This window comes from Azoarcus sp. PA01, assembly GCA_001274695.2.
Taxonomy (GTDB): domain Bacteria; phylum Pseudomonadota; class Gammaproteobacteria; order Burkholderiales; family Rhodocyclaceae; genus Aromatoleum.
Map to the genome: position 1 here is coordinate 860,114 of LARU01000002.1, position 57,671 is coordinate 917,784.

At 66.3% G+C, this 57,671-nt stretch carries 53 protein-coding genes and 2 pseudogenes (2 of these 55 running past the window's edge); 32 read left to right on the plus strand and 23 right to left on the minus strand.

The features are described from left to right. On the minus strand, positions 1–937 hold the 5' portion of the coding sequence (gene pyrC, locus PA01_05090; protein KON82316.1) for a dihydroorotase. It extends 98 nt beyond the left edge of the window; the window shows 937 of its 1,035 coding nt (coding positions 1–937); the start codon lies at positions 935–937; its stop codon lies off the left edge, out of view. A gap of 97 nt (positions 938–1,034) precedes the next feature. Continuing rightward, positions 1,035–1,895 carry a 16S rRNA (cytidine(1402)-2'-O)-methyltransferase gene (gene rsmI, locus PA01_05095; protein ID KON81076.2) on the minus strand — a complete coding sequence of 287 codons (861 nt, stop codon included), beginning with the start codon at positions 1,893–1,895 and terminating at the stop codon, positions 1,035–1,037. On the opposite strand from rsmI, the gene PA01_05100 reads away from it, so the two are divergent. From PA01_05100 to PA01_05110, 3 genes are all read left to right on the plus strand, one after another. Next, positions 1,894–2,313: a YraN family protein gene (locus tag PA01_05100; GenBank protein KON81077.1), complete on the plus strand. Its 420-nt coding sequence runs from the start codon at positions 1,894–1,896 to the stop codon at positions 2,311–2,313. The two genes, rsmI and PA01_05100, sit on opposite strands and share 2 nt — an antisense overlap. A gap of 97 nt (positions 2,314–2,410) precedes the next feature. Then, complete coding sequence (locus tag PA01_05105; protein ID KON81078.1) at positions 2,411–3,007, plus strand: phosphoheptose isomerase; 597 nt, start codon at positions 2,411–2,413, stop codon at positions 3,005–3,007. Then, positions 3,004–3,645, plus strand: a complete 642-nt coding sequence (locus PA01_05110) for a BON domain-containing protein (GenBank protein KON81079.1) — start codon at positions 3,004–3,006, stop codon at positions 3,643–3,645. Before PA01_05105 ends, PA01_05110 begins: the two co-directional genes overlap by 4 nt. A gap of 230 nt (positions 3,646–3,875) precedes the next feature. On the opposite strand, the gene mpl is transcribed toward PA01_05110, so the two are convergent. Further along, positions 3,876–5,234: a UDP-N-acetylmuramate:L-alanyl-gamma-D-glutamyl-meso-diaminopimelate ligase gene (gene mpl / locus PA01_05115; GenBank protein ID KON81080.1), complete on the minus strand. Its 1,359-nt coding sequence runs from the start codon at positions 5,232–5,234 to the stop codon at positions 3,876–3,878. A 97-nt stretch (positions 5,235–5,331) separates the two neighbouring features. On the opposite strand from mpl, the gene PA01_05120 reads away from it, so the two are divergent. From PA01_05120 to PA01_05155, 8 genes are all read left to right on the plus strand, one after another. Next, positions 5,332–5,934 (plus strand): hypothetical protein, encoded by a 603-nt coding sequence (locus tag PA01_05120; GenBank protein ID KON81081.1) that lies wholly within the window; start codon positions 5,332–5,334, stop codon positions 5,932–5,934. Further along, positions 5,931–6,479, plus strand: coding sequence for a TlpA family protein disulfide reductase (locus tag PA01_05125; protein ID KON81082.1), 549 nt, complete (start codon positions 5,931–5,933; stop codon positions 6,477–6,479). The genes PA01_05120 and PA01_05125 overlap by 4 nt, the downstream gene beginning before the upstream one ends. Positions 6,480–6,541: 62 nt before the next feature. Continuing rightward, positions 6,542–7,033, plus strand: a complete 492-nt coding sequence (gene aroQ, locus PA01_05130; protein KON81083.1) for a type II 3-dehydroquinate dehydratase — start codon at positions 6,542–6,544, stop codon at positions 7,031–7,033. Positions 7,034–7,082: 49 nt separating this feature from the next. After that, positions 7,083–7,538 carry an acetyl-CoA carboxylase biotin carboxyl carrier protein gene (gene accB, locus PA01_05135; GenBank protein KON81084.1) on the plus strand — a complete coding sequence of 152 codons (456 nt, stop codon included), beginning with the start codon at positions 7,083–7,085 and terminating at the stop codon, positions 7,536–7,538. A 129-nt stretch (positions 7,539–7,667) separates the two neighbouring features. Further along, on the plus strand, positions 7,668–9,032 hold the full coding sequence (accC, locus tag PA01_05140) for an acetyl-CoA carboxylase biotin carboxylase subunit (protein ID KON81085.1): 1,365 nt from the start codon (positions 7,668–7,670) through the stop codon (positions 9,030–9,032). Between the two features lie 22 nt (positions 9,033–9,054). Then, positions 9,055–9,960, plus strand: coding sequence for a 50S ribosomal protein L11 methyltransferase (gene prmA, locus PA01_05145; GenBank protein KON82317.1), 906 nt, complete (start codon positions 9,055–9,057; stop codon positions 9,958–9,960). Further along, positions 9,960–11,399 carry a zinc-ribbon domain-containing protein gene (locus tag PA01_05150; GenBank protein ID KON81086.1) on the plus strand — a complete coding sequence of 480 codons (1,440 nt, stop codon included), beginning with the start codon at positions 9,960–9,962 and terminating at the stop codon, positions 11,397–11,399. The genes prmA and PA01_05150 overlap by 1 nt, the downstream gene beginning before the upstream one ends. A 62-nt stretch (positions 11,400–11,461) precedes the next feature. Beyond that, positions 11,462–11,854, plus strand: a complete 393-nt coding sequence (locus tag PA01_05155) for a diacylglycerol kinase (GenBank protein KON81087.1) — start codon at positions 11,462–11,464, stop codon at positions 11,852–11,854. 42 nt (positions 11,855–11,896) lie between these two features. On the opposite strand, the gene PA01_05160 is transcribed toward PA01_05155, so the two are convergent. The 13 genes from PA01_05160 to PA01_05220 all read right to left on the minus strand — a co-directional run bounded on the left by PA01_05160 (position 11,897) and on the right by PA01_05220 (position 27,190). Further along, positions 11,897–12,397, minus strand: coding sequence for a glycine zipper 2TM domain-containing protein (locus PA01_05160; protein ID KON82318.2), 501 nt, complete (start codon positions 12,395–12,397; stop codon positions 11,897–11,899). Further along, entirely contained in the window at positions 12,391–13,326 is a 936-nt protein-coding gene (locus PA01_05165) for a carbohydrate kinase family protein (protein KON81088.1), read from the minus strand. The genes PA01_05160 and PA01_05165 overlap by 7 nt, the downstream gene beginning before the upstream one ends. 99 nt (positions 13,327–13,425) lie before the next feature. Continuing rightward, complete coding sequence (locus PA01_05170; GenBank protein ID KON81089.1) at positions 13,426–13,836, minus strand: HIT family protein; 411 nt, start codon at positions 13,834–13,836, stop codon at positions 13,426–13,428. Positions 13,837–14,087: 251 nt separating this feature from the next. Beyond that, a complete protein-coding gene (locus PA01_05175; protein ID KON82319.1) occupies positions 14,088–14,885 on the minus strand; it encodes a symmetrical bis(5'-nucleosyl)-tetraphosphatase in 798 nt (265 codons plus the stop codon). 87 nt (positions 14,886–14,972) lie between these two features. Further along, positions 14,973–16,862 carry a polysaccharide biosynthesis protein gene (locus PA01_05180; protein KON81090.1) on the minus strand — a complete coding sequence of 630 codons (1,890 nt, stop codon included), beginning with the start codon at positions 16,860–16,862 and terminating at the stop codon, positions 14,973–14,975. Between the two features lie 150 nt (positions 16,863–17,012). Further along, positions 17,013–18,023, minus strand: a complete 1,011-nt coding sequence (locus PA01_05185) for a glycosyltransferase family 4 protein (GenBank protein ID KON81091.1) — start codon at positions 18,021–18,023, stop codon at positions 17,013–17,015. Continuing rightward, positions 18,020–18,976, minus strand: a complete 957-nt coding sequence (locus PA01_05190; protein ID KON82320.2) for an SDR family oxidoreductase — start codon at positions 18,974–18,976, stop codon at positions 18,020–18,022. Before PA01_05190 ends, PA01_05185 begins: the two co-directional genes overlap by 4 nt. Positions 18,977–19,332: 356 nt before the next feature. Further along, positions 19,333–20,385 carry a glycosyltransferase gene (locus PA01_05195; protein ID KON81092.2) on the minus strand — a complete coding sequence of 351 codons (1,053 nt, stop codon included), beginning with the start codon at positions 20,383–20,385 and terminating at the stop codon, positions 19,333–19,335. Then, a complete protein-coding gene (locus PA01_05200; GenBank protein KON82321.2) occupies positions 20,363–21,733 on the minus strand; it encodes a TolC family outer membrane protein in 1,371 nt (456 codons plus the stop codon). Before PA01_05200 ends, PA01_05195 begins: the two co-directional genes overlap by 23 nt. A 2-nt stretch (positions 21,734–21,735) precedes the next feature. Continuing rightward, positions 21,736–22,998 carry an HlyD family type I secretion periplasmic adaptor subunit gene (locus PA01_05205; GenBank protein ID KON81093.2) on the minus strand — a complete coding sequence of 421 codons (1,263 nt, stop codon included), beginning with the start codon at positions 22,996–22,998 and terminating at the stop codon, positions 21,736–21,738. Positions 22,999–23,052: 54 nt separating this feature from the next. Then, complete coding sequence (locus PA01_05210; protein ID KON82322.2) at positions 23,053–24,795, minus strand: type I secretion system permease/ATPase; 1,743 nt, start codon at positions 24,793–24,795, stop codon at positions 23,053–23,055. A 26-nt stretch (positions 24,796–24,821) separates the two neighbouring features. Further along, positions 24,822–26,585: a type I secretion system permease/ATPase gene (locus PA01_05215; GenBank protein ID KON81094.1), complete on the minus strand. Its 1,764-nt coding sequence runs from the start codon at positions 26,583–26,585 to the stop codon at positions 24,822–24,824. Next, positions 26,582–27,190 (minus strand): hypothetical protein, encoded by a 609-nt coding sequence (locus PA01_05220; GenBank protein ID KON81095.1) that lies wholly within the window; start codon positions 27,188–27,190, stop codon positions 26,582–26,584. Before PA01_05220 ends, PA01_05215 begins: the two co-directional genes overlap by 4 nt. Before the next feature lie 451 nt (positions 27,191–27,641). Here PA01_05220 and PA01_18555 point away from each other — a divergent pair, with 451 nt between their 5' ends. Next, positions 27,642–27,914 carry a hypothetical protein gene (locus PA01_18555; protein KAI5913032.1) on the plus strand — a complete coding sequence of 91 codons (273 nt, stop codon included), beginning with the start codon at positions 27,642–27,644 and terminating at the stop codon, positions 27,912–27,914. Next, positions 27,907–28,524 (plus strand): annotated as a pseudogene (locus PA01_18560) (glycosyltransferase). Before PA01_18555 ends, PA01_18560 begins: the two are co-directional and overlap by 8 nt. A gap of 319 nt (positions 28,525–28,843) precedes the next feature. On the opposite strand, the pseudogene PA01_18565 reads toward PA01_18560, so the two are convergent. Further along, positions 28,844–28,957, minus strand: a pseudogene (locus PA01_18565) (TonB C-terminal domain-containing protein). Between the two features lie 278 nt (positions 28,958–29,235). On the opposite strand from PA01_18565, the gene PA01_05225 reads away from it, so the two are divergent. The 18 genes from PA01_05225 to PA01_05310 all read left to right on the plus strand — a co-directional run bounded on the left by PA01_05225 (position 29,236) and on the right by PA01_05310 (position 50,625). Continuing rightward, positions 29,236–30,816 (plus strand): glycosyltransferase family 2 protein, encoded by a 1,581-nt coding sequence (locus PA01_05225; protein KON82323.2) that lies wholly within the window; start codon positions 29,236–29,238, stop codon positions 30,814–30,816. A 138-nt stretch (positions 30,817–30,954) separates the two neighbouring features. Next, the gene (locus PA01_05230) at positions 30,955–32,277 is read left to right on the plus strand and encodes a hypothetical protein (GenBank protein KAI5913033.1); all 1,323 of its coding nucleotides are present in this window, start codon (positions 30,955–30,957) and stop codon (positions 32,275–32,277) included. Further along, entirely contained in the window at positions 32,274–34,232 is a 1,959-nt protein-coding gene (locus PA01_05235) for a TonB-dependent receptor (GenBank protein KON81096.1), read from the plus strand. Before PA01_05230 ends, PA01_05235 begins: the two co-directional genes overlap by 4 nt. A 46-nt stretch (positions 34,233–34,278) precedes the next feature. Further along, positions 34,279–35,178, plus strand: coding sequence for a hypothetical protein (locus PA01_05240; GenBank protein ID KAI5913034.1), 900 nt, complete (start codon positions 34,279–34,281; stop codon positions 35,176–35,178). Further along, positions 35,175–37,187, plus strand: a complete 2,013-nt coding sequence (locus PA01_05245; protein ID KON82324.2) for an ATP-binding protein — start codon at positions 35,175–35,177, stop codon at positions 37,185–37,187. Before PA01_05240 ends, PA01_05245 begins: the two co-directional genes overlap by 4 nt. Then, the gene (locus PA01_05250; protein ID KON81097.2) at positions 37,162–37,917 is read left to right on the plus strand and encodes a response regulator transcription factor; all 756 of its coding nucleotides are present in this window, start codon (positions 37,162–37,164) and stop codon (positions 37,915–37,917) included. The genes PA01_05245 and PA01_05250 overlap by 26 nt, the downstream gene beginning before the upstream one ends. Beyond that, entirely contained in the window at positions 37,917–38,759 is an 843-nt protein-coding gene (locus PA01_05255) for an ABC transporter permease (GenBank protein ID KON81098.1), read from the plus strand. The genes PA01_05250 and PA01_05255 overlap by 1 nt, the downstream gene beginning before the upstream one ends. After that, the gene (locus tag PA01_18570; GenBank protein ID KAI5913035.1) at positions 38,749–41,166 is read left to right on the plus strand and encodes an ATP-binding cassette domain-containing protein; all 2,418 of its coding nucleotides are present in this window, start codon (positions 38,749–38,751) and stop codon (positions 41,164–41,166) included. The genes PA01_05255 and PA01_18570 overlap by 11 nt, the downstream gene beginning before the upstream one ends. Further along, positions 41,163–41,807 carry a NeuD/PglB/VioB family sugar acetyltransferase gene (locus tag PA01_05265; GenBank protein KON81099.1) on the plus strand — a complete coding sequence of 215 codons (645 nt, stop codon included), beginning with the start codon at positions 41,163–41,165 and terminating at the stop codon, positions 41,805–41,807. Before PA01_18570 ends, PA01_05265 begins: the two co-directional genes overlap by 4 nt. Before the next feature lie 26 nt (positions 41,808–41,833). Beyond that, entirely contained in the window at positions 41,834–42,970 is a 1,137-nt protein-coding gene (locus PA01_05270; GenBank protein ID KON81100.1) for a DegT/DnrJ/EryC1/StrS family aminotransferase, read from the plus strand. 225 nt (positions 42,971–43,195) lie between these two features. Beyond that, the gene (locus tag PA01_05275) at positions 43,196–44,215 is read left to right on the plus strand and encodes a glycosyltransferase (protein ID KAI5913036.1); all 1,020 of its coding nucleotides are present in this window, start codon (positions 43,196–43,198) and stop codon (positions 44,213–44,215) included. A gap of 12 nt (positions 44,216–44,227) precedes the next feature. After that, complete coding sequence (locus PA01_05280) at positions 44,228–45,340, plus strand: acyltransferase (protein ID KON81101.1); 1,113 nt, start codon at positions 44,228–44,230, stop codon at positions 45,338–45,340. Between the two features lie 253 nt (positions 45,341–45,593). Continuing rightward, positions 45,594–48,113, plus strand: coding sequence for a hypothetical protein (locus PA01_05285; protein KON81102.1), 2,520 nt, complete (start codon positions 45,594–45,596; stop codon positions 48,111–48,113). A gap of 202 nt (positions 48,114–48,315) precedes the next feature. Further along, positions 48,316–49,014, plus strand: a complete 699-nt coding sequence (locus tag PA01_05290) for a transposase (GenBank protein KON81103.1) — start codon at positions 48,316–48,318, stop codon at positions 49,012–49,014. Between the two features lie 251 nt (positions 49,015–49,265). Further along, positions 49,266–49,559 (plus strand): BrnT family toxin, encoded by a 294-nt coding sequence (locus tag PA01_05295; protein KON81104.1) that lies wholly within the window; start codon positions 49,266–49,268, stop codon positions 49,557–49,559. Continuing rightward, a complete protein-coding gene (locus PA01_05300; GenBank protein ID KON81105.1) occupies positions 49,549–49,833 on the plus strand; it encodes a BrnA antitoxin family protein in 285 nt (94 codons plus the stop codon). The genes PA01_05295 and PA01_05300 overlap by 11 nt, the downstream gene beginning before the upstream one ends. Before the next feature lie 227 nt (positions 49,834–50,060). After that, the gene (locus tag PA01_05305; protein KAI5913037.1) at positions 50,061–50,315 is read left to right on the plus strand and encodes a BrnT family toxin; all 255 of its coding nucleotides are present in this window, start codon (positions 50,061–50,063) and stop codon (positions 50,313–50,315) included. Continuing rightward, positions 50,290–50,625: a helix-turn-helix domain-containing protein gene (locus tag PA01_05310; GenBank protein KON81106.1), complete on the plus strand. Its 336-nt coding sequence runs from the start codon at positions 50,290–50,292 to the stop codon at positions 50,623–50,625. The genes PA01_05305 and PA01_05310 overlap by 26 nt, the downstream gene beginning before the upstream one ends. Before the next feature lie 120 nt (positions 50,626–50,745). Here PA01_05310 and PA01_05315 read toward each other — a convergent pair whose 3' ends face one another. The 5 genes from PA01_05315 to PA01_05335 form a co-directional block, all read right to left on the minus strand. Then, positions 50,746–51,066: a hypothetical protein gene (locus PA01_05315; protein KON81107.1), complete on the minus strand. Its 321-nt coding sequence runs from the start codon at positions 51,064–51,066 to the stop codon at positions 50,746–50,748. Beyond that, positions 51,053–51,334 (minus strand): hypothetical protein, encoded by a 282-nt coding sequence (locus PA01_05320; protein ID KON81108.1) that lies wholly within the window; start codon positions 51,332–51,334, stop codon positions 51,053–51,055. The genes PA01_05315 and PA01_05320 overlap by 14 nt, the downstream gene beginning before the upstream one ends. A gap of 410 nt (positions 51,335–51,744) precedes the next feature. After that, on the minus strand, positions 51,745–52,707 hold the full coding sequence (locus tag PA01_18575) for a hypothetical protein (GenBank protein KAI5913038.1): 963 nt from the start codon (positions 52,705–52,707) through the stop codon (positions 51,745–51,747). Between the two features lie 328 nt (positions 52,708–53,035). After that, on the minus strand, positions 53,036–53,926 hold the full coding sequence (locus PA01_05330; GenBank protein ID KON81109.2) for a glycosyltransferase family 2 protein: 891 nt from the start codon (positions 53,924–53,926) through the stop codon (positions 53,036–53,038). A gap of 141 nt (positions 53,927–54,067) precedes the next feature. Further along, the gene (locus tag PA01_05335) at positions 54,068–55,075 is read right to left on the minus strand and encodes an NAD-dependent epimerase (GenBank protein ID KON81110.1); all 1,008 of its coding nucleotides are present in this window, start codon (positions 55,073–55,075) and stop codon (positions 54,068–54,070) included. 146 nt (positions 55,076–55,221) lie between these two features. Between PA01_05335 and waaA the strand changes: the two genes are divergently transcribed. Beyond that, on the plus strand, positions 55,222–56,514 hold the full coding sequence (gene waaA / locus PA01_05340; GenBank protein KON81111.1) for a lipid IV(A) 3-deoxy-D-manno-octulosonic acid transferase: 1,293 nt from the start codon (positions 55,222–55,224) through the stop codon (positions 56,512–56,514). Positions 56,515–56,625: 111 nt separating this feature from the next. On the opposite strand, the gene PA01_05345 is transcribed toward waaA, so the two are convergent. After that, positions 56,626–57,671 carry the 3' portion of a TolC family outer membrane protein gene (locus tag PA01_05345; GenBank protein KON81112.1) on the minus strand. 319 nt of this gene lie beyond the right edge of the window, so 1,046 of the gene's 1,365 nt are visible here — the last part of the coding sequence; its start codon lies off the right edge, out of view — the gene reads right to left on this strand; it ends in the stop codon at positions 56,626–56,628.

Consider the following 57,671-nt stretch of genomic DNA (forward strand, 5'->3'; position numbering starts at 1 on the left):
TCGCCAGCGTGATTCGCTCGGTGTTCGGCGCAAGACCGTAGAACGCGGGACCGTTCAGGCTCGCGAAAGCCTCGAGCCGGTCGAGCGCTCCGGCCTGCTCGAAAGCCTCGGCGTACAGTTCGATCGCGGCGTGCGCGGTGTAGCAGCCGGCGCAGCCGCAGGCCGCCTCTTTCGCAGCGCGCGAATGCGGCGCGGAGTCGGTGCCGAGGAAGAACTTCGCGTTGCCCGAGGTCGCCGCTTCGACCAGCGCGCGGCGGTGGGTTTCGCGCTTGAGCACCGGCAGACAGTAATGATGGGGGCGGATGCCGCCGGCGAAAATCGCGTTGCGGTTGAGCAGCAGGTGATGGGCCGTCACGGTCGCGCCGACGTTCGGCCCGGCGTCCTGCACGAAGCGCGCGGCCTCGGCGGTGGTGATGTGCTCGAAGACGACACGCAGCGCGGGAAAGCGCGCCACCAGCGGCGCCAGGACCTGCTCGATGAATACCTGCTCGCGGTCGAACACATCCACGTCGCCGTGCGTGACTTCGCCATGCACGCACAGCACCATGCCGAGCTTTTCCATGCGTTCGAGCACCCCATGGACTTTTTCGATGCCGGTCACGCCCGCGTCGGAGTTCGTCGTCGCGCCGGCCGGATACAGCTTCACCGCGACGACTGCGCCGCTCGCATTCGCGCGGTCGATTTCGTCGGGCGACGTGTTGTCGGTGAGGTACAGGCTCATCAGCGGCTCGAAGCGCACGCCGGACGGCACCGCGGCGACGATGCGCGCACGGTATGCGAGCGCCTGCGCGGCCGTCGTCACCGGCGGACGCAGGTTCGGCATGATCAGCGCGCGAGCGAAGCGGTGCGCGGTATGCGGCACGACGGTCGCCAGGGCTGCGCCGTCGCGCACGTGCAGATGCCAGTCGTCGGGGCGGATCAGGGAAATCGTCTGCATGATCTTCGATTCGAAAGAGAAGCCCGGATAGGGGAAATTCGGAGAAGGGAAGCTGGAGCGCGGTTCGGCATGCGGCGCAGGCAATTATAGTCGCGCTTCACTGTCCCCTGAGTTCCAGCGCCCGCGCATAGAGCGCGTTTTTCGGCGCGCCGGTGATCTCGGCTGCAAGCCGTGCGGCGGTCTTCACCGGCAGCTCCGCGATCAGCAGCGCCAGCACGCGCTCGGCCCGCGGATCCAGGCCTTCGCGCGCGGGCGCACCGGACACCACCAGCACGAATTCGCCGCGCATGCGGTTCGCGTCCTCCGCCAGCCACGCAGGCGCAGCGGCGAGCGGCACGCGCACGATCTGCTCGAACAGCTTCGTCAGCTCGCGCGCGATGACGATCTCGCGCTCGGCTTCGAGCACTGCGGCGAGGTCCGCGACGCATTCGGCGATGCGATGCGGGGACTCGTAGAACACCAGCGGCACCGCGACGGCGCGCAGCGCGTCGATGTCGGCGCGGCGCGCGGCGGACTTCGGCGGCAGGAAGCCGACGAATTGAAAGCCGTTGTCGACAAAGCCGGCTGCCGACAGCGCGGCGATCGCGGCGCACGGGCCGGGAATGGGCACGATCGGGAACCCCGCCTCGCGCACTCGCGCGACTGCGCGCGCACCGGGGTCGGAGATCGCCGGCGTGCCGGCGTCGCTGATCAATGCGACGTGCTGCCCCGCCTGCAGCATGCGGATCACCTGCCCGGCGGCCGCCTGCTCGTTGTGCTCGTGCAGCGCGACGAGCCGCGTATTGATGCCGAGCGCATCGAGCAGGCGCTGACTGTGGCGCGTGTCCTCGGCCGCGATGACTTCCACGCCCGCCAGCACGGCTTGCGCACGCGCGCTGATGTCCTGCAGGTTCCCGAGCGGCGTCGCCACCACATACAATGACGGCGTACTTGAAAGGGGCGAGGAGCCGTGAGCCATGAAGGGTGACCGGAACGTGAACGAAGGCACCATTGTCGGCGCCCCCGCAACGCGGAAGCAAGCGTCGGGAGCGGCAGCCGAAGCGCTCGCCGAACGCTTCCTCGTCCGCCGCGGGCTCGTCGTGCTGGCGCGCAACGTGCGTTGCCGTGGCGGCGAGATCGATCTGGTGTGCCTCGACCACGGCATCGTCGTGTTCGTCGAAGTGCGGCTGCGCACGAACCTCCGCTTCGGCGGCGCCGCGGCCAGCATCACGCCGGCCAAGCAGCGCCGCGTCGTCCTCGCCGCGCGATGGTGGCTGGCCGGCGCGGGCCGCCGTCACGCCGGACGCCCCTGCCGTTTCGACGCGGCGCTGCTCGCCGATCTCGACGAGGACGGCGTCGAATGGCTGAAAGCCGCGTTCGACGCCGATGGATCATAGGCACGACGTCCGCCGCTTCACCGCTCGCCGGTGCGACGCGGCATCCGCGCGCGCATGCTAGACTTTTGCCCCCGATGAAGTGACCCGAAGGCCTTCCATGGACCTCATCCATCGCATCTCCAGACAGTTCGAAGACAGCGCGCGCGTCAAGCTCGAAGCGCTCGAAGCGCTCGCCGCGCCGATTGCCGGAGCTGTGGAAATCATGATCGGCAGCCTGTTGAACAACGGCAAGATCCTCGCGTGCGGCAACGGCGGCTCGGCCGCCGACGCGCAGCATTTCGCGGCCGAACTGGTCAATCGCTTCGAGATGGAACGCCCGCCGCTCGCGGCGATCGCGCTGACGACCGACACCTCGACGCTGACGTCGATCGCCAACGACTACGACTTCACGCAGGTATTCTCCAAACAGGTGCGGGCGCTCGGACATCCCGGCGACGTGCTGCTCGCGATCTCGACGAGCGGAAACTCGCCCAACGTCATCGAGGCGATCGCGGCCGCGCACGAACGCGAAATGCGCGTCATCGCGCTGACCGGCAACGGCGGCGGACAGATCAACGCCCTGCTCGGCGACGACGACGTCCATCTGTGCGTTCCGGCACAGCGCACCGCCCGCATCCAGGAAGTTCACCTGCTGACCCTGCACTGCCTGTGCGACGGCATCGATTGTCTGTTACTCGGAGTAGAAGACCAATGAGCGAATCACGCCCGCAAGTCACCCGCCGCACCTTCCTTCTCGGCCTGACTGCCGCCGCTGCGCTGCCAGTCCTGCAAGGTTGCTTCCCCCTCGTCGCCGGCGGCGTCGGCGCCGGGGCGGCGATGGTCGCCGACCGCCGCACGTCGGGGGCCTACGTCGAGGACGAAGGGATCGAATGGCGCGCCGCGAGTGCGTTGCGCGACCGGATGGGCGACGCCGTGCATATCAACGTGACTTCGTTCAACCGCAACGTTCTCCTCACCGGCGAAGCGCCGAGCGAAGCGCACCGGACCGAAATCGAACGTGTCGTCAGCGGCGTGTCGAACGTGCGCGGCATCACGAACGAAGTGCAGGTCGCCGGCATCGCGTCGCTGACGTCGCGCAGCAACGACTCGGTCATCACGTCGAAAGTCAAGGCCCGCTTCGTCGATGCCGCGACCTTCGGCGCCCACCACGTCAAAGTCGTCACCGAAGCCGGCACCGTCTATCTGCTCGGCCTGGTCACGCGCCGCGAAGCCGATGCCGCGACCGACGTGGCGCGCACGACGTCCGGGGTGCGCAAAGTCGTGCGGGTGTTCGAATACATCACCGACCAGGAAGCGCGCCGACTCGACGGCCAGCGCAGCACCGGGACGTAACCCGGGTTTTGCGACCCCGCAGCGGTCGCGCTGCGGCCGGCGGCTATTGACGACGCAAACCGATACCGCTCGGGCTGAATTGGTCGAAGCCTTGCGAGCTCCCTTCGACCAGCGTCCTGAGCGAAGTCGAAGGGCTCAGGGAAAACCGTTGTCTTGCCAGCGCCGTTCAACGAGCCTGTCCTGCGCGAGGCCGACGGGCTCAGGACGAACGGTTGTACTTGATTGCTGCCTTAACAGCTTCCCGGGCGCGCGAGCGCGGCGAGCAGCCGGTCATGGACGCCGCCGAATCCCCCGTTGCTCATCACCAGCACATGATCTCCCGGACGCGCCGCCGCCGCGACATCGGCGACGAGCCGGTCGAGATCGGCGTACGTCGCACCGCGTTCGGCGAGCGGCGCGAGCGCCCCGGCCACGTCCCACCCCAGGCCATGCGCGTAGCAATAGACGCGGTCCGCCTGCGCCAGGCTCTGCGGCAGCCGGTCCTTCATGACGCCCAGCTTCATCGTGTTGGAGCGTGGTTCGAGCACTGCCAGGATGCGGCCTGCGGGCTCGCGGCGGCGCAGGCCTTCGACGGTCAGCGCGATCGCGGTCGGATGATGGGCGAAGTCGTCGTACACGGTGATGCCGCGGACCTTTCCGCGCACTTCCATGCGGCGCTTGATGCCTTGGAAACCGGCCAGACTCGCGATCGCCTGCGCCGGGGTCACACCGACATGACGGGCGGCGGCGATCGCCGCGAGCGCATTGCTGCGGTTGTGGCTGCCGCTCATCGGCATCGCCACGCTGCCGACGATTTCGTCGCGCAGGCAGAATACCGCTTCGCCCTCGTCGGCACCCGCTGCCGCGGACCACTGCGCTCCGGCGCCGAACCATTCGAGCTCGGACCAGCAACCGCGCCCCACGACGCGCTTCAGGCTCTCCTCGTCGGCGTTCGCAATAATCCGTCCCGAAGCGGGAATCGTGCGCAACAGATGATGAAATTGCGTTTCGATCGCGGCCAGATCGCCAAAGATATCCGCATGATCGAACTCGAGATTGTTCAGGATCGCGCTGCGCGGCCGATAATGGACGAACTTCGATCGCTTGTCACAGAACGCCGTGTCGTATTCGTCGGCCTCGATGACGAAGAATGGAGAATCGGTCAGACGCGCCGAAACGCCGAAGTTCCCCGGCACGCCGCCGACGAGGAAACCCGGCTCGAGCCCGGCATCCTCGAGCATCCACGCGAGCATCGACGTCGTCGTCGTCTTGCCGTGCGTCCCGGCGACCGCGAGCACCCAGCGCCCCTGCAGCACGTGTTCGGCCAGCCACTGCGGCCCCGACACGTACGGCAGGCCGCGATCGAGAATCGCCTCGAGCAGCGGATTGCCGCGCGACACCGCGTTGCCGACGACGTAGAGGTCCGGCGCGAGATCGAGCTGCGCGGCGTCGTAGCCTTCCGTCAGGCCGATGCCCTGGGCTTCGAGCTGCGTACTCATCGGCGGGTAGACGTTCGCGTCGCAACCGGTGACGGTGTGCCCTGCCGTGCGGGCCAGCAGCGCGACACCTCCCATGAAAGTGCCGCAGATGCCGAGAATGTGGATATGCATGAAAACTCCGGGAGCCGGGCGGCGTCTCAAGGTGATTGAAACCCGCCCGTGTAGAATGGGCGGCATTCTACATCGACCGTCTGCCGGACTCGCGACCATGACTTCCCGCGCGAATGCTTCCCGAAGCGGCAACCTGCGGCGCGGAGTTGCCGCGCTCGCCGCCCGCATGATGGCCGAGGACGGCATCAGCGACTTCGGCTTCGCTAAACGCAAGGCGGCCCGCCAGCTCGGCATTTCCGAGTCCGAGGCGCTGCCGAACAACGCCGAGATCGAAGCCGAGCTGCGCGCATGGCAGGCGCTGTACCAAGATGAAGAGCAGCCCGAGCGGCTGCTCGAAATGCGCCGCGCGGCGATCGAGGTGATGCGCCTGCTGGGCGAATTCCGGCCCTACCTCACCGGGGGCGCACTCGACGGCACTGCCGGGCGCTACACCGAAGTCGACATCGAGCTGTATCCCGAAAGCGCCAAGGACGTCGAGATCTTCTTCCTCAACCACGACATCGGCTACGAACACCGCGAACCGCGACGCGGTGCCGCGAACGCTCCGGAAGCGATCCTGAGCTTCGACTGGGGCCACGTGCCGATCAGGCTGTCGCTCTATACCGCGCAGGCCGAGCGCGTCAGCCGCCGCAACATTGAGCGCGCTCGCCTGCCGGCAGTCGAAGCGCTCGTTCAGGCCAGCGAAGGCCGGAGCGCATGAAAGGGATCGGCGCGCGTCACCTCATCGTCGTCGCCGTCGCGGTGCTCGCCGCACTCGCCGGTTTCCTGGTTTCCCGCAGCACGTCCGATCCGGCCCCGACTACGCAGGTCGATCCCACAGCGGGGAACACGATTCTCGCGCTGACGCTGCCCGATTCGCACGGCGAGCTGCAGGCGCTGCAGCAATGGCGCGGCCGCGTGCTCGTCGTCAACTTCTGGGCGACATGGTGTCCGCCGTGCCTGACCGAAATTCCGGATTTTGCCGCGGTCAGCCGCAGTTTCGCGGATTCCCCGGTGCAGTTCGTCGGCCTCGGCATCGACAAGGCCGAGAGCGTGCGAAAGTTCGGCGAAGAACACGACGTCCCGTATCCGCTGCTGATCGGCACGCCGCAAACGCTGGAGCTGACGACTGCGCTCGGAAACGCCGTGCAGGCGCTGCCCTACACGATCATTTTCGACCGCGCCGGAAAGATCGCCCACATCAAGCTCGGCACCTTGAATCGCACTGAACTAGAAGGCAAAATCCGCGCACTTCTCGACGAGTAATTCATGTAGGCGCGCCGCGCAGCACTGGACAAAATGCGGCTAATTACGGCAAACTTGCCGGCATGACGCGCCAAAAACGCAGTAAAAACCCAGATGCGGCGCCCCCGCCGCAGCCCCGGATCCTGGTCCTGCACGGACCGAACCTCAACCTTCTCGGCACCCGGGAGCCCGACGTCTACGGACGCACGACGCTTGCCGACATCCACTCCGCGATGGAAGCCCGCGGGCGCGCCGACGGGGTTCTGGTCGAGTCGTTCCAGAGCAACCACGAAGGTCAGCTGATCGACCGCGTCCAGGCGTCGCCGCTCGAAGAAGTCAGCTTCATCATCCTCAATCCGGCCGCTTACGCTCATACCAGCGTCGCGTTGCGCGACGCCCTCCTCGCGGTCGCGATCCCGTACGTCGAGGTGCATCTTTCGAACATTCATGCGCGGGACGCGTTCCGGCATCACTCCTATTTTTCCGACTGTGCAGCCGGCGTGATCTGCGGACTGGGGCCCTACGGCTACCTGGCCGCGCTCGAATACGCGCTGTCGCAGCTGCGGAAACCCTGACACAAACCCCCGGGCGCCCCGTGCGGCGGCGCCCCGCTCGGAGAACAGCATGGATCTGCGCAAGCTGAAGAAGTTGATCGACCTCGTCCAAGAGTCGGGCATTTCCGAACTGGAAGTCACCGAGGGCGAAGAAAAAGTCCGTATCGCCAAGCACAGCCCCGCCCCCGTTTCGAACTACCTCACGCAAATGCCGGCGAGCGTGCCGCAATTCGCCGCGGCGGCCCCGGCTCCGGCGATCGTGCTGACGCCGCCCGTCGATGACGCTCCCGAAGGCCTGGTCGTGAAATCGCCGATGGTCGGCACCTTCTACCGCGCGTCGGCGCCGGGCGCCAAACCCCTCGTCGATGTCGGCCAGGCCGTCGCGATCGGCGACCGCCTGTGCATCATCGAAGCGATGAAGCTGATGAACGAGATCGAATCCGAGTTCGCCGGCACCGTGAAAGCGGTTCTCGTCGAAAACGGCCAACCGGTCGAATACGGCCAGCCGCTGTTCATCATCGCCTGAACGCCCTCATGTTCGAAAAGATACTGATCGCCAACCGCGGTGACCAGCCGCCTACGGGCGGCGCAGCGGCGCAGCCAAACCGCGCGGCACGAGCAGCGTGCGGGCGCGATTTCGCCGCGGAGGCACCTCATGTTTGAAAAGATCCTGATCGCCAACCGCGGCGAAATCGCGCTGCGCGTGCTGCGCGCGTGTCGCGAGCTGGGCATCCGCACGGTCGCGGTGCACTCGGTCGCGGACACCGAAGCGAAGTACGTCAAGCTCGCCGACGAATCCGTGTGCATCGGCCCGGCGCAATCGGCGCTGAGCTATCTGAACGTCCCCGCGATCATCTCGGCAGCCGAAGTCACTGACGCCGAAGCGATCCATCCGGGCTACGGTTTCCTGTCCGAGAACGCCGACTTTGCCGAACGCGTCGAGCAGTCCGGCTTCGTCTTCATCGGCCCGCGCTCTGACACGATCCGCCTGATGGGCGACAAGGTCAGCGCCAAGGATGCGATGAAGGCCGCCGGCGTGCCGTGCGTGCCCGGTTCGGACGGCGCGCTGCCTGAAGAGCCGAAAGAGATCGTCAAGATCGCGCGCGCCGTCGGCTATCCAGTCATCATCAAGGCGGCCGGCGGCGGCGGCGGTCGCGGGATGCGCGTCGTGCACACCGAGGCGGCGCTGCTCAACGCGGTCGCGACGACGCGCGCCGAAGCCGACGCGGCGTTCGGCAATCCGGTCGTCTACATGGAAAAATTCCTCGAGAACCCGCGCCACGTCGAGATCCAGATCCTCGCCGACGAGCACGGCAACGCGGTCTATCTCGGCGAACGCGACTGCTCGATGCAGCGCCGCCATCAGAAAGTCATCGAGGAAGCGCCGGCGCCGGGCATCGAGCGCAAGGCGATCGCGAAAGTCGGCGAGCGCTGCGCCGAAGCCTGCCGCAAGATCGGTTACCGCGGCGCGGGCACGTTCGAGTTCCTGTACGAGAACGGCGAGTTCTACTTCATCGAGATGAACACGCGCGTGCAGGTCGAACATCCGGTCACCGAGATGATCACCGGCATCGACATCGTGCAGGCGCAGATCCGCATCGCGACCGGCGAAAAACTGTGGTTCCGCCAGCGCCACGTCGAATTCCGCGGCCACGCGATCGAGTGCCGCATCAACGCCGAAGACCCGTTCAAATTCACCCCCTGCCCGGGCAAGATCACGAACTGGCACATGCCGGGCGGCCCCGGCATCCGCGTCGATTCGCACGTTTATAACGGCTACACGATCCCGTCGCATTACGATTCGATGATCGGCAAGCTGATCGCGTACGGCGACACGCGCGAACAGGCGATCCGGCGCATGCGGATCGCGCTGTCCGAGATGGCGGTCGAAGGCATCAAGACGAACGTGCCGCTGCACCAGGAGCTGATGCTCGATGCGCGTTTCGTCGAGGGCGGCACGAGCATCCATTACCTGGAGCACAAGCTCGCCGAACGCAACGAAGTCAAGAACCTTGCCTGACCCGGCCGCGGACGCGCACATCATGTGGATCTCGGTAACCCTGCAAGCCGAAGCGCACAAGGCCGAAGCGCTGTCCGAGGCGCTGATGGAGGCCGGCGCCCTGTCGATCAGCATCGAGGACGCCGACGCCGGCACCGATGCCGAGAAGCCGCAGTTCGGCGAGCCCGGGCATCATCCGGTCGGGCTGTGGGATCACAGCCGCGTCATCGCGCTGTTCGATGCGGACGTCGACCTCACCGTCGCGCTGGCCCGCGCGGCGGCCGACGCGGGCTTCGATGCGGTGCCGCCTTTCACGCTCGAAGAAATCGCCGAGCAGAATTGGGTGCAGCTCACGCAGAGCCAGTTCGAGCCGATCCGCGTGACTGAGCGGATGTGGATCGTGCCGTCGTGGCACGCCGCACCCGACCCGGCGGCGATCAACATCGAACTCGATCCCGGCATGGCTTTCGGCACCGGCTCGCATCCGACGACGCGGCTGTGCCTGGAGTGGCTGTGCGACGCGGTGCAGCCGGGCGACTGCGTGCTCGACTACGGCTGCGGCTCCGGCATCCTCGGCATCGCTGCGGCGCGCCTCGGCGCCGGCGACGTGCTCGGCGTCGACATTGACGACAAGGCGCTGGATGCCGCACGCGACAACGCCGCGCGCAACCACGTCGCACTGCGACTGCAGCACTCCCGCGAGCCGCTCGACGCACGCTTCGACGTTGTCGTCGCCAACATCCTGACGAATCCGCTGTGCGTGCTGGCGCCGCTGCTCGCTGCCCGCGTCGCTCCCGGCGGCAGGATCGCGCTGTCCGGCGTCCTCGAGACGCAGACCGAACAGGTGATCGCGGCGTACGCGCCGTTCCTGCCGCTGCGGGTCGGGGCGATACACGAAGGCTGGGCGCAGCTCGAGGGCGGCTCTCCGCGGCACCCCGGGAGCCAGTGATGTTCGCGCGCTGCCCGGCCTGCCAGACGGTATTCCGGGTGCAGCCGGAGCAGCTGCGCGCGCACCACGGCGAAGTCCGCTGCGGACGGTGCTATGCGTCGTTCAACGCGCTCGATCGCGTGCTGCACGTCGCGCCCGCGGCCTCGCCGCCCGCCGCACCCGCATCCGAACCGCCCGCTGCCGCCCCGCCTCCCCGTCCCGAATCGCTTGTGGAGCGCGACGACCGCTTCTTCATTCTCGACGAGCTGCGTTCGGCCCCGGACGTGACGCGACAGGCGGCTGATGACCGGACCGGAAGCGGAACCGCACCCGCAGCCGCACCCGCACCCGCACCCGCACCCGCACCCGGTACCGGAACCGGAACCGGAACCGGGCAGGATGACGAAACCGGAATTCCGCAGCTCGACGATTTCAGCGACCGGCTGGATTTCGAGATCCCGGAAACTTTCCTGACCTCCCGCCCCATCGCCGCGCAGGCGTCCGTAGATTCCGCGCAGCCGTCCGTAGATTCCGCGCAGCCGTCCGTACATTCGGCACAGTCGTGGGCTTGGCAACACGGTCACGAAGCGTCTGACGAATTCGTCGACCGCCCGCAACCCCGGATCTCCGTCACCGGCGACGGAGACCGTGGCGAGGCCGAAGCCGCTGCGACGTTCAGCCCGGCGCCGTTCGAGCCACCGGATCAGCGCGAACCCGTCCTGCCGCGCGACGGCGATTTTTCCGCAACGGGCGAGACGGCCGCCGAAGATGCCCCGCTGCCGCCGCTCCGTCGTGCGCGCACGTCCGCGCCGAAACCGCTCGGCCCCACCGCTGCTGCCGAAAGTGCGACGTCAGCGGAGCGCCAGGAGGACGAAGCGCCGACCGGATCCGCTTCCTTCCGCCCCGCGGCAGCCGATGCGGCGAACGACCGCGAGCATCTCGACGCGACGTACGGCTCGCCGGCTTCGCCCGCCAAGCGCTGGCTGTACGGGCTGGGAATCGGCATCCTGCTTGGCGCGCTGGCGGTGCAGAGCGCTTTTGTCTTCCGCGACGGCATCACCCGCAAGTGGCCACAGTTGCGCCCGGCCTATCTCGCGGCGTGCGGGCACCTGAAATGCACGCTCGCGCTGCCGCGCGTCGCCGGGGCGATCAGCATCGAAGCTTCCGAACTGCAATCGGAGCCCGGGCGAGGCGCGCGCTTCGTGCTGAACGCGACGATCCGCAACCGCGCTCCTCACCCTCAGGCTTATCCGCATCTCGAACTGACGCTGACCGACATCCAGGACCAGCCGCTCGTGCGCCGCGTGCTCGGGCCGGCGCAGTGGCTCCCCGCCGGCTTCCTCGAACCGGGTAGCGCCGAACAAAGATTCGACGCCGGACGCGACATCGCCGTCCAACTGCCGTTCGAGGCACCGGGTGTCGAAGCGAGCGGTTACCGGGTCTATGCTTTCTATCCGTGAACCGGCGTGACCGCACCCGTTCACGCGGCGGCCGGCCCGGTCTCCGACAATCTGGAACCGCGATGCAACATCTCTCCCCGGACACGCGCAAAAGTCCGTTCAAAGGCAAGACCGGCCTGATGCGGGTCTGGAACGCCTTTCGCTATTCGTTCGCCGGCCTGCGCGCCGCACTCGAGCATGAAGACGCGTTTCGCCAGGAATGCGTGCTGGCCGCCGTGCTCGTCCCGCTCGCGCTGTTCATGCCGGTCGGCGGCGCAGGCAAAGCGCTGCTTGTCGGCAGCGTGCTGCTGCTGCTGATCGTCGAACTCGTGAACTCCGCGATCGAAGCGACCGTCGATCGCGTCTCGCTCGAGCATCACCTGCTGGCCAAGCGCGCGAAAGACATCGGCAGCGCAGCGGTGCTGCTCGCGCTCGTCAATCTCGTGATGGTGTGGGGTCTGGTGATCTTCGGTTGAGGCCGCTCCCGGCCGACTTCCTGGCGGCCGGGAGCACAATTTTCAGCGCGTGACCCGCGTCGTGCCGGCGTCCCGCAGCAGGCGAACGCGTTCGCCGATGCGGAAATTCTCGCCGCCGTCCTCCTGCACGACCGCGAGCACCTGGCCGTTCTCGAGCCGCACGGTGACTTCGACGCCCGCCTCGCGCGTCGCGCCTTCCTCGACCGCAGCGCCGGCCAGACCGCCCGCCACCGCGCCGATCACCGTCGCGATCGCCTGTCCGCGCCCGCCGCCGACGCCGCTGCCTGCGATCCCGCCCACCGCCGCACCCGCTACCGGCCCGACTGGCGTCTTCGTGCCTTCGAGCTTCACCGCGCGCACCGCTTCGACCGTGCCGTACTGCACGACCATCGTGCGCCGCGCCTCGCCGCGCTGGTAGGCACCGCCGCCGAGGCCGGACGCGCAACCCGTTACGCCGAGCGCCGCGACCAAGGCTACAACCAGCGCGAGCCGCTGCGTTTTCCTGCCAGTCTTGCTGCCATGCACCTTCATCCCGCTCACCATAACGCCTCTCCAAATGCTGCCGCATACCGTTCGGCAATGTCGTTGCGCGCGGGCGCATGGTTCTGCCCGCCGCGGTGTCCGATCTTGACCGCTCCCATCACCGACGCGAGCCGCCCCGTCCGCTGCCAGTCGTAGCCGTTCGCAATGCCGTAGAGAACCCCCGCGCGATAGGCGTCGCCGCATCCCGTCGGATCGGCCAGCTGGTCGGGCACGACACACGGAATCGCGATGCACCGGCCTTCCGCGTAGATCTGCGAGCCTTCCGGCCCGAGCGTCACGACCAGCGCTTCCACCCGGTCGGCGAGCTCGGCGAGCGTGCGCCCGGTCTTCTCGCTCAGCAGCTTCGCCTCGTAGTCGTTGACCGTGCAGTAACGGGCCAGTTTCAGGCATTCCAGCAGCTCGCCGCCGGAAAACAGCGGTATTCCCTGCCCCGGGTCCAGCACGAACGGAATCCCCGCCTCGGCGAACTGCGACGCGTGGTTCAGCATGCCGTCGCGCCCGTCCGGCGACACGATGCCGAGCGTCACGCCGACGGCGTCCTGCACCCGGTTCAGGTGCGAATGATTCATCGCCCCGGGGTGGAATGCGGTGATCTGATTGTCGTCCAGATCGGTCGTGATGAAAGCCTGCGCGGTGAACGTGTCGGGCACGTGCGTGACGTGGTCGTCGCGCAGGCCGAGCTCGCGCAGCCACTCCCGGTACGGTCCCGCATCGTCGCCGACCGTCGCCATGATCAGCGGATCGGCGCCGAGCAGCTTGAGGTTGTACGCGATGTTGCCCGCACAGCCGCCGAACTCCCGGCGCATGTCGGGCACGAGGAACGACACGTTCAGGATGTGGATCTGCTCGGGGAGTATGTGGCTCTTGAAGCGATCATGAAAGACCATGATCGTGTCGTAGGCGACGGAGCCGCAGACGAGAATGGACATGGCGCACCTGCCGGACGGAAAAGGCAGCCATTATAGAACTCTTGCGCCCTCGCTCGCGGCCCTACCCGCGGGCGAGGGCGCACGCCAAACAGCGGACGATCAGATCACCGCGCGCAGCTTCGCCGCCATCTCCTCGAGCGCCTCGCGCGACGGATTCTTCGCCGGCCACGCGAGCGCCAGCCCGTCGCCTTCCCAGCGCGGCAGCACGTGGATGTGGAAATGGAACACCGTCTGCGCCCCGGCCGGCTCGTTCGCCTGGAACAGCGTCACGCCCTCGCAGCCATACGCCTTCTTGACCGCCCGCGCGACCCGCGCCGCCGTGCGGAACACTGCCGCGGCCAGTTCGTCGTCGAGTTCGTAAATGTTCGCGCGATGCGGCTTCACGACCACGAGGGTGTGGCCGGGATTGACCGACTGCAGGTCCATGAACGCGAGCGTCGCATCGTCTTCGAAGATGTTCGACGCCGGCAACTCGCCGTTGGCGATGCGGCAGAACACACAGGTTTCCATAGTCTCTCCTTCGGGGTTGAGTTTCGCTGTCGCTGCATCGTAACGGGCCGGGTCACGGTGCCGCAACGCGGTGTTCGAAAACGGCGTCACCGACATCAGACGAGCTCACGCGTCATGCACCAGACACGGCAACAATCCGCCGCCGGCACGGGCGCGCGCGTCCTCCACCGGGGGGCTGGGGCGATGTCCAGCCGGACAACGCGTGATGGACCCGAGGTCCCGCCTTTTGGACAGCCGCCTTCCTTGACCGTCTAACCCGGCACCTGGAACACTTCTCCGTCCTCCAGCCGCACCGCGGTGAGCTTGCCACCCCAGACGCAGCCCGAATCGAGCGCGATCAGGCCCGGCTCGCGATAGAAGCCGAGCGCCGACCAGTGGCCGCAAACGATCGTGTGCGTGCGGTGGAACCGTTCCGGCACCCGGAACCACGGCAACGTGCCGGGTGGCGCCTGATCGGGCGCCCCCTTGGCGCGCAGCGCCATGCGACCTTCCGGCGTGCAGAAACGCAGGCGGGTCAGCGCATTGACGATCACGCGCAGCCTGTCCGGCCCCTGCAGATTCTCCGACCAGCGATCCGGCCGGTTCCCGGCGAGTTGGAGGAGGAACTTTTTCGCGTCCGGGCCGGCGAGCGCCGTGCTCACCTCCGCGGCAAGCGCCTGCGCCTGGCCTATCGTCCAGGCCGGCAGCAGCCCCGCGTGGACCATCGCGTAATCGCCCTCGACGTGCATCAGCGGCTGCGCCGAAAGCCACGCAAGCAATTCGTCGCAATCCGGCGCATCGAGCACCTGGTACAGCGTGTCACCCTGCTCGCGGCGCGTGTAGCCGGCGGCGACCATCAGCAGGTAAAGGTCGTGGTTGCCAAGCACGATGGTTGCGGCATCGCCGAGCCCGCGCAGACAGCGCAACACTTGCAGCGACTCGGGCCCGCGGTTGACGAGATCGCCAACGCTCCAAAGCCGGTCGGCCGCCGCATCGAAACCGGTCCGCTCGAGCAGACGCTGCAAAGCGGCGTAACAACCCTGAATATCGCCTACGGCGTAAGTGGCCATCGAGTGCATGCGCCGCCGGGACGAGCGGTCAGCGCGAGGAAATTGGGCAAGCGGCGATTCTAACCGCCCGCGATCCCGCGGCAAGCCTCACGCTTCGATCCTTGCTCCCGGCAGCGGAGAAGAGCCGCCGATGACGCGCAGCGTGGGTTGCCCCGTCATCGGCATGTATTCCGGCACCCAGCGCAGCAGGCCCCGGCGCACCTCGTTGTCGCTGACTGGGCCGGACTGCGCCAGCCACGTGTTGAGCTCGACGAGAAAACTTGCGGCGACCGGGCGTGAACGCGCGATCCGCAGCTTCGGATGCGGCGTCTCGCGCGTCACTTCGGAATCGGCGAGCAGCTCTTCGTAAAGCTTCTCGCCCGGCCGCAGCCCGGTGAACTCGATACGAATTTCCTCTTCGGTGTAGCCGGACAGCCGGATCATGTTGCGCGCCAGATCGACGATCTTCACCGGCTCGCCCATGTCGAGCACGAACACCTCGCCGCCCTGCCCCATCGCCGCCGCCTGCAGCACGAGCTGCGCCGCTTCGGGGATCGACATGAAATAGCGGTTGATGTCCGGATGCGTCACCGTCACCGGCCCGCCGCGCGCGATCTGCTCCTGGAATTTCGGGATCACGCTGCCGGTGCTGCCGAGCACGTTGCCGAAGCGCACCATCTCGAACTGCGTCGCCCCACCGCGGCAATGCAGCGCCTCGCACGCCATCTCGGCGAGCCGCTTCGTCGCGCCCATCACGTTCGTCGGATTCACCGCCTTGTCGGTCGAGATCAGCACGAAGCGCTCCGCCCTGTACTGCTGCGCATGCTCTGCGACCCGCAGCGTCCCGAGCACGTTGTTCCGCACCGCCTCCCAGGCGTTGCGCACTTCCATCAGCGGCACATGCTTGTACGCGGCAGCGTGGAAGACGAGCTGCGGGCGCCAGGTCGCGAAGACTTCCTCGAGGCGGGCCGAATCCCTGACGTCCCCGGCGAGCGCCTGAACGGCGACGTCAGGGCGGTGCTGGGCGAACCATTCGACGACCGTATAAAGCGCGAACTCGTTCTGCTCGAACAGCACGAGCCGTCGAGGAGCGAACCGGGCAATCTGCCGGCACAATTCGCTCCCGATCGAGCCTCCCGCGCCGGTCACGAGGACGACTCTGTCCTTCAGCATCCCTTCGACGTGGGGCGTGTCGATCCAGACCGGCTCCCGCCCGAGCAGATCCTCGATATCGACGCGCCGGATCGAGGACACCGCGACCCTTCCGGCCATCACATCCTCGAGGCCCGGCACGGTAAACACCTGCGCGCCCGCCTGGACGGCAAGGTCCGCGGCCGCGCGCCTGACCCCGGTCGCCGCCGAGGGCATCGCCAGGATCACGTGACGCACGCGTTCGGCGGAGAGGATCTCGGGCAAGGCGCGGACCGGGCCGAGCACCGGCCGGCCGAGGAGCTCGCGCCCCCATTTTTCGTCGTCGTCATCGATGAGCCCGACCACCTGCCAGTCCGGGCTGCGCTCGAGCTCCCGCATCAGCATCGCCCCGCCGCGCCCCGCACCAACGATGACGACCGGTTTTCCTTTCCCGACGAGCCCGCCGTAAAGCCGGTGCTCTTTCCACATCCGGTACGCGACGCGCCCGCCGGCCATGATCATCAGCAGCAGGATCGGATAGAGCACGAGCGTCGAGCGCGGCACCGCGGGGCCCGCGCGGTAGAGCGCGACGAAGGCCAGCAACGCCAGTGACGACACCCCCACTGCGCGCAAGACGCGGCTAAGATCTGGCAGGCTCGCGAACACCCACATGCCACGGTACAGACCGGCCCAGCGACAGACGACCGCGTGGGCGGGCAGGATGACCAGCAAGCCGACTGCCACCTGGACGGAATACTCGGCCGGCCATGTGAAGTTGAAGCGCAGGAGAAATGCCCCGAACCAGGCCGCACACGCCGCGACCAGATCGAAAAGGAATACGAGAGCAGAACGGTTCAACCTATTCATGCTGATCGGGTCCTTTTGGCTTTGTTCAGGGCTAAAACAAGGGCGGGCCGCGATTGTAGCCGATCCCGGAACGTTCCCGGGATTCGCAACGTTTCGCCACAAACTGTTCCCAACATGCCGGCTTCCGGCATCACCCCCGCACGTGACCCGTTATGCCTCCAACTTCCCCGCTCGAAACCTCACCGCCAGCACCGCCAGGGGCGCATATGCGACCACCACGCCGAGCAAGCCGTCCACGCTCCCATGCGCGACGCATAACGCGACGGGCAGCAGCCAAAACAGGTTGATCGCCGCGACACCGAGCGTCACCGGCAGGTGCGCGCCGAAGCGGCGCGCCGCATGCTGATAGGCGTGGTTGCGGTGCGCCTCGTATACCTTCTCACCGCGAAACAGGCGCCGCAGCAGAGTCCAGGTCGCATCGACGACGAACACGCCGAGCAGGATCACCCAGCCCCAGAACAGCTCGGGAGACACCCAGCCGGCCTGCAATGACAGGACGCCGAGCGTGATGCCGAGAAAGCCGCTGCCGGCGTCGCCCATGAAGATCTTCGCGGGCGGAAAGTTCCAGCAAAGAAAGCCAGCGACCGCGGCGACCAGCAATAGCGGCACGGCGGCTAAAGCGGATTCGCCGACGAGCACGTAAAGCGCCGCACCGCCAAGACAGACACTGATGGCTTGGACACTTGCGATGCCGTCGATGCCGTCCATGAAGTTGTACAGATTCAGCAGCCAGACGAGATACACCACCGCAAGCAGATCGCCGGCCCAGCCGAGACTCACTGACGTTCCGAACAGCCGCAAAGGGGCAAGACCGCCCAGCCACGCAAGGGCCCAGGCCGCGGCGGCGAAATGGACGAGCAGGCGCCAGCGCGCCGCGATGTGGCGGTGATCATCGAGAAAACCCACGACCGCAACCGCCGCTCCGGCGCCCAGAAGAGCCCACACGCCTGCGGGCTCGGCGATCACCGGCAACGCGAGCAGGAAACTCAGCACGATCGCGACGCCGCCGCCACGCGGTGTCGGCACCAAGTGGGAACTGCGCCTGTTTGGAAGATCCAGCAAGCTGCGGGCCAGCGCATACCGCCGTAACGCACCCGTCAATATGCCGGACGTCGCCGCGATCACGGCGAGCAGCCCCGCGAAACCGGCCAGCGCGTTCATCGCGGCAACCCTGTCGCGGCCCGTCGCAGACCTTCATCGACCCTGATTGGCGGATTCCAGCCGAGCAGACGCCGTGTTTTCGCAATATCCACCTGCAGATTTCCGCACAACCGCCGGATCATCGCCCGCCTGCCAAGCAGACCGGCCCCGGCCTCGATCAGTCCTGTCGGCACCCGCGGCAACCGGGCCGACACTCCCATTGCCGCGGCGAGGCGGCGCAGCAGCTCAGCGGTCGAAAGGTCCTCCCCGTCACTCACCAGGAAAGCGTGGTTTGCGGCCCCGGGATGCCCGATGCAAAGGGCGACCAGGTCGACCAGATTATCCAGCGCGACGAACGAGCGGCGATTATGCTCGATCGCTCCAAACGGAAGCGGCACCCCATGCTCGAGCCAGCGCATCATGCTCCGGAAGTTCGCCTTCACGCCGGGGCCATACACCAGGGGCGGGCGAATGATCACGACCGCCATACCGGTTTGCGCCGCCAGCTTCATCAGCCCCGCCTCGGCTTCGGCCTTCGAAATCGCATAAGCATCCTCCGGCGCAAGGGGATCGTCCGCGGCGAAAGCGTGCCCGGCAGCCGTTGCCTCACCGTGCACTTTGACCGAGCTGATGAATATGAAGCGGCGCACTCCGCCCGCCGCGGCCTGACGAGCGAGGCTCAAGGTGCCCTCAACGTTGACTGCCCGAAAGGCCGCCAACGGATCCGTCGCCGAGTCGTCCATGACATGCACCCGCGCGGCAGCGTGAACAACCACCTCGTGTCCGGCAAGCAGCGGCGCCCACGTCGCGTCGGCCTCGAGCGCAGGCCCGCGCACGCATTGGTCAGCAAGGCGACCCGCGCGCATCACGCCGGTTGCGGGAAGCCCGTCCTGACACAGCCGCGCAAGCAGCGCGGACCCGACGAAACCGCCGGCGCCGGTGACCAGCACTCGGCTGCGAGGAGCGTTCAGCACGAGGCACTCCGCCGGAGTCTGCCGACGCCCTTGTCCTGCAGGGCTCCGGATTCCCAACCGACACGACGCGGCGCGACGTCGGACGCCAGGAAGCTGCCGACAAAGCGGTGTCGATCGCGATGCGGAGCGGTCCTCACCGCGTCTCCGCCCGCAACCCAACGCAGCAGCGTCGCTTCCCGCCTCAGTCGTGAATACGTTTTCATCGTAAAACTGACTCCGGTTTGAAACCCCTCCCTTGAGGGCGGTGCGGAGGTTGAATACCCGGGCCTGAAGGCCGGGTGTCCGCCGTAGCAATTCGGGAGAGGATGCGCACCCCTTCCAGATTCATTCAGTGCGACAGGCCCGAAGGCCTGTCGCTAATCAGCTGCGCTTCCGCTCCGGGCTGCCCGCCCGGGCCGGGGCGAGAGGGCCAGCAGCCAGCACGATACGACAAACAGCAGCTGGTCCGTGCGCCGGCGTCTGCACTGCCGTGCATGCAAGGACAGGCTGATCAGCCCCCTCCGGCCACCAGCCAGCCAAGCCGAAGTCAGCGGCAAGGCGTCGGCACCGACCAGCCGCGCAACGACTGCCGCCTGCTCGAATGCCCAACCGCTGCGGACCATCGCCGCGCGCTTGATGAAGGCGCGCAGGCCGGCATTGACGCCGGTCTGGTTGGATTGGTGCTGGCGGTACCGCATCTGAGGCTGCGGGTCGATCACCCAACGGAAACCGTGCGCGCGCGCGAAAGCATAGATCAGCCAGTCGTGTGCGAACACGCGGCAACTGCCCTCACGCTGGGCGTGGAGAAAAGCCTGCAGCGCGACCGCCAGCCTGTTGCGGAGTACATACGTGCACCCCGGCCCGGCGGCCTCGAAGACGAAATCGGCAGCGACCTGTGCTTGTGCCTTATCCACGAGCATTTCCCGGCCATCGGGCCAAAATGCGATGACATTGCCCGAGTAAGCCGCGGCGCCGTGCCGGTCCAGCCACGCCACCGCGCGATGCAGCTTTCCGGGAAGCCAGATGTCATCCTGGTCGGCGAGGCTGACAAAATCGAACGCGGCAAAGTCCACGTCGCGCAGCAGCCGATAGAAATTCAGCGCGGCGCTTCCGAAGCGCCCCCCGGGAAGGAGCACCACCCTGGCGTCGCTTGCCGCCCGCTCGCCGAACCAATCTTCCGTCCCGTCGGTGGAGCGGTCGACGCTGACGAAAACCGTCACCGCCACATCCTCCTGCCCGAGGATCGAGTCGAGCTGTGCCGGCAGCCATGCCATGCCGTTGCAGGCTGCGAGCAGCACGGCGATTCGGGGCGGGCTGGGAGTCATGCCCTCTGTGCCGGCCATGCCCCCGGCAACCGATCGCCAGGCGGCGCTGCACGCGCTGCGAAGCGGCCTTGTCTGGCCGGTTTCATGACGCGAGAAGCCACCCATTCACCTCCGCGATGCTCCGCTCCCGGTCCATTCCGACGAGCGCGCGCAGGCGCACGCGCGACACCAGGTACAGATAACGCGCTTCGGCAAGGTCGCGCAGCGTGGTCTGCAGCTGCTGCTCGGCGTTGAGGACGTCGACGGTGGTGCGGCTGCCGGCTTCGAACGAGCGTTTGCTGGAGGCGACCAGCTGTCGGGCCGAGCGCACTGCCTGCTCCAGCGCCCTGACCCTGAGCACGCCTTCGGTGACGCCACGATGTTCGCGATGTACGCGCACCGCCAGCTCGCGGCGGGCGACTTCGAGGTTTTCTTCGGCACGCACCTGCTCGGCGATGGCCTGGCGGGTGGTGGAGCTGACGTAGCCGCCGGCGAACAGCGGAAGGTTCACCTGCAGGCCGATCAGGCGATTAGTGTAGCTGGAGCTCGGCGAAGTGACGTTTTCGCTGCCGCTGCGCGAGATCTGCGCCACCGCGTCGACGGTCGGGTAGTGGCCGCCGCGAGCCTTCGCGATCTCGGCTCGGGCGGCTTCGACACGCGCCTGGAGGGCGCGCACTTCGGGGCTGCTTTCTTCGGCGAGGCGGACCCATTCGTTCACCGCGGCGGGCTCGGGTGGCAGCAGCGGCAGGCGCTCGGCGTCGATCGCGGCCAGCGCGTCGACCGGCTGATTGATCAGGATCTCGAGCTGGCGGCGGGTGAAGTCTACGTGCTGGCGCGCGCTCAGCTCGTCGGCGGTGTTCATATCGAGCCGCGCCTGGGCTTCGTCGATGTCGGTGCGGGTGCCGTAGCCGGCCTCCAGCGACTTGCGCGCGGCGTCGAGCTGGGTCGTGGTGACGGCTTTCTGCTTGAGCACCAGCGCGAGGGCGTCCTGCGCCAGCAAGGCTTCCATGTAGGCGCCGGTAACCCGCGAGCCCAGGTCCTGCAGCTCGCGTTCCAGTGTCGCTTCGGCGTCATCGACGACGAAGCCGGCCTGGCGCAGGCCGGCGAACAAAGGCATGCGGAACAGCGGCTGGCGCAGCTGGAGAGTCTGGTTGTAGCTGAAATACTCCTCGTTGAACTCGACGTCGCGCCCGAGCGTGTTTTCCTGGGTGCGGTCGATGTCGTTCTTGCTGCGGCCGAGGTTGATCGCGATGTTCGGCATCAGCTGGGCCTGCGCCTGCGGCAGGCGCTCGACGGCCGCATCCCGCGCGGCGCGCGCGGCGCGGATGCGGGCGTCCTGAGCCAGGGCGGCCTGGTAGGCCTGCATCAGGTCCAGGCCCCAGGCCGGTGCGCTGAGCACGCCGAGCAGGCCAACCGTCGCGAGGCGGCGCATCCACTGGCGAGGCTGCCGGCGGCGGGAGGCGTCGTCGTGCATGCTCACTCCTCCTTCATCGACGCCGCCAGGCGCTTGGTCAGCGGATTGAGCAGGTAGGTCAGCATCGAACGCTCGCCGGTCTTGATGATGACCTCGGCCGGCATGCCGGGCTGCATCCGGCGCGTACCGAGCACCCGCATACCTTCGGGCGTGACCTTGACGCGGGCGAGGTAGTAGGCGATCTGGCCGTTGCCGACCTGCTCGGTCAGCAGGTCGCTCGACAGCGACACGACTTCGCCTTCGACGACCAGCTGCGGCGAGTGCGAGAAGGCGTTGAAGCGGACATCGGTCTTCAGCCCGGTGCGCACCTTGTCGATGAGGTGGGGTTCGATCTTCGCCTCGAGCAGCAGCGGTTCGTCCTCGGGCACGATGTCCATCAGCTTCTGCCCGGCCTGAATCACGCCGCCGACGGTCTGCACGGCGAGGCCGATGGCCTGACCCGAGGCCGGCGAGCGGATTTCGGTGCGTTCGAGGTCGGCGCGCACGGCGATGAGCTTTTCGGCGTCGGACTGGACTTCGCGCAGCACGTTGCCGAGCTCGGTTTCGACCTCCTTGCGATATTCCTGGCGCCGGACGACGGCCTGCTGGCGCAGTTCGGCGACGGCACGGTGGGCGCGCAGCGTGTTGCCGGTGAGTTCGGCGATGGCGGCATCGGCTTCGGCCACCTGACGTTCGAGTTCGAGCTGGCGGTTGCGCGGCGCATAGCCATCGGCGACCAGGCCGCGGGTGTGGCGGAGTTCCTCCTGCAGCAGCGCGAGCTGGCTGCGGCGCGGGCCGAGCATGCCTTGGTAAGTCTGGAGCAGGGCTTCCTGGCCGCGGACGCTCTCCTCGATACCCTGCAGGACGGCATGCAAGGCGGCGCGGCGCGACTGGAACAGCTGCTGCTGGGTGTCCATCTGCGCCTTGATCAGCGGATCGCTCGCCGCTTCGACCAGATCCGGGTGAAAGGCGATGCGCTCGCTGCCGGTCTGCTCGGCCACCAGGCGGCCCTGCATCGCGCGCAGGCCGAGGTAGCGCTGGCGCACGGATTCGAAGTTGGCGCGGGCGGTCGCGGCATCGAGTTCGATCAGCGCCTGGCCTTCGTGCACGATTTCGCCCTCGCGCACCAGCACGCGCGTGATGATGCCCCCGGAGAGGTGCTGCACAGCCTTGCGCTTGGTGTCGATGGTGACCGTGCCTTGGCTGGGCACGCCTTCATCGAGCGGTGCGAGCGCGGCCCACAGGACGAAGCCGCCGAAACCCAGGCCGAGCGCCCACAGGCCGATGCGGGCGCCGCGGCCGGTGTCTGCGGGCGGGGAGCGAAGGGTCCGGTGCAGGGCTTACACGGCGACCGGGGCCGGAGCGGCGACGGGCTGCGCGGCGGCCTGGCCCGCATGCGCCCGCAACTGGGCGAGCACGGCGTCGCGCGGTCCTTGGTGCTCGATACGGCCGTCGCGCAGGATCAGCAGCTGATCGGCGACCGCGATCGCACCCGGGCGATGGGTGATCAGGAACACCGTGCGCCCCTTGTTCTTGAGTTCGCGCACGGCCCTCATCAGCGCGGCCTCGCCGACGTCGTCAAGGTTGGCGTTCGGCTCGTCGAGCACGACCAGCGCAGGGTCGCCGTAGATCGCGCGCGCCAGGCCGACGCGCTGGCGCTGGCCGCCCGACAGCAGGCCGCCGGCCTCCCCCATCGGTGTGTCGTAGCCCTTGGGGAAGCGCAGGATCATGTCGTGCAGCCCGGCGCTGCACGCGGCGCCGATGACCTTGTTCGAGTCGATCTCGGCGAAGCGGGCGATGTTCTCGGCGATCGTGCCTTCGAACAGTTCGATGTCCTGCGGCAGGTAGCCGAGATGAGGGCCCAACTCGGCGCGGCTCCAGCCATCGAGCGGCTGGCCGTCGAGCAGCACTTCGCCCGCCGCCTCGGGCCAGATGCCCATCAGCACCCGCGCCAGCGTCGACTTGCCCGACCCGGAGGGGCCGAGCACCACGGTGACCGTGCCGGGCCCGGCCGCCAGGCTGATGCCCTTGAGGATGGGGTCGGCCCGCCCGGGCGCACGTGCGACCACGTCACGCAGCACCACTGCGCCGGTGGGCGGCACGCGGCTCAGCGCCGGGTCGCGCTCGGGGTGGGCCCGCAGTAGCGTCTCGAGGCGCAGAAAGGCGCCACGTGCGCCGATGAGGCTGCGCCACACGCTCACCATCTGGTCGATCGGCGCCAGGGCGCGGGTCATCAGCACGTTGGCGGCGATCATGCCGCCGGGAGTCAGCTGGCCGTCGATCACCAGCAACGCTCCCGCGGCCAGTGCCAGTGACTGCTGGCAGTAGCGCACCCACTTGCTGAAAGCGGTGATGCGGTGGGTCAGGCCCTGCGCCGCCCCGTGCCGCGCCATGTACTCGGCGTGGCGCTGCGCCCAGCGCTGACGCAGGCCACCCAGCATGCCCATCGATTCGACCACTTCAGCATTGCGCAGCTTGCTTTGCAGATACAGGTTGACGTCGAGCGCCGCCTTGGAAACGTCTTCTGCCGGGGCGATCGTGCGCCGGTGCCCGAGCCAGGCCAGCGCCGCCTGGACCAGCGCGAAGCCGATCGACACCCAGCCCAGGAAGGGGTGGAGGAAGAACAGCACGCCGATGTAGATCGGCGTCCACGGGGCGTCGAAGAACGCGAAGATGCCGTTGCCGGTGAGGAACTGGCGCACTTCGGTGAGATCGTTGAAGGCGCGCTGCGCCGGCGCCCCTGACTGGCTGAGGTTGGCCTCGAAGCTGGCGTTGAACACCCGGGTGCTGAGCAGCGCGTCCAGGCGCACGCCGGCACGCACCAGCAGGCGCGAGCGCGACCACTCGGCGAAGGCCATGACGGCGAAGAAGAACAGGGTGATCAGCGAGACCACCAGCAGGGTCAGCTCGCTGCGGCTGACCAGCACCCGATCATAGACCTGGAGCATGTAGAGCGTGGGCGCCAGCATCAGCACGTTGGCGACCATGCTGAACAGGCCCACGATCAGGAATTCGCGCCTGAACGCGTACAGGGTGGCGGCGAGTTCGCTGCGCGCAAAGAAACCGGTGGCTGCCATATTCATTCCGATCGATTCATTCGGGGATGCGCTCAGGGGACTGCGGCGACTGCGGGCCCGGCTGCCGCCGGTGCGGCGCGCAGGGCTTGCGCCTGCTGGCCGGCCTGCGCCGCAGCCTGGTTGAGCGCGGCCAGCACCTGGTCGCGCGGACCGAAAGCCTGCTGGACGCCATCGCGCAGCACCAGCATCTTGTCGGCCACCGCAAGCACGCTGGTGCGGTGCGTCATCACGACGAAAGTGGTGCCGCATGCCTTGAGCTGGGCGATGGCCCGCGCGAGTGCGGCATCGCCGGCTTCGTCGAGGCTGGAGTTGGGTTCGTCGAGGACGACGAACACCGGCTCGCCGTACAGGGCGCGGGCCAGCGCCACCCGCTGGCGCTGGCCGCCGGACAGGATGGCGCCGTCGCGCCCCACCGGACTGTCGTAGCCCTGCGGCAGCGAGCGGATGAATTCGTCCAGGCCGACAGCGCGTGCCGCCGCATGCACCTTGTCGATCTCGACTTCGCCGAAGCGGGCGATGTTCTCGGCCAGCGTGCCTTCGAGCAACTCCACGCCTTGCGGCAGGTAGCCCAGGTGAGGGCCCAGCTCGAGCTTGTCCCAGCTGAAGACGTCGGCGCCGTCGAGCCGCACCTTGCCGCTGATGGCCGGCCACAGCCCGACCAGCAGGCGCGCGAGCGTGGTCTTGCCGGAGGCCGATGGGCCGACCACCGCAAGCACCTCGCCCGGCTGCAGCCCGAAGGCGACGCCGCGCAGGATGGGCGCAGTGCTGCCCGGGGCTCCGGCGATCAGGTTCTCGACGCCGAGCGCCCCGCGCGGCGCCGGCAGCGCCATCGCCGGCGGCCGTTCCGGCACCTGGGTCAGCAGCTGGTCGAGCCGGCGCCAGGCATCGCGCACGTTCACGACGGCGCGCCACTGCCCGACCATCTGCACCAGCGGCGCGAGCATGCGCCCACCCAGCACCGAGGCGACGATCATCATCCCCGGCCCGCCCGGCAACGCATCTTCCAGGATCAGCCAGCCCCCCAGGCCGAGCAGCAACGAACCCATCGTGATCTGCACGAACTTGCTGCCGGCCTGGAACGCCCCCGCCTTGTCCGACGCCTCGGCCTGCAGGCCGAGGAACTCGTGCTGCTTGTCCATCCAGCGCCGGTGGATGTGGTGCAGCATTCCCATGGCTTCGATCACTTCGGCGTTGCGCAGTGAGCCGTCGGCGTATTGCTGCGCGGCGATGGCCGAGCGGTTCGCCGCGGTCAGCGGCGGATTGGTGCTGCGCTCATTGAGCCACGCCAGACCCACCTGGATCACCGCCCCGGCCAGTGCGGCCCAGCCCAGGAACGGATTGGTCAGGAACAGGATCACCATGAACACCAGCGACACCGGCGACTCCATCAGCGCCCCCAGCACCGGGTGGGTGAGGAAGTCGCGCACCGTGCGGAAATCGTTCATCGGCTGCACGCTGGGCGCCCCCAGGCGGCGCAGGTTGGATTCGTACAGTGCCTGGAACACGCGCGGCGCCAGGCGCCGGTCGAGCAGCTGCCCGGCTTCGCGCATGGTCTCGGAGCGCGCCCAGTCGAGCACTTCCATGACGATGTAAGCCATCACGACCACCAGGGTGAGCATCGCCAGGGTGATGTGGCTGCGGCTGTTCACCACCCGGTCGTACACTTCGAACATGTAAGCGGTCGGCGCCAGGATCAGCAGCGCACCGACGAGGGCGAAACGGAAGGCGCGCCAGTAGTGCGGCTTGAGCGCGAGCACGGCCTCGTGCAGCTCGGACGGTTTTTTAGTGGGGTTCATGCAGTCTCGTCGACTATCAGATATTCGGGAATTTCGTCGCCGGCAGGGGGCGGCGCAGCGCCGGCGCGCGGGTCCGCTTCGGTCTCGGCAAACCAGAACGCCAGCTCGAAACCGCCGTCCCCGTGCTGCGACAGCACGATCTCGCGCAGCTTGTGCTCATGAAAAGCCGCTTCGTCCGCCGGACGCAGGGCCAACTGAAAGCGCATGCGCCCGTCCAGCGTGTACATCGACAGCTGCCCCGCCTTGAGGCTCAGGGTGTGGCGATCGAAGTACACCGGGCAATTGTCGGCAAAGCGCAACAGCGGCACGGGGCGCTCGCCCATCCGGGCGACGTTGAACGGGCTCTTCGGGTGCTGATACACGAGCCGGCTGGCACGGCACACCGAGTAGATGGCGTTGCACACCATCTGCGAGCCGATCTCCGGGAACTGCTCGCGCAGCCCCTTGTAGGTCATGTGGTGCAGCGCCACCCGATTCCAGCAACGGGTGTCGCGCACCACCGGGGCGAGCGCGTTGCACAGCCGCGCAAACGCGGCCTGCAGGGCGAGCAGGCGCGCTTTCTGTTCGGGCGACGTGTCGAGCCGGAGGCGGAGCTGGGTAGGCATGTGGGGCGCGATTGTATAACAAGTCCTATATGAAATTTTTGAAATATTTGTACCGGCAGGAAAGGCTTGCTTCAGTCCTTCACGACATGCCGCTACAATGCCGGGCTTTTACTTTCTCCAGCAGGGGCCCAGCTTTCGGGCGCGCTTTGGGGCTGTGTGCGCAGGGGTGGGGTGAGCCGTGCAAAGTGACTGGAATCGGTATCGATCGGGTGTGCCGGCTTGCCGCTGAGTGAAAGCGCTGGCCTGAGGGCGGAACGTTGTGGCTGCGCCGACCGCGAGGCGATCGTGGAGGCCGACTGCCTGATCGCCTCGGGCGCGCTGATCCCGCTGGCCGCGCTGCAGCGGGTGGGGGGATGCGGGAAGATCTGTTCATCGGTTACGTCGATACCGAATGGAGCCTGCATGCAAGCCGAACAGGGAACATGCCCTGGGTGAGGCGGCACGCGCATTCATGGAGCGCAAAGTGCCAATGCATTTGCCACTCAGGCACTACCATCAGGTGCGCAATGCGATCCGGCCGTGTTGTGACCGCTCCCTGCCCCTCCGGTGGAGAGCGGTGTTCGCTTATCAGGCCTTGATGAGATTCGTGTTCCACTCGCTTTTTGCCACCCCCCGACATCAGCACCTGCGGATGATGATGCTCGGCGTTGCGCACGGCTTCGCCAACCGCCTTGGGCGTTTCGATGTGAAGCAGACGGAATCAGCCAATGAACGAAATGTTTGAGCAATCGCAGGGAGTCGCCCCGCTGGTATCGGTGGTGATTCCCTCCTACAACCATGCCCGATACATCGTCGAAGCGGTCGAAAGCGTTCTCGACCAGACCCTGGAAGACTGGGAACTCATCATCATCGATGACGGCTCGACCGACGACACCCTCGCACGCCTGAGAAATCACGCGAGGATTTCTTCCGATGCGCGCATCCGTGTCCATTCGCAGGAAAATGGCGGCTCCCATGCGGCCCTCAATGCCGGTTTGAACATCGCCAGCGGGCGCTATCTCGCCGTGCTGAACTCCGACGACCGCTTCGCGCCCGCCCGTCTCGAGACGCTGGTGCGGCACGCGCGCTCGATCGGCGGCGAGTGTTTCGTGGTCACGGGTCTGCAGCTTATCGATGAACATGGGGCGCGCATTCCCGGGACGCACTGGTGGAACCGCATGTATGCGGACATCGTCGAGCGCTGGCGCGCCACTGAAGGCGGAGAGGGTAAGGCGGCGCTTTCCACGCTCATGTGGGGAAACTTTACGGTTTCCACGTCGAATTTCTTCATCTCCCGCACGCTCTGGGAGCGCCTTGGGCCACTTCGCCACCTGCGTTATGTTCTCGACTGGGAATATGCGCTGCGTGTGGCGACGATGTGCCCGGAGGCGTTTCGCTTCCTGGCCGACGAATTGCTGCTCGATTACCGCCTGCACGGCGCCAACACGATTCTGGGCGGGGCGCTGCGAAATCACGCCGAGGCCTACCACGTATTACGGGGTTATCAGCGGCGGGTTGGCAGGCTCGGCCTCGCCTTGCCGCCGGATGCGATAGACCGCCTCCATTACCTGGGGCGTTTCATTCGCCATGAGCATACGCGCCAGCAACTCGAACGCCAGCAGGTGGGGTGGCGCGAGCAGGTGGATGCCGTGCGGGGAGAACTTGGGGTGGCCCGGGAGGAACTCGCGGTGGCGCGGGGGAAACTTGGGGAGGCCACGGGGGAACTCGCGGTGGTTCGGGGCGAGCTTGGGGTGGCGCGGGGGGAACTCGCGGTGGTTCGGGGCGAGCTTGAAGCGGTTCGGGCCGGGCTCGGTGCAGTCCATGCGAGCCACTCCTGGCGGCTTACCGCGCCGTTGAGAACGCTCACGCATTGGTTGCGGCGGGCACGAGGACGATCCCGCGGGCTGCGCTCGATGGTCAGGCACCGCCTCTCCGCCCGTGCTGCGGACGCCCGCAGTGCCTATGATCTCTGGCTCGACCGCGAAGCCGGTCACCTGGCGGGCATCCGGGCGGATCTGGATCGACGCCTGCAGACCCTACCCGCCCGCCCGGTGGTGTCGGTGCTCATGCCGGTGCATGACACGCCGCCCGAGTTCCTGCGCGCGGCGGTCGAGTCGGTCCTTACCCAGTGGTACCCGCATTGGGAACTGTGCATTTGCGACGACGCGTCCACGAGTGTCGACACCCGGACCGCCCTTGCACAACTGGGGCACGGCGAGCCGCGGATCAGGATGGTCCGCCGCGAGCGCAGCGGTCACATCGCCTGTGCCAGCAACGACGCCCTGTCCCTCGCGACGGGCGAATTCGTCCTCTTCCTCGATCATGACGACCTGCTCGCTCCGCAGGCACTACTCCGGGCAGTCGAGCATTTCGCGGCCAACCCGGAGCTCGATTTCATCTATTCCGACGAAGACAAGCTCGACGCCGGCGGGCGGCGCTGTCTGCCGCTGTTCAAGCCCGACTGGTCCGAGAGTCTCGAGTGGTCGCAGAACTATGTCGGCCACATCATGTGCGCCCGCCGCAGCCTGATCGTCGGGCTGGGCGGTTTTGTCAAAGGCAGCGAAGGCAGCCAGGACCACGATCTGGTCCTGCGCGTCGCAAGAAGCGGCGCCAGGATCGGGCATATTTCCGAGGTGCTGTATCACTGGCGCATGCATGCCGGTTCAACGGCCTCCTCTGCCGACTCGAAGCCCTATGCGCACGATGCCGGCCGGGAGGCGGTCGCACGGCACCTGGCGGCGCGCTATCCGCAGCAGTTCGATCGTGTCGACGATGCGGAGCATACTTTTGTCTATACCCCGCGCTTTCGGCTGCCGCCGTCGTGCAAGGCAAGCATCATCATTCCGACCCGTGACAAGGTGGAACTGTTGCAGCCCTGCATCGACAGCATCCGCGACCTGTCGTGTGGCCTCGACTACGAAATCATCGTGCTGGATAACGGTTCGTCCGAGCCGGTGACACATGCCTATTTCGATGCCGCGCAGGGCGATGCCCGCATCCGCGTAGTCCCGGCGGAGATGCCGTTCAACTGGTCGCGGCTGAACAATCTGGGTCGCCGGCAGGCGCGCGGGGACCTGCTGGTGTTCCTCAACAACGACACCCTGGTCATCTCGCCCGACTGGCTGCAGCGACTGGCGGAGTACGCGATGCTGCCGGATGTCGGCCTGGTCGGCCCGCTACTGCAGTACCCCGACGGCACGATCCAGCACGCCGGCGTGGTCGTCGGCATGGGGGGGTGGGCAGACCATGTGTTCAAGGGCGCGCCTTTCGTGCATTACCCGAGTCCTTTCATCTCGGCCGCAGTGCCGCGCAACGTGCTTGCCCTCACCGGAGCCTGCCAGGCGATATCCGCGCAGCACTTCGACCTGCTTGGCGGCTTCGACGAGGCTTTCGAGATCTGCGGCAGCGACGTCGACATTTGCATCCGGGCGCACAAGCAGGGACTGCAGAACATCTATCTGCCGACCGTACGGCTCTATCACCTCGAGAGCAAAACGCGCAGCGCCCATGTCCCGGAAGGGGACTTCCACGAGTCGGCGGCAAAATACGCTCCCTATCGCGAGCACGGCGACCCCTGCTACAACCCCAATCTCGACCCCATGGACGCGCAGCCCAAGCCGCTTTTCCCGTCCTTGGGCGGTGCCTGATGCCGGAGCCCGAACGAGGCCTCCCCGGCATGGCGCAGGCGCCGCAAACCTCCAAGTGGAAATCGCCCTGACATGAACCCCAAGCCTCTGCCGCATCTTGCGGCTGCACTGGCTGTCCGCGCGCTGCGCTGGCCACCGGTGCGACGAGCCGCCGAATTCCTTGCCCGCGCCCACCGCGAGACGCGCGTGATGGCGGCCGGCTCGCCAGTCATCGACATCCCCGAGATCGGTCCTCTCATTCCGCGTACCGACGACAGTGCCGTCCGCCGGCTCAACCTGCTGGTGCCCTCCGTATCCGCGCGCCATGTGTTCGGCGGCATCCAGACCGCGCTGCTGGTGTTCGGCGTGTTGCGCGACGCCTTCGACTGCGCCCGCATCATCACCACCGACGACAGCGGTGCGGATCGTGTCGCGGGCGCGTACTACAGCGACTGGCCGGTGGTGGGGCTGCAGGATGCACCGCCCGCGCTCGACCACATCGTCACCGCCGGCGCCCGCTACGGCCTCACGCTGGCGGTAGGGGCGAACGATGTCTTCCTCGCCACGGCATGGTGGACCGCCCACAACGGTTTCGACTTGCTCGACTGGCAGCGGCAAACTTTTCCCGGCCACCCACCGCAGCGGCTGCTCTATCTGATCCAGGATTTCGAGCCCGGCTTTTATCCCTGGTCGACCCGCTATGCGCTGGCCGATGCCACCTACCGACGCCCCGAATCGACCGTCGCCATCATCAATTCCCGCTACCTTGCCGACTACATGGCGATGCAAGGCTATGCGTTTCCGGCCGTCAGCGTGCTCGAACCGCGCCTGAACCCCGAACTCGCCCGGGTGCGGGCCGGGCTCGATACCTTCGGCAAGGAGCCCGTGCTGCTCGTGTACGGCCGCCCTGGTGTCGAACGCAATGCTTTCGGACTGCTGGTGGCGGGCTTGCGGGCGTGGGTCGAGGCCTATCCGCACGCGCGCGAATGGACGATCCTGTCGGCCGGCGAATCCTTCGCCGACATCGACCTCGGGCATGGCTGCAGCCTCAGTTGCGTCGGCAAGCTCGACATCTCGCAGTATGCCGACCTGCTGGTTCGTACGGCGGTCGGGGTGTCGTTGATGGTCTCGCCCCACCCCAGCTATCCGCCGCTGGAACTGGCCGCCTTCGGCGCGCAGGTCATCACCAACCGGTTCGCGAACAAGAATCTCGAAGCCACTTGCGACTCGATCACCGCGCTCGAATCGCTGTCGCCGCGCACTCTTGCCCAGGCCATCGAACGGAAGACACGCGACTTCGACAGCCTGCCGGCGCACTCCAGGGGCGTGCGCAAGGACGATATCCGTTGGCACGACGGCTTCCTGGAGGCTGACCAGTGGGCGTCGTCGTGGCCGGTCGAAGTCCTGGCACGCATCGAGCCGGTACTGCCACTTTCGGATCCTCTCGCAAACGCTGCTTCCGGTAACGAACGCCGCGCATGAACACGGCCCGCTGCCTTCACGTTCTTGCTGCATTGGTTTTTTTCGCAGGGACCGCAGCGCAGGCCAGAACGCTCCTTCTGGGGTTTTCCGAGGATGAGTTCCTCGGCGAGATCCCGCTCGTCTATGCGTCGTCCCGCCTGCCGCAGCATCCGCGCGATGCTGCAGGGGCGGTGTCGATTTTGGACCGCCAGTTCATTCGCGCCAGCGGCGCCAGAACCCTGGCCGAACTCTTTCGACTGGTGCCGGGCTTCCAGGTCGGGCTGTCGTCCGGCGGGCGTCCGGTCGTCGCCTATCATGGTCTCTCGGGGCAGGCCTCGCAGCGCATGCAAGTGTATGTGGATGGCCGCTCCGTCTATGCTCCCTATCTTTTCGGCGGCGTCGACTGGAGCACGCTGAATGTTCCGCTCGATGAAATCGAACGCATCGAGATACATCGGGGAGCCAACTCGGTCTCCTATGGTGCCAACGCCTTTCTCGGCGTGATCCATATCCATACGCGTGCCGCGGCCCAGAGCGTCGGCTTCCGTGCGCAGGTGGTGCAGGGCGAAGGCGGCATTGCGGACCGGCACGTCCGCTGGGGGCAGGGCCGCAATGGCCTGCAATGGCGAATTGCCGCCGGGCGGCACGCCGATGACGGCCTGCTCGGGCGCGCCGATGCCTATCGTAGCGAATATGTCGATTTCCGCAGCGAGTACCAGCTCTCGCCTTCACAGCAGGTGTCGCTATTGGGCGGCGTGACCCGGAACCGGCTCGGCATCGGTTACGAAGGCGTGGTTGCCGATCCGGCGCGAACCGAGGAGGTGTCGTCGGCCTTCCTCCAGCTTCGCCATCGTCAGACGGTCGATGTCGGCAACGAATGGCAGGCGGGCCTCAGCATCACCAGCGATCGGGGCGAGGACCGGTTCGACGTGCCGCTGCTCGATGGCCGCGCCCTGGTAATCGACGGCCAGCGCCGCTCTGGCCGGCTTTCTCTCGAATACCAGCACTTCAAGGATTTCGGTCCGCGCCTACGGGGTTCCTGGGGAGCGGAGTACCGCCGCGACCGGCTCGAATCGCAACAGCACTTCAACACGCGCAAGGCGCAGCTCAACGATGCCTGGCGCGTGCATGCGGGGAGCGAATGGCGGCCGAGCGCGGAATGGACGCTCAATGTCGGCGGATTGCTCGAGCGCGATCGCCTGGTGCCGATGCAGTTCGCGGGGCGCGTGGCGCTCAACTGGAAACCGGATCAACACAACACCTTCAAGCTCGGCTATTCATCCGCGTTCCGCATGCCGAGCCTGCTCGAGCAAAAGGCGGACTGGCGCATCGGCGACGGGGGGCGTGTCATCGACGTGCGCTACCTCTCTTCGGGGAGGCTGAAGGCGGAGCATATTCGCAGTGTCGATCTGGTCTACACCGGAACCTGGGAGCGCGAGGGGCTGACGCTCGATGCCCGCCTGTTCCATGAAGAGATGGAACGGCTGATCACCGGCGAGCTTTACCGGGTGCCAATGCTCGCCGGCCTGCCGCGCGGCACGGTGGCCTATGACCTGCGCAACAACGCCAGTGCGCGAAATATCGGCTTCGAATATGAACTCAAGTGGCGCCCGCAGCCCCGGACCCTGGTCGTGTGGTCCCAGTACATTGCCGATCCTGAAGTAAGCCGCAACGTCACATTGGTCGAGGCGATCCCGGAGAAAAGCCGCAGCTTGCTGCTGTCCCATGAATTCGCCAACGACTGGCGCACGAGTGGAAGCTACTCGGAGCTCGCGCCGATGCGCTGGCTCGGTGAGGCGACTCCGGCCGGAAAGCAACGCCTGCTGACCCTGTCCCTCGCCCGCGCCTTCGTGCTGGGCGGGAGCAAGGCCGTCATCACCGCAGCGCTGAACCGGCCTATAGGCGTGTTCTACGAGTTTCGCGAACTCCAGCACCACCCGGAGCGGGCCTGGCTGAGTGTCGAAATCGAATATTGACCGGATGCCGTGCGACATGGGGCGCTTCTTTCGCTTGCTGCAGGGATTGCTCGGGGCGCTCGTGCTCGGCGCCGCGCTGCCGGCACTGGCGAACGAGGTTTTCGTCATTCGCAAGGCGGGCGAAGCGGCCCAGGCACAATTGCTCGAGCAGCTGGAGCGTGAGCTGGGCACCGGCGTCCACCTCACCCAGCACGCCTTGCCCGCCGACGAGGACCTCGCTGCCCCGGCCTTGCCAGGCGGCGTCGATCTCGTCGTCACCCTCGGGGTCGATGCCGCCCGCGCCTACCTTGCCGCCGGGCATGAAATACCGCTGCTGGCGGTCATGGTGCCGCGACTGGCCTATCTGGGCCTGCAGGAGGTCCGGCCGCGCAACCTGAAGCTGACGGCGGTGTTCGTCGATCAGCCGCTGGGACGCCAGCTCGAACTGATCCGGACCGTGCTGCCCGACGCGCGTCGCATCGGTGTCGTGCAGGGGCCGGCGACCGCCGATGCGGTGGCAGATCTCGAACGGCTCGCGCGCGACAAGGGGCTGACGCTCGTCCGTCACGCAGCGACGCGCGACACCGAACTCTATCCGGCGTTGCAGCGCGTGCTCCAGAGCGCCGATGCCCTGCTGGCGCTGCCGGATCCGCTCATCGTCAATGCCGCGACGGCGCAGAATCTCCTGCTGACCTCCTTCAGGTATCGCAAGCCGGTCTTCGGCTATTCCGCCGCCTATGTCCGCGCCGGCGCACTGGCCAGCGTGTACAGCACCCCTGCCCAGATCGGCAAAACCGCCGCGCAACGCATTCGCGAACTGCTCGCGGCCAATGGCGGGACGGATCCGATCTATCCGCGCCACTTCTCGGTGGCAGTCAATCGCGCCCTCGCCGCCAGCCTGGGTCTGCAGATCCCGGACGATGCGAAAGTCCTGGAGTCGATGCAGAAACTGGAGCCGCGGCAATGAAACCGGGGCGACTTGTGGCGCTGTACCGGTGGGTGCGCCGCAGACTGTCCACGTGCGACCTGCACGCGCGGCTGATGCTGCTTGCGATGTCGCCGGTCGTCTTCTTCGCCGTCGCGTGGGGCGGTTACGCCATTCATCAGCGTGGCAGCGACCTCGACGGGCAGCTGCGCGAGCGGGCGCAGCTGCTCGGACGGCAGATGTCGATCGCTGCCGATTACGCCGTGTTCGCCCAGAACCGGATTGCGCTCGAGAGCATTGCCGCGGGCGTCGCCAGCGAAGCGTCCGTGGTGGCGGCCGTCCTGCTCGACGGAAAAGGCCAGGTGCTGGTCAGGCGCGATGGCGCGGCGGGCGCCGCCGCGCAGCGGTGGCAGCGTCTGGAAGGGCGCGTCAGGGACGCGCTCGGGCACGGCCAAGAGGTGTTCATGCTCGATGACGACGGCGTGTTCGCTTATGTACATCCGGTGCGCACCCCCGTCCTCGCCATCGAGGACATGCCTGCCGCCGCCGAGCCGTCCCGCACCCAGGGGTACGGCGTCGTCGTGATGAGCGTCGATGCGATTCGCGCCGAGCGAACGCGCTTCGGCCTCATTGTCGTCGCCTTGCTTGCCACGGTACTACTTGCCACCGGCAAGCTCGTCAGCCGTTTCAGCGGGCGCATCGACAACCGCCTGTCCGAACTGGAAGAGGCCGCGCTCAAGATCGGTGACGGCAGTACGGGTGTCCGGCTGCCGCTGCGCGGCGTTCCCGCCTTCGACCGGCTTAGCAGCCACATCAATGCGATGGCGCAGCAGCTCGAACAGTCCCGCCGCCAACTCGAGTACCGGGTCCGCCAGGCGACTCAGGCGGTGCGTGACCAGCGCGACGCCGCCGAGCGCGCGAACCAGGCCAAGACCCGCTTTCTCGCCGCCGCGAGCCATGACCTGCGGCAGCCAATGCATGCGATCAGCATGATCCTTGCGGTGCTCCGGCAGCAGCAGGAGCCTGCCGCACGCATGGCACTGCATGACCGCGCCGAAGCGGCGGCCCAGGCGATGAGCGACCTGCTCGACGCCCTGCTCGACATTTCCAGGCTCGACTCCGGCAACATCAGCCCGCACCCCGAGACCTTCTCGGTGCAGAAGATGTTCGACCGCCTTCGCACCACCTATGAAAGCCTGGCCGAGCGCAGGCAGGTCACGCTGACGGTGCGTCCCTGTGCCGACCTGTGGACGACGAGTGACCCGTCGATGCTCGAGCGCATCGTCGGCAATTTCGTTTCCAATGCCATCCGCTACACTGCGGAAGGCGGGCAAGTTCTCGTCGCCGCGCGCCGCCGTGCCGGCAGCCTGCTGATCCAGGTGCGCGACAACGGCCCGGGCATCGACCTCGACTCGCAGCGCCTGATTTTCGAGGAGTTCGTCCAGCTGCATAATCCGCAGCGCAACCGCAGCGAAGGGCTCGGACTGGGCCTGGCCATCGTCCAGCGCCTGGCACGCCTGCTGTTCCATCCCATCAGCGTGCGGTCGAGTCCGGGGCGCGGCTCCACCTTCATGGTGTCCGTGCCGCGCAGCGCCGTGCCGGCTCCGAACGCCTTGCCGGCCGTCGAAGGCGAGGGTCTGGCAGCCAATTCCCTGAACGGCTGCGAGGTGCTGCTGGTCGAGGACGACGTCCTCGTGCGTGAAAGCTACCGGCGCTTGCTCGAGCTGTGGGGCTGCAGCGTCAGCGCTCATATTGATGGCATCGGCGCCCTGGCCTACTGCCGCGACCACGCCTGGCGCCCGCACCTCATCGTCACCGATTTCCGCCTCGGCAGCGCGATGGACGGCGTAAGCCTCGTCGATGCCTTGCGCAAACTGCACGATGCGCCGATTCCCGCCGCGATCGTCACCGGCGACACCGAGGACGTGCGCCTGCAGGGTCTGCGTGAAACCTGGACGCGCGTCCTGTTCAAGCCCGTTCGTCCGGTATTGCTGGCGCAGACGCTGAAGGCGCTCAACGCCCTCAATGCGACCACCGCGACCCGGAAATGATAAACTCCGGCGGCTTACTTTTCGTGCAGCCTGGCATAACTTGAAAATACTCATCGTCGACGATCACGGACTGGTGCGGGAAGGGCTGATGGCGATCCTCGCGCGCTCCGGGCTTGCTGCGAGCTACCTCGAAGCCTGGGACGTCCCTTCGGTCCGGCAGTGTCTCGACCAGCACTCCGATCTCGATCTGATCCTGCTCGACATCCAGCTGCCCGACTGCAACGGCCTCGATCTGCTCGAAAACATCCTCGCCCAGCGCCCGTCCCTGCCGATCATCATGCTGTCGGCCGAATACGACGGTCACACCGTGCGCCAGGCCATCGACCGGGGCGCATCGGGTTTCCTCCCCAAGAGCACGCTCAATCAGGTGCTGGTGCCCGCCATCCAGTTCGTCATCGTCGGCGGCGTCTACATTCCCCCCGAGATGCTGCGTGCCGAGCCTGCCCCCGCCGCGCCCGTCGGCGCTCCGGCTGCTTCCCCCCCGTTTACCAACCGCCAGATGGATGTCTTCCTGCTGCTGTTCAAAGGCATGTCCAACAAGGAAATCTCCCGCCAGCTCGACCTGGCCGAGGCCACGGTCAAGGTGCACGTGCGCGGCATCCTGCGCACGCTGAACGTTTCTTCCCGCTCCGAAGCCATTGCCAAGGCGGCGCAGGCGGGGTGGGAGAAATGGGGCGGTGGCCCTGCGGACGCTGCCCAGCCGGCTCTCGGCCGCCCTTCGTTGCTGTGATGCGCGCCACATCGATTCGCGCCGCCGGCGCCCCGTCCGCGGCGCCGACTGAACTGCTCGCCTCGCTGTGGAGCCACCGGCATCTGCTCGCCCGGCTCGTCCTGCGCGACCTGGCAAGCCGTTACCGGGGCTCCTTCATCGGCCTGATGTGGTCGCTGGTCCTGCCCTGCGCCATGCTCGGCATATACCTGTTCGTCTTCGGTCACGTGTTCACGCCGGTACGCGCGGTTGGGCAGGAAGGGGTGAATGCCGCGTTTGCGCTGTCGCTGTTCTCGGGTCTGCTGCTCCATGGCCTGCTGGCCGAATCCATCACCCGCGCGCCCATGGCGGTGCTGACCCAGCCGAGCTATGTCAAGAAAGTCGTCTTCCCGCTCGAACTGCTGCCGTTTACCACCGTTGGCAGCGCGCTCGTGCAGTTCCTCATCGGCTCGCTCGTGCTCATCGCCGGGCTTGCCGTCTGGCAGGGAATCCCCGCCACCGCGCTACTCTGGCCGCTGGCCTGGCTGCCGCTGCTCGCTCTTGCTGGCGGCGTCGCGCTGGCCTTGTCCGCACTCACCGTCTACCTGCGCGACCTCGCCCAGCTCACCGGCTTTGTCGCTACCGTCCTACTGTTCATGTCGCCGGTGTTCTATCCGCTCGCCAGCGCTCCCGCCGCCATCCAGGGCTGGCTGATGCTGAGCCCGCTCACCGTCCCGCTCGAAGGCGCACGCGACCTGCTCATTCATGGTCGCGTGCCATCGCTGCTGCCCTGGGCGATCCATGCGGCAGGCTGTTTGCTGGCGCTGTGGGCGGGCTGGTGGGTGTTCCAGCGTACCCGCCGCGGGTTTGCCGATGTCATCTGAAGCGGTCGGTATCGCCATCCGGGCCCGCGCGCTGAGCAAACACTACCTGCTCTACGACAAGCCGCACCACCGCCTGCTGCAATCGCTGTGGCGCGGCCGCCGACGCTACTACCGCGAGTTCCAGGCCTTGCACGACGTCGGCTTCGAACTGGCGGCGGGCGAGACGCTCGGCATCATCGGCCGCAACGGCGCCGGCAAATCGACGCTGCTGCAGCTCGTGTGCGGCACTTTGCAGCCGAGCGCGGGCGAAGTCGAGGTACGTGGCCGCATCGCCGCACTGCTCGAACTCGGCACCGGCTTCAACCCCGATTTCACCGGCCGCGAGAATGCGCTCATCAACGCCGCCATCCTCGGACTTTCTGCCGAAGAGGCCGCCGCCCGGCTGGACGACATCCTCGCCTTCGCCGACATCGGCGACTTCATCGACCAGCCGGTCAAGACCTATTCGAGCGGCATGTACGTGCGCCTGGCCTTCGCGGTGGTCATCCATGTCAGCCCGGACATCCTGATCGTCGACGAGGCGCTCGCGGTCGGCGATGCCCTGTTCCAGGCCAAGTGCATGACCCGGATGCGGCGCATGCTCGACGACGGGCTCACGCTGCTGTTCATCAGTCACGACATCGCCGCGGTGAAGGCACTGTGCCAGCGCTGCCTGTGGCTCGAGCACGGCAAAGTGCGCGCTCTCGGGCCGACCGCCGAAATCACCCGCGCCTACGACCAGGACTGGATCCGCGAGGCCAATGCCTCACAGGGCGTGATACCGGACTCGGAGAACGTGGTCGCCGAAGGGCACATCGGTTCGGGCGCGGTGCGCCTGCTCGCGCACGAATGGATGGCCGACGGGGCAACCGGCACCCGGGTCCGCGCTATCCATGGCCAGCTCCTCGCGCTGCGCCTGCGCCTGGGCGTGGTGCGCGACTGCGACCGGCTGGTGGTCTCCTTCCACCTCAAGAACCGCCAGAATCAGCACGTGCTCGGCGCGCACACTGCGGACCGTCCCGAGGTCCATGCCCGACCATGGCAGGCCGGCGACGTCTTCGAAGTCGAGTTCGCCATCCCGGTCCACCTCCATCACGGCGCCTACGCCCTCACCGTCGTGGTGTCCGACATCGGCGATGTCGAACGCTACACCGACGCCACTTTCCATCTCTGGGCCGACGACATCGCCATGATCGAGGTCGTGCCGCGCGCGCGCTTCCCCCTCAGCGACCTCGTCGAGCCGCCGATCGCCGCCACGGTGGAAAGCGGCGTGCCGCGCTGGGTGATCCTCGACGACTTCTTCCCCAACCTGCTAACCGGCTTTCGCGTCGCCGAATACAACGCCCACCTCGCCGCCTTCCCCGGGCTGGAAGTGCGCTCCTGTGCGGCCGACTTTGCTGCCGAACATGCCGGCTATGCCCGGCAGTATCCCGAGCACGCGGCGCGCGTCCGCCCTTACGCCGCGTCGTGGCTGACCGGCTGCCAGCTGGCCTACCTCAACTTCCTCAACAACGCCGTTCATTTCCTGCCGGATCTCGAGGCTCGCGGCCTTCCCTTCGTCCTGACCCTGTACCCGGGCGGGGGCTTCGGCCTGCACGAACCGGACAGTGACCGCAAACTGCAGCGGGTGCTCGCCTCCCCGTTGCTCCAGGCCGTCATCGTCACCCAGCCGGTCACCGCCGATTACCTGCAGGATTTCGCCGCCCGTCACGGGCTGCACCTGCCGCCGCTGCACTTCATTCCCGGCGTGGTCATCAGCCCGCGCTACTTCCTCGCGCCGCCCGCCGCGCGCACCCAGCACCCGACCCGCTCCGGACAGGGCGTGGATATCTGCTTCGTCGCCGAGCGCTACATGCCGCTCGCGGCGAACAAGGGTTACCCGGAGTTCATCGAAGCGGTCGGCCTGCTGGCGGATCGGCCGGACCTGCGTTTTCACATCGTCGGCGGCGGCTATACTGCCGATGAGCTCGACTTCGGGCACCTCGCCGACTGCATCCGTTACCACGGCCGTCTCGATACCGCCGAGTTGCAGCGCTTCTATGCCGGCATGGACCTGATCGTGTCGCCCAATCGCCCCGGCCTGCTCCACGCCGGAAATTTCGATGGCTTCCCCACGGGCTGCTGCGTCGAAGCCGCGCTGTGCGGTGTCGCGATGCTGGTCACCGATGCGTTGCAGCAGAATCCGGGCTACGCCGATGGACAGGAACTTTTTCTGCTCGACCACCGCGAGGCCGCCGAGCCGCTGGCCGCGCAGATCGCGCGCATCGTCCGTGAACTCGCTGCCGACCCGCAGCGCCTGGCGCGTGTCGCGCAGGCGGGCGCCGCGCTGACCCGGCGCCTGTACCACCCGCGCGAGCAGATCGAGCAACGCCAGCGCATCCTCGAAAGCGCAGCCGAACGCCTCGCGGCGCAGGAGGCGACGCAGTGACGGCGGGCCGCGGCCGCCCGCTTGTCATCTTCGGGGCCGGCGGCCAGGGGCGCGAACTCGCGCAGCTCGTTGCCGACATCAACCGCGCGCAGGGCGAGACCTGGCAGCTGCTGGGCTTCGTCGCCGATCACGCACCGCCGCCCGCGCCGCTGCTGCCCGCCCCCTTCCTGGGCGACGCGACATGGCTGGCGCGCCACCCGGATGCGCACGTCGTCGTCGCGGTAGGCGTCCCCGAAGCGCGGCGCGCGCTCGTCGACCGCCTGCGCCAGCAAACGCCCGGCCGGCGCTTCGCCACCCTCGTCCATCCCCGGGCCTGGCTCGCGGACGATGTCGTTCCGGGCGAAGGCAGCGTGGTGTTCGCCGGCTGCCTGCTCAACACAGACGTGCGGATCGGCGCCCATGCCAGTCTCAACCTGGGGTGCACGCTCAGCCACGACGTCGTGCTCGGCGACTTCGTCAGCCTCGGGCCGGGAGTGCATCTCGCCGGCGCCACCCACGTCGGCAGCGGTGCCGACATCGGCGCCGGCGCGGCAAGCCGGCCGCGGGCGCAGGTCGGCGCGGGCGCAGTCGTCGGTGCGGGCGCCGTCGTCGTCCATCCCGTGCCCGCCGGGCGTACCGTCGTCGGCGTACCGGCCCGCTGACCGAACCCACGTTTCGAGTGTCCGCCATGCGCCCGCCCAAAGCTTTCGACGAGCCGGTCTATGTGACCCGGCCGCTGCTGCCTCCGCTCGAGGAGTACACCGCGCTGTTGCAGCAAGTATGGGACAGCGGCTGGCTCACCAATGGCGGCCGGCAGCATGCCGAGCTCGAGCGCGAGCTCGCCCGCCACCTCGGCGCGGAGCAGCTGAGCCTGTTCAACAACGGCACCATCGCGCTCATCGTCGCCTGCCAGGCCCTGCGCCTGAGCGGCGAAGTCATCACCACGCCCTTCACCTTCCCGGCGACGCCGCACGTGCTCAGCTGGAACAACATCACGCCGGTCTTCGCCGACATCGATCCCGATACGCTTTGTATCGATCCGGCGCGCGTCGAGGCGCTGGTCAGCAACCGCACCAGCGCGATCCTCGGCGTCCATGTCTATGGCGTGCCGTGCGACGTGCACGCGCTCGACGACATCGCCCGGCGCCAGGGGCTGCGCGTGGTGTACGACGCCGCCCACGCGTTCGGCACCACCGTCGGCGACAAGCCGATCGCCGCCTTCGGCGACGCCACGATGTTCAGCCTGCACGCGACCAAGCTCTTCCACAGCGCAGAGGGCGGAGCCTTGGCGGTGTCCGACCCCGACCTCAAGCAACGCATCGACCTGTTGAAGAACTTCGGCATCAAGAACGAAGACGAGGTCGTCATGCCCGGCATCAACGGCAAGCTCAGCGAACTGCAGGCCGCGCTCGGGCGGGTCGTGCTGCGCCACGTCGACGCCGAGCGCGCCCGCCGCGCGGAGGTGCGCCGCATCTACGAACAACGCCTGCAGGGCGTACCCGGCCTGCGCCTGCACGCGATGCCCGCCGGCGTCGTCGACAGCCTCCAATACCTCGTGCTGCGCATCGACGCCGTCGCCGCAAGCTGCGACCGCGACACCCTGCATGCCCGCCTGAAGCGCTACAACATCGTCACGCGCAAGTACTTCCACCCGCTGTGCAGCGACTACAGCTGCTACCGTCAGCTGCCCACCGCCAGCCCGCGGCACCTGCCGGTGGCCTACCGGATCGCCACCGAAGTGCTGGCGCTGCCTTTCCACGGCACGCTGGCCGCGGACGACGTGCATCGCATCTGCGACGCGATCCTCTACGCCTTGCGCCAATGACCCTAGAAACAGCAGTTGCGCCGGTAAAAATCCGCTCATCCTTCGACAGGCTCAGGACGAACGGATTTTTACCTCCTCACCCATGGGGTGGCACCACCGTTCGCCCTGAGCTCTTCGACTTCGCTCAGGACAGGCTTGTCGAAGGGCTTTCGATACGACAACTGCGGTTTCAAGGATGACGCTGCACCGCCCGTCCGCCTCGCTCGGCAAATCTCTTCCGTTGTCATGAAATTTTTCCAGACCCTGCGCGCCCGCCTCGCCGGCGCGCCGCTCGTGAGCGTCGTCGTCGCGAGCTACAACCACGCGCCTTTCGTCGCCGAAGCACTGCAAAGCGCGCTCGACCAGGGCATCGACGCGCTCGAGATCCTCGTCACCGACGACGGCTCGTCCGACGGCACCGCCGCTGCGGTGGCCGCGTTCGCCGCAGCGCACCCGACGCGCCGCATCGAACTCAACGCTTTTGCGCAGAATCGCGGCGCCTGCATCGCGATGAATGACGCCATCGCGCGCGCGCGCGGGCGCTATATCGCGGTGCTGAACTCGGACGACCGCTTCCTGCCCGGCAAGCTGCGCCGCCAGCTCGATTTTCTCGCCGCCCATCCCGGTGTCGGCGCGGTGTTCGGCCAGCCCTGCTTCATCGACGAACAGGGGCGGCCGTTCGAAGATCCCGCGCACAAGGACCACGCCGTGTTCAACGCCGGCAACCGCTCGCGCCATGCCTGGTTGCGCCATTTCTTCGACCACGGCAACGCCCTGTGCCACCCCACCGCGCTGATCCGCCGCGCGGTGTATCGCCGCGTCGGCCTGTACGACGCGCGCCTCGCCCAGGTGCCCGACCTCGACCTGTGGATCCGCGTGTGCATGCACTTCGACATCCACGTCATGCCCGAGGCGCTGACCGCGTTCCGCATTCGCGACTCCCAGCAGAACGCCAGCGCGGCCCGCCCCGAAGTCGTGGTGCGCGACGCCTGGGAGCGAGCCGTCATCCTGCGCCACTACCTGCAACTGCCCGAGTCCGGACTGCTCCAGGTGTTCCCCGAATTGCGCGACCAGCCCGGCAGCGTGGTCGAACGCCTCGCGCGCCATGCGCTGGCGCTGCCTTATCCGTTTCACCACCGTTTCGCGCTCGACGCCTGGCATGGCAGCCTGCCCGCGGCGTGCCCTCCGGGCGATGCCGATCCCCAGGCGTGGCGCCGCTTCATTGCCGCGAGCGGCGCGACCGACCTGCACCGTATCCACCACTAGGCGTGCCCGCCCGTGCAATCCTCGCAACACGGCTACCTGAGCCGTCTCGACCACCTGCGCTTCTTCGCCGCTGCGCTGGTGGTGCTGTTCCACTTCTTCCACAGCCACGTGGGCGACCTGCGGGCGCGCAATCCGCTGGTGTCGCTGATCGACGAAGGGCACACCGGCATCGCCCTGTTCATGGTCATCAGCGGCTTCATCTTCACCGTCATCGCCGGCGACCGCGACATCCGCTACGGCGGCTTTCTGCGCAACCGCATCCTGCGCATCTACCCGCTGTTCACGTTCGCGGTCTTCCTCCAGCTGCTGATCAGCACTTACAACAACCACTACAACTACGGCTTCCACCAGCTCATCGGCTGGCTGATCCCTTTCCGCTCCGAGACGGTGCCGCTGTCGCCGTATTTCGCGCAGCTGTGGACGATCTGGGTGGAATTCCAGTTCTACCTGATCTTCCCTTTCCTGCTCGCCTTCTCGCGCCGTATCGGCGTGCGCTACCTGTTCGGCCTGCTGCTGCTGCTGGTGCTGGTGCGCGCGCTGGTGTTCGCCGCCAGCGGCAGCGTGCGCTTCCTCGCCTATGAAACCATCTTCGGCCGGCTCGACCAGTTTCTCGTCGGCATGCTCGTCGGCCTTGCTTGGCAGCGCCGTGCGCCGCCGGCGTCCGGCCTGAACCCCGCGTGGCTGGCGCTGGCCGCCGCCGCGCTGGTCGCGGGCCTGCACGCTTTCAGCCGCAAAGTGGGCTTCTCCGAGCTGAACAGCCCGTTCTGGATCCTGTGGCCGGCAGTCGAGGCGGCGCTGTGGGCCGCCGTCGTGTGGGCTTACCTGCGGGCGCGCTGGCCTGGCCCGGCGGCGTTGCGCCGGCGCATCGATGCTTCCCTCGCGGCGCTCGGCGCGGTGAGTTTTTCCACCTACGTGCTGCACAACCTCGTCATCGCCGCCTACAACGCCCGCCTGCCCCTGCTCGATTCCGGCCTCGGCGTCGGCGCCAATGCCTTTTTCACCGGCCTGCTGCTCGTCCTGCCGTTGGTGCTGGCGCTGTCGGCGGTGACCTATCTGCTGATCGAAAAACCCTTCCTCGCGCTGCGCGGGCGCTACCTCGGTTCGCGGGTGGACGGAAGGGATTAATCCGAAAGGATTAGAAGTTCATCTGAAATCCAGGAAAAGTTTCCACACCTCTGATTTTTAAGACTGTTTCCAGCCGTGCCGTGTCGCGCCACGCTGCCGCGGCAATGTCACGGGCTTACGCCTTCTGCGTACTGGCCGGAGCGCGGGTCTCGACATACAATCCGTTACGTATTCCAGGTGCGTTCCAAAGCAGCTCTGCCGACGTTCGTCACCGTCCCGTCGTGAACCGCTTTTTTCAACCGTGAGGTCTCAGATGTACTTCTCTACCGGTGCTCAACTGCAAGCCGCTCTGTCCGCCCTGCCCGCGAGCAAGGTCGGCACCTACGTCGCCTTCGACGCTTTCTACTATGGTGCCACTTACATGGGCGCCTACTCGGGCACGCTGACCCCGATCGAGCACTTCGTGCAAATCGGCGCGGCCCGCGGCGACAAGCCCAACGCTGATTTCGATCCGACGTTCTACGCCAACCAGTACGCCGACCTGAAGGGCCAGGGATTCGATGCCGCCGATCTGATCTACCACTTCGTGCGCTACGGTCTCGATGAAGGCCGTGCGCAGAGCACCACCTATCTGAATTTCGACGGCGAGGCCTACCTCGCCGCCAACCCCGACGTCAAGACCTATGTCGAAGACAACCTCGACCAGTTCGGCGGCAGTCTGACGAACGGCGCGATCGCCCACTTTGTCAAGTTCGGTGAAGCGGAAGGACGTGTGTCGCCGGGGATTGTGACGGGTGAGACTTTTACGCTGACTACGGGTGCGGATAACATCGTTGGTACCGCAGGTAACGACACCATCAATGCCCTGACCGTCAAGGCGGACGGCACGGATGCGACCACTCTGACTGCTTTCGATTCCATCGATGGCGGTGCTGGTAACGATACGCTGAACATCTTCACCAAAACGGGTTTTAACGATGGCGCTTTCCCCGCTAACGTTACCGTCAAGAATGTTGAAACCATCAACTACAACAATGCCAACGCCGGTGTGGCTATTGACGCGTCCAATTTCGTTGATGCTACTACCATCAACCAGATTGGCTTTGCCGCTGCTGTAACTGAGCTGGCTACAGGCACCACTGCTAGCTTCACGGATTTGACCGCGACCGCACTGAGCGTGACCGCAGCCGATGCCGCCACCTCCGCAGCCGTCGCCCTGAACGCTGCCAAAGGTGTTGCAGTTACTAACGTGGCAACCTTGGCTGTCGATGGTGCCGCCCTGAACAGTGTGGCCGTTACTGGCACGATTGCTCAGACCACCACCGTCGCAGGCGCTCCGGCTGCATCGCTCGCCTTGAACGTCACCTTGGCTGAAGACGTCGAATCTGCGACTGTCAATACCGCTGTCAAGACTGCGCTGACCATCGAAAACGCTCTCGCTTCCACCAAGAATCTGACCAGCATTGACGCCTCGGCCAGCACCGGAGACATCACCTACACCAGTGCGGATACCGAAGTTGCCACCATCAAGACCGGTGCCGGCAATGATGACGTAGTGATCCGAACCGTAACCAGCAACGTCGTTGGCGCTGTTGTCAATGCTCTGGTTGAAACCGGTGCAGGCAACGATGCAATCGATGTTCAAACCACTGGCACTGGTACCACCACCGTGAATGCCGGCGATGGCGACGATGTCGTCACCCTGACCAATGGTCTGAACACTGCCACCCGTATCGACGGCGGCGCAGGCTCTGACGCAATTGAACTGGCCGGTAAGACCTTGGTTGCCGAAGACTACGTGCTGTACGGCAATGCCGTCAGCAACGTCGAAAAGATCGAATTCACTGGCGCAACCGCAGCTGTGGTTGATGCATCCAAACTGGCTGAGTTCGGTACCTTTGCTTTTGCCGGCAATGCGACTGACTCCGTGACGGAAGCCTCTGCTGCTGCTCTGGAAACGGCCTTTAACCTGCAGGCCTTCTCGACCGGTTATAAGGCTGACAGTGCTGCTGACGCTGATACGCTGACCGACGCTTATGGCGGCAACTTGAGCATCACCCAAACTGGCACTGGCATCATCGACGCCTTCGCGGCTTCGGCTGCCTTGGCAGTCAAGGCGGGTACTGCGGGTAACGTTTTTTCGATCGTAACTGGCGACGTTCAGTCCCTCGGTATCACGCTGACCAACGGTGCCAACTCTGATACCAATCCGACTGCAGACACCCTAAGCAGCGCACTCGTGGACGTTATCGGCGGCGAAAACGCGGCACTGACCAGCCTGACTCTGTCCGGCAACGGTAGTGCAACAGTTATTGGCGGCGCCAAGCTGGCTACTATCGATGCTTCGGGCCTTGGTGGCACTCTGGCCTATGGCGCCACTGCTGGCAACGTGACGGGCGGTTTGACCTTCATCAGCGATGCGACTGTTACTGAATCCATCAAGGTTGGTGCCGGTACTGATGCCCTCATTATCGCTTCGACCTACGACAAGATGGACACCATCACTGGCTTTGATGCTGTGAAGGAAACCAACGACTTCAAGTCGACCACTGACGTGCTGAATTTTGCTGGCGTTGCCCTGGATGGGCTGGTCACGGGTGAAGCGACCAAGGTCACTCTGAGTGCTAATGCGACGACCTTGGATCTGGCATTTGTTGAAGCTGCTGCTGCTGATGCCACCCTTGGAGGTGGTGACGCTGTGTTCTTCCAGTTCGAAGGCAACACCTACCTGTTCTCGAACCAAGGCACCGCCGCTCTGGAAGCAGGCGATCTGGCTGTCAAAGTTGTCGGTCTGGTTGACTTTGCTGATGACTGGAGCGTGTTCACTGCCTAATCTCCCCGGAGACAAGCACCTGCCCTCGGGTAGGTGCTTGAGGTGATTGAAACCCTGTCCTTCTCACGAGGGGCAGGGTTTTTTCATGATAAAAAACAGGGCACCTCGAAAAACCCCTGTTTTCTTCGAGCAGAACAACAACAGGGGACAGACCACGGTTTCCTGCTGGACTTCGTCAGTTTCCCCTACTGCTGGAGTCCCCATGCCACGACGTCCGCGGCTGTCTTTGCCTGATGTGCCGCTGCACCTGATCCAGCGCGGCAACAATCGCCAGCTTTGCTTTGTCGCTGACGAGGACTACCTTTTTTATCTCGATTGGCTGGAGCAATATGCAGACAAGACGGGCTGTCGCGTCCATGCCTATGTGTTGATGACCAACCATGTGCATTTGCTGGTGAGTTCCAGCCGCGCCGCGGCGCCGGGTGAGTTGATGAAGGCGCTGGGGCAACGCTATGTGCAGTATTTCAATCGAGCGTACCGGCGCAGCGGCACCCTCTGGGAGGGGCGGTATCGCTCTTGTCTGACGCAGGCTGAGGATTACCTGCTGGCGTGTCAGCGCTATATCGAGCTCAATCCGGTGCGTGCCGGGATGGTGGCGCATCCGGCCGAATATCGCTGGTCGAGTTATCGCGCCAATGCACAAGGCGAAGAGAATCCCCTGGTTGCGCCGCACGAGGTGTACCTCGGCTTGGGCCAGGATGCGGCATGCCGTCAGGCCGCCTATCGGGAGTTGTTCCGCTTTGAGCTCGAGCCGGGCTTGGTCGATCAGATTCGGGTGGCGGTCAATGGTAACTATGCGCTGGGGAGCAAGCGTTTTGCCGACGAGATGGCTACCGCTTTGGGACGGCGCGTGACACCTGGAAAATCCGGAAGACCGCGCAAGACACCTGAGCCTATGTAAAAAGGAGAAACAAAGGGACACCCACTTTGTTTACCGATTCTGTCCGGCCCGTGGCGCTCGCTCGGCGCTGACCGGAACGAAACGCCCGGGCCATCCTCCGCTTCCTGTGCGACAGGACCAATACAGCGGGTGCTCGTTCGAGCGCCGGCGGCGCTGGGTCGTAGAGCGCGCCAAGGGGCTGACCGGCGACATCAATCGCCTTAATCGGTCAGTTGTATTGACAACGACAATACGTTGGCTAGACTTTGCGCATGGATGTCCAGTTCGAGCTGAACGGCGAGCTCTTCGTATGGGACGAGGACAAAGCCAGGAGGAATCTGCAAAAGCATGGGGTTCGGTTCGAAGAGGCGGTCTCCGTCTTTGCCGATCCGCTCTTCGTCCTGGTCGATGCAGGGCGGAACGACGAGTCGCGCGAAGCCGCCATCGGCCTGGATGCATCCGGACGCCTGCTGTTCGTGGTGCACATCGAAATCGAGGACACCTGTATCCGCATCATTTCCGCGCGCCGCGCGACACTTGACGAGGAGAACCGCTATGCTGAGTGAGCGCCTCAAGAATCGCCTCACCAAAGACCGGCCGATGACCTCGATCACGCTACGCATCCCCGCGGACGTAGTGGAGTCGATGAAGGCCATTGCTCCCCAGCGCGGCTTTGCCGGCTATCAGACCCTACTGAAGTCCTACATCAGCGAAGGGCTGCGGCGTGACGAGGCGCAGTTCGCGGCCACGCACGAGGCACGCCTGATTGAAACGCTTAAGCGGCTCGGCGTCTCCTCGGAACTGATCGAGAAGGCGGAGCAGGAGTTGAGGGCGGCTTGACCCGGGGCAGGCGAAGAGAGGATGCGAATAGATAGGGGACAGACCACGGTTTCCTACTAGACTTCGTCAGCTTCCCCTACTGCTGGAGTCCCCATGCCACGACGTCCGAAAAACAAAGGGACACCCACTTTGTTTCCTTGCTTTGTTTCCTTGACACTCTCCTGCTTGCGAAGCGTCGGCCATTGAACTACATTTCCCCATGAATTTCGAATGGGATGAAGCTAAGAGTGAAGCGTGTTTTTCAGGAACGCGGGTTCGATTTCGCCTACGCAGCCAGAGCCTTCTTCGACCCGGATCGCACGATCCAGGCCGGTACCCGGTCCACCTATGGTGAAGATCGCTATCAGTTGATGGGCAAGATCGAACAGCGGCTGCTCGTGGTGGTGTACACGCCCAGGCACGACGCCATTCGCATCATCTCGGCACGCAAAGCGAACCGACGAGAGGTCAGGCACTATGAAAACAGTACGCGTGACAATTGATCCTGCCGTCCCCGCCTCGTGGCTCACCGGTCGCATCGACCCCGCTCGCGTGGATGCCGTCACCGAGGACGAGCTCGCCAGGCAAGCCGCCGCGGATGAAGCCGAGGCCATGCAGGATGTTGCCAGGTTCGTTCGCCGTGTTCGTAAGCGCCTGGGGCTGAGCCAAGCGGACTTCTCCGAACGGATCAACGTCCCCCTGGAGACTATCCGCAATTGGGAGCAAGGCAAGCGCAGCCCCACCGGCGCCGCCAAGTCCCTGCTCAAAGTGCTGGACAGAGCTCCCGAGGCAGCCCTCGCAGCCTTGAGTTGAAACTGGTGTCGCCGACAAGGACACCCACTTTGGACGTTGGCATGCGTCTCCTCTAGTCTTACGCCGCGACGGCGGGGATGAATGTACTGTGGGTGGGGTGGTAACGGATGAGCGGTACGCTCACTTCTTGCCGTAGGTGGCATCGTGATCAGGCGCGATGGTCAGCAGACGGATGAAATCCCCATCCCGGTAAGCAGTCGCCCGTCGAGCCTGTGTGATCCGCAAGGAATAGATGGCGTCGATTCCAGCTGGGGGCCTGACGCTGGTGATCTTCTCCCACTTGAGGCCCTGGTCGCGGTACAGCTGGTTCCAGGTCAGCTGGCGGATTTTGTTGAGGGTATCCAAGGCCGGGTGGCGCTCGGGTTTCTGCAGCGTGAGCAGGTTGTCCTGAAACACCGGGTTGTTCAAGTCGAGCCTGACCTTGGTCTCACTGCTCGCCATGTTCAAGGCGCTTCAACGTGTCTTCGGTATCGGTATCCGATGCGGCATGGGCGACGGACCAGGCCATGGCCGCTTGCAGATCGGCTGCCGCCTTGGGTTCGTGGAGCCAGCGCTCGTTGTCCGGGATGACGGTTGCAGTGCGCACGATCCAGACGCCGGGCTCGCGTTCTTCCACCAGCACCTGACGGCCAGCGTATTGCTTGCCCAGCGAAATCTGGCCGTTAGTGCCGACGATCTTGACCGTGGGGGAGGGTGCAGTGATGGCCATGAGGAGGCTCCTTGGTGGTTCCGCACGATATTCTAGTTTTAGTGCAGCACTAATTCAAGGCAGCGGTAGCAGGCGGCGGTAGCGGTGGCATGAGGTTGCGAATCCGCAAATTTGCGAATTACCCGGACACTGCGCTGGCCCGGACTCTGAACCGCTGGGGCTTAAATCCGCCAAGGGGCGATTTTTCGCTCGCCCCGATCTGCAAATTTGCCGATCGGCACCAACGACAAAGCGCCCAACCCCACCGGCGTGGACCGATGAGATTGGGGGGAAGCTCAGGAGCACGAAACCGGCTTGATGCGCCACAATGAGCACCGCATCCCAGGTCACCCTGAAGGCACAAAGGCCACCTGATGAGACACATTCGGTGGCCTTTGTACTAGAGGGCTTCGGTCGGCTTCCGGTCCGGTTCAGCTCACCCAGAAGTCACCGGCTGTCAGCGCAAGCCCGGGGGCGAGCGCTGCGAACTGGACCGCGCTACTGTCTCCCGAACCGTCGACGTCGTAATACAGCGCGCCGCTCGCGGAGTCGTAAATGAGGTGATCGTTCGCGTCCAAGGCCGTCGTCGCGCCTGGCCCAACATGCAGCATGCCGGACGAGACTGGGCCGGTGCCCCCGAGGGCGACGAACACGGCGTTGTCGAGCACCAGCGTGTCGTCAGCGACGTTGAAATCGGTGATGTAGTCGAGGTTGAGTGCGGCCTGCGGGGGGGTCGTGAATTCGAAGCGGTCGGCGCCGGGCCCGCCGGTCAGCAGATCGTTCCCCCAGTCGCCGCGCAGGACATCGTCGCCGGGGCCGCCGTTCAGGTGATTGGCCAGCGCCGAGCCGACGAGCACGTCGTTGCCGGCTTTGCTCGTCACGCGCTGTTCGGCAAAACCCATTTGGATGTAGTGGAGCGTGGCCGCCTCGAGGTTGTCGCCGAAGGCGCCGCGAAGGTCGTCGTACTTGGCGAGGTAGAACTCGGGGTCGAAGGTGATGCTCCGCCCTTCGGCACGGCCGTAGTCGAAGTAATGGCGTATACCCGCACCCGCATCGGCGCCGAAGGCAGCGATCAGATCGGGGTAGCTGGCGATGTATGCCAGGCCTGCCAGGTCGTCGAAAGTCGCCGTGCGTCCTTCCGCATAGCCGTAATTCACGTAGTGCGCGACGCCCGCCTCGGCATTCGTGCCGAACGCCGCGCTCAGGTCACCGTAGCTGGCGATGTACTTCAGCCCGTCGAAGGTGATCGTTCTACCCTCGGCTATGCCGTGGTTGAAGTAATGGTCCCGCGCGGCGTCGACATTCGCGCCGAACGCGAGGATGAGATCGTCGTAGCTCGCCAGGTAACGCAGCGCATCGTGATTGCTGAGGAAAGCGCTCTTCGAAATTGCCATTGTCTTCGCTCCTTTGAGGGTAGTTCGACAACGTCATGGTAGGACAGGGGGCGTGGTCTTGCAATTGCCATTGTCTTCGCTCCGATGGTCGTAGCCCGGGCGGAAGCTCGCGACTGCAGCCAGGATCAGAGCGTGGTCGCCGTCGCAAAAACAAAAAGACACAACTTTGTTTTGATGTTGAAGTGCGAAAACCACCTGCCGCAGCTGCCACCGCAACCGCTGATGCCGTTTGACGCCACTGCCCGACGCGAAGCCGTCATCCCGTTCGCGTTGGACGTCTACCTGGAACTGACGGACATAATGTTGCGGCGTCGTTGCCCAAGCCGCATCAACTGTACTTGCCCATTCGGCCGGCAAGCCCGTGACAAACGCCTTTCGTCATCATCCACCAATGCCTTTGCCGCGGCCGTGCGAACAAAGTGTAGAAACCGTATTTGAGCAGCAGGCGCCAGCCGTCCGCGATCTTCCAGTGCAGCGGCAGTTCACTCTGCCCGTATAGCCATATGGCATTGCGAAAATGATAATAGTGCCGCAGTGGACTATGGAGCGGAATTTTCCGGTTCAGAAACCGGATCGGCTGGTCCCCGAGGTCGTGGCCCATCGTGGCCCCGCACACACCGAAGGACCGAAAACCCTTCTGCCGCGCCCGAAGCCCCCATTCGATATCCACGTAATCGATGAAAAGGTCCTCTTTCATGTCGCCGACGACGTCGAGTACGCGCATCGGGATCAGACAGCCGGATGCGATCAGGTAACTGACTTCGACGACGGAGTCGGGAGCGGCACAAGACTGCCGCTCTACCCGAATCCCCTCGACGCGTATGAACGGCGGCGGATTGTCCTGCCGCTCGTCGAGATAGCGGGGCCCCATTGCTGCCACGGCGACGCCTTCAGCGCACTTGGCTTCTGCCGCCTCCCACAGCCTCCGCACCATGTCCGGTGCGGGGACGCTGTCGTGATCGAACAAGATGACGTACTCGGCATGCAAGCTTCTGAGATGGGCGATACCTGCATTTTGTGCTGCTGCGATCCCGCGGTTCTCGCGCAGGGCAATCAGTTCGAGCGGAGTCGTCGATCGATAGCCAGCAATCCAGTTGAGCGTCTCGGGCGACGAGCCGTTGTCGATGACGACGACGCGGGCGACTTGCGGCGTCAGGCTGTCGAGCAGGCGCAGGAGTTTTTCTCGGTCCGGATGATAGGTAACGACAACGGCAAACACATTGATTGGAATGATATGAACCTCTTGCTCTTCCGGTCAGGCATCTGTGAATACATCCAGGCATGTATCCCTGCTACCGGAGCTTCTAGCTCGCCTGTCGCAGACAGCAGCATCCGCGATCGGAGCATTTAAGCGACCGGCTCAGGCCGCGTAGTAGCCGCGGTACCACTCGACAAACCGCCCCACTCCGTCCCGCACGCTCGTCCCCGGCTTGAACCCCGTCCACGCATTCAGCTCCGCGGTATCGGCATACGTCGCCGGCACGTCGCCGTCCTGCAACGGCAGGAAGTTCTTCTCCGCCTTGCGACCGATCGCGTCCTCGATCGCTTCGATGAACGCCATCAGCTCGACCGGATCGTGGTTGCCGATGTTGAACACGCGGTACGGTGCGTCGCTGCGCGCCGGGTCCGGCTGCAGCGCGTCGAAACCGGCATCGGGCTCAGCGACGCGGTCGAGCGTGCGCACGACGCCTTCGACGATGTCGTCGATGTAGGTGAAGTCGCGCATCATCCGGCCGTGGTTGAAGACGTCGATCGGGCGGCCTTCGAGGATCGCCCGTGTGAACAGGAACAGCGCCATGTCGGGGCGGCCCCACGGCCCGTAGACGGTGAAAAAGCGCAGCCCGGTGGTCGGCAGGCCATAGAGGTGGCTGTAGGTGTGCGCCATCAGCTCGTTGGCTTTCTTGGTCGCGGCGTAGATGCTGACCGGGTGGTCTACGCTGTCGTGCTCGGAGAACGGCATTTTCGTGTTGCCGCCGTAGACGCTCGAGCTGCTCGCATACACGAGGTGCCGCACGCCGCCGTGGCGGCAGCCTTCGAGGACGTTCATGAAGCCGACGACGTTGCTGTCGACGTACGCGTGCGGGTTCTGTAGCGAATAGCGCACGCCCGCCTGCGCGGCGAGGTGGACGACGCGCTCGAACCGTTCCGCGGCGAACAGGCGCTCGATGCCGTCGCGGTCGGCGACATCGAGCCTGACGAAACGGAAACGCGGGTGCGGCGTGAGGCGCGCGAGACGGTCTTCCTTCAGGCGCGGGTCGTAATAATCATTGAGATTATCCAGGCCGACGACCTCGTCCCCGCGCGCGAGCAGCACTTGGCAGACATGCATACCGATGAAGCCGGCGGCGCCGGTGATGAGAACTTTCATGGTCAGGCCCGTCCTGTTCACGTCGAGCGGCGGATTATCTCATACCCGGTTGTAATGCTGCCTGCGCAACCTCCGGTTACGAAAGCGGGCTCGCGCCGCACGCCGCTATACTTGCCGCACCGGTTCGGACCCTCTCCAACTTTTTGATGATCGCCCGCCTGCCCTACACGCTGCTCTGGATTCTCGCGCTGCCGGTCGTGCTGCTGCGTCTGCTGTGGCGCGCGCGGCGGCAGCCGGAATATCTTCGGCACGTCGGCGAACGTTTCGGGCGGTATCGCGTTGCGGCGCCCGCGCCGGTGTTCTGGGTGCACGCGGTGTCGGTCGGCGAGACGCGCGCCGCCGAGCCGCTGGTGCGCGCGCTGCTCGCGCGCTGGCCGGATCGCAGCGTCGTGCTGACGCACATGACGCCGACCGGCCGGGCGACTTCCCAGGCGCTGTTCGGGGACGATCCGCGCGTGCTGCGCGTTTATCTGCCGTACGACCTCGGCTTTCTGTCGGCGCGCTTCCTGCACCGCTTCCGGCCGCAGGTCGGGCTGATCATGGAAACGGAGTTGTGGCCGAACCTGCTCGCGGCGTGCCGGAAGCGGCAGGTGCCGGTGCTGCTCGCGAACGCGCGCCTGTCGCAGCGCTCCGCATCGCGCTACGCGCGCTGGCCGGCGCTGACCGGGCTCACGCTCGGCGCCCTGAACGCGATCGCGGCGCAGACCGACGCGGATGCGCGGCGGCTTGCGGCGCTCGGCGGCGGGCGGGTCGATGTGACCGGCAACATCAAGTTCGACATCGCGCCGCCCGAATCCCAGCTGCAGCTCGGCGACGCTTTCCGTGCACGTTTCGGCGATCGCCCGGTGATCCTCGCCGCGAGCACGCGCGAAGGCGAAGAAGCCCTGATGCTCGACGCGTTCGCGGCGTGCGCCCCGGGCGACGCGCTGCTCGCGCTCGTGCCGCGCCATCCGCAGCGTTTCGACGAAGTCGCAGCGCTTGTACGGGCGCGCGGCCTCGGCCTGCAGCGGCGCTCCGACGACGCGCCGGTCGCGCGGGACACGCGCGTCTGGCTCGGCGATTCGATGGGGGAGATGTTCGCGTATTACGCGGCAGCCGATGTCGCGCTGCTCGGCGGCAGCTGGCTGGCATTCGGCGGGCAGAACCTGATCGAGGCGTGCGCCGTCGGCACCCCTGTGATCCTCGGCCCGCATACGTTCAACTTCGCGCTGGTCGCGGAGCAGGCGGTCGAAGCAGGCGCCGCGCTGCGCGCGGACGATCCCCGCGCGGGAATGGCGGCAGCAGTCGCGCTGCTTCGCGATCCGTCCCGGCGCCACACGCTCGGCGCCGCGGGACGAAGTTTCGCTGCGGCGCACCGCGGCGCGACCGAACGAACGATGGCGATCATCGAGGAGTTCGTTGACGCCGGCAAGGCTTCGGACACGCCGCGGCGGCAATGACGGCCAGGACTATTACGGCGGCAATCAAATAGAACCGTTCGCCCTGAGCCCTTCGGCAAGCTCAGACAGGCTTGTCGAAGGGCTCAGCCCGAACGGTATTTGATTGCCGGGTTAATAACGCGAGGCCGGCCCGAGCTGCGCGGGCGGAAGGTTCATCGCGCTCTCGGCGAGCAGCGCGTTGATCACCTGGACGTCCTCTTCGCCGAGCGTCCCCGCCGCCGCCTTCAGCCGCAGCTGCGCGAGCAGCGTGTCGTAGCGGGCGCGGGCGAGCTGGCGCAAGGTGTCGGCGAGCTGGCTTTGCGCGTTCAGCACGTCGATGTTGATGCGTACGCCGACTTCATAGCCGAGGCGGTTCGCCTCGAGCGCCGACGTCGACGACACCTGCGCGGCTTCGAGCGCGCGCACCTGCGCCATGCCGCTGGTCACGCCGAGATAAGCCTGGCGCGCGGCGAGCGCGGCGTTGCGGCGGGCCTCTTCGAGATCGGCGTCGGCGCGGACCCGCAATGCCGCCGCTTCACGCGTACGCGACGAAACCGCGCCGCCCGCGAACAGCGGCAAATTGAACTGCAGGCCGACCGTCTGCGCATCGCTTTCCGTCCGCCCACCCAAACCGGCGAAACTGCTGCTGGTGCTGACGCCGCTCTGGTGGCCGTAAGTCGCGACGACATCGACAGTCGGGTAATGGCCGGCGCGCGCGAGCTCGACCTCGCGCGCCGCGATCTCGCGCGACACCTGCTGGGCCTGCACGCCATAAGCCCCCTGCTCCGCAGCGCTCGCCCAGGCGACGATGCTGTCCGGCTGCGGCCGCGCCAGCGTCACGCCGCCGCGCAACCCCGCCAGCGGCTCCGGGTCCTTGCCGATGATCTGCGCGAGCGCGTGGCGGCGCACGTCCAGATCGTTGCGCGCGGCGATTTCCTGCGCGACGGCGAGATCGAAGCGCGACTGCGCCTCGTGCACGTCGGTGATCGTCACCGTGCCGACTTCGAAGCTCGCTTTCGCGAGCTCGAGCTGTTCGGCGGCGGCGGTGCGCAGCTGCGTCTGCGCGACCAGCACTTCCTGGGCAGTGAGGACATCGAAATAGGCCTGCGACACGCGCAGGATCAGGTCCTGGCGCGCTTCGCCGAACTGCACGCCGGCGAGCGCGGTCTGCAGTTCGC

Coding starts and splice junctions, on each gene's coding strand:
- PA01_05320 (KON81108.1), bottom strand. CDS start 51,334: ATGGCCATCACTGCACCCTCCCCCACGGTCAAGATCGTCGGCACTAAC.
- PA01_05195 (KON81092.2), bottom strand. CDS start 20,385: ATGGGTGGCTTCTCGCGTCATGAAACCGGCCAGACAAGGCCGCTTCGC.
- PA01_05295 (KON81104.1), top strand. CDS start 49,266: ATGGATGTCCAGTTCGAGCTGAACGGCGAGCTCTTCGTATGGGACGAG.
- PA01_18575 (KAI5913038.1), bottom strand. CDS start 52,707: ATGGCAATTTCGAAGAGCGCTTTCCTCAGCAATCACGATGCGCTGCGT.
- PA01_05290 (KON81103.1), top strand. CDS start 48,316: ATGCCACGACGTCCGCGGCTGTCTTTGCCTGATGTGCCGCTGCACCTG.
- PA01_05255 (KON81098.1), top strand. CDS start 37,917: ATGCGCGCCACATCGATTCGCGCCGCCGGCGCCCCGTCCGCGGCGCCG.
- PA01_05100 (KON81077.1), top strand. CDS start 1,894: ATGAAGGGTGACCGGAACGTGAACGAAGGCACCATTGTCGGCGCCCCC.
- PA01_05235 (KON81096.1), top strand. CDS start 32,274: ATGAACACGGCCCGCTGCCTTCACGTTCTTGCTGCATTGGTTTTTTTC.
- PA01_05180 (KON81090.1), bottom strand. CDS start 16,862: ATGAATAGGTTGAACCGTTCTGCTCTCGTATTCCTTTTCGATCTGGTC.
- aroQ (KON81083.1), top strand. CDS start 6,542: ATGACGCGCCAAAAACGCAGTAAAAACCCAGATGCGGCGCCCCCGCCG.
- PA01_05225 (KON82323.2), top strand. CDS start 29,236: ATGCCGGTGCATGACACGCCGCCCGAGTTCCTGCGCGCGGCGGTCGAG.
- PA01_05185 (KON81091.1), bottom strand. CDS start 18,023: ATGAACGCGCTGGCCGGTTTCGCGGGGCTGCTCGCCGTGATCGCGGCG.
- PA01_05285 (KON81102.1), top strand. CDS start 45,594: ATGTACTTCTCTACCGGTGCTCAACTGCAAGCCGCTCTGTCCGCCCTG.
- PA01_05215 (KON81094.1), bottom strand. CDS start 26,585: ATGAACCCCACTAAAAAACCGTCCGAGCTGCACGAGGCCGTGCTCGCG.
- accC (KON81085.1), top strand. CDS start 7,668: ATGTTTGAAAAGATCCTGATCGCCAACCGCGGCGAAATCGCGCTGCGC.
- PA01_05150 (KON81086.1), top strand. CDS start 9,960: ATGTTCGCGCGCTGCCCGGCCTGCCAGACGGTATTCCGGGTGCAGCCG.
- rsmI (KON81076.2), bottom strand. CDS start 1,895: ATGGCTCACGGCTCCTCGCCCCTTTCAAGTACGCCGTCATTGTATGTG.
- PA01_05300 (KON81105.1), top strand. CDS start 49,549: ATGCTGAGTGAGCGCCTCAAGAATCGCCTCACCAAAGACCGGCCGATG.
- waaA (KON81111.1), top strand. CDS start 55,222: ATGATCGCCCGCCTGCCCTACACGCTGCTCTGGATTCTCGCGCTGCCG.
- PA01_05155 (KON81087.1), top strand. CDS start 11,462: ATGCAACATCTCTCCCCGGACACGCGCAAAAGTCCGTTCAAAGGCAAG.
- PA01_05210 (KON82322.2), bottom strand. CDS start 24,795: ATGAATATGGCAGCCACCGGTTTCTTTGCGCGCAGCGAACTCGCCGCC.
- mpl (KON81080.1), bottom strand. CDS start 5,234: ATGCATATCCACATTCTCGGCATCTGCGGCACTTTCATGGGAGGTGTC.
- PA01_05310 (KON81106.1), top strand. CDS start 50,290: ATGAAAACAGTACGCGTGACAATTGATCCTGCCGTCCCCGCCTCGTGG.
- prmA (KON82317.1), top strand. CDS start 9,055: ATGTGGATCTCGGTAACCCTGCAAGCCGAAGCGCACAAGGCCGAAGCG.
- PA01_05110 (KON81079.1), top strand. CDS start 3,004: ATGAGCGAATCACGCCCGCAAGTCACCCGCCGCACCTTCCTTCTCGGC.
- PA01_05105 (KON81078.1), top strand. CDS start 2,411: ATGGACCTCATCCATCGCATCTCCAGACAGTTCGAAGACAGCGCGCGC.
- PA01_05125 (KON81082.1), top strand. CDS start 5,931: ATGAAAGGGATCGGCGCGCGTCACCTCATCGTCGTCGCCGTCGCGGTG.
- PA01_05250 (KON81097.2), top strand. CDS start 37,162: ATGCGACCACCGCGACCCGGAAATGATAAACTCCGGCGGCTTACTTTT.
- PA01_18570 (KAI5913035.1), top strand. CDS start 38,749: ATGTCATCTGAAGCGGTCGGTATCGCCATCCGGGCCCGCGCGCTGAGC.
- PA01_05275 (KAI5913036.1), top strand. CDS start 43,196: ATGAAATTTTTCCAGACCCTGCGCGCCCGCCTCGCCGGCGCGCCGCTC.
- PA01_05245 (KON82324.2), top strand. CDS start 35,175: ATGAAACCGGGGCGACTTGTGGCGCTGTACCGGTGGGTGCGCCGCAGA.
- PA01_18555 (KAI5913032.1), top strand. CDS start 27,642: ATGGAGCGCAAAGTGCCAATGCATTTGCCACTCAGGCACTACCATCAG.
- PA01_05165 (KON81088.1), bottom strand. CDS start 13,326: ATGTCCATTCTCGTCTGCGGCTCCGTCGCCTACGACACGATCATGGTC.
- PA01_05220 (KON81095.1), bottom strand. CDS start 27,190: ATGCCTACCCAGCTCCGCCTCCGGCTCGACACGTCGCCCGAACAGAAA.
- PA01_05315 (KON81107.1), bottom strand. CDS start 51,066: ATGGCGAGCAGTGAGACCAAGGTCAGGCTCGACTTGAACAACCCGGTG.
- accB (KON81084.1), top strand. CDS start 7,083: ATGGATCTGCGCAAGCTGAAGAAGTTGATCGACCTCGTCCAAGAGTCG.
- PA01_05270 (KON81100.1), top strand. CDS start 41,834: ATGCGCCCGCCCAAAGCTTTCGACGAGCCGGTCTATGTGACCCGGCCG.
- PA01_05120 (KON81081.1), top strand. CDS start 5,332: ATGACTTCCCGCGCGAATGCTTCCCGAAGCGGCAACCTGCGGCGCGGA.
- PA01_05200 (KON82321.2), bottom strand. CDS start 21,733: ATGCACGACGACGCCTCCCGCCGCCGGCAGCCTCGCCAGTGGATGCGC.
- PA01_05175 (KON82319.1), bottom strand. CDS start 14,885: ATGGCCACTTACGCCGTAGGCGATATTCAGGGTTGTTACGCCGCTTTG.
- PA01_05160 (KON82318.2), bottom strand. CDS start 12,397: ATGGTGAGCGGGATGAAGGTGCATGGCAGCAAGACTGGCAGGAAAACG.
- PA01_05335 (KON81110.1), bottom strand. CDS start 55,075: ATGAAAGTTCTCATCACCGGCGCCGCCGGCTTCATCGGTATGCATGTC.
- PA01_05170 (KON81089.1), bottom strand. CDS start 13,836: ATGGAAACCTGTGTGTTCTGCCGCATCGCCAACGGCGAGTTGCCGGCG.